This window comes from Streptomyces cucumeris (genome assembly GCF_024295805.1).
Lineage (GTDB): Bacteria > Actinomycetota > Actinomycetes > Streptomycetales > Streptomycetaceae > Streptomyces > Streptomyces cucumeris.
In genome coordinates this window covers 92,085-149,755 of the sequence record NZ_JANCLX010000020.1, presented here as the reverse complement: position 1 = coordinate 149,755, position 57,671 = coordinate 92,085, and the positions used below count along the sequence as shown (strand labels likewise).

General features: G+C 73.4%; 32 protein-coding genes and 1 pseudogene (1 of these 33 only partly in view). 15 read left to right on the top strand and 18 right to left on the bottom strand.

Features of this window, described 5'->3' with window-relative positions; genetic code table 11:
- A protein-coding gene (locus NMK44_RS26700) for an NAD(P)/FAD-dependent oxidoreductase (protein ID WP_254747524.1) crosses the window boundary here: on the bottom strand, positions 1-1,080 show its 5' portion. It extends 117 nt beyond the left edge of the window; 1,080 of the gene's 1,197 nt are visible here — the first part of the coding sequence; its start codon is at positions 1,078-1,080; the stop codon falls past the left edge of the window.
- Complete coding sequence (locus tag NMK44_RS26695; protein ID WP_254747522.1) at positions 1,077-1,439, bottom strand: bifunctional 3-phenylpropionate/cinnamic acid dioxygenase ferredoxin subunit; 363 nt, start codon at positions 1,437-1,439, stop codon at positions 1,077-1,079. The genes NMK44_RS26700 and NMK44_RS26695 overlap by 4 nt, the downstream gene beginning before the upstream one ends.
- A gap of 149 nt (positions 1,440-1,588) precedes the next feature.
- Between NMK44_RS26695 and NMK44_RS26690 the strand changes: the two are divergent.
- The 8 genes and pseudogenes from NMK44_RS26690 to NMK44_RS26655 all read left to right on the top strand — a co-directional run bounded on the left by NMK44_RS26690 (position 1,589) and on the right by NMK44_RS26655 (position 22,181).
- A pseudogene (locus tag NMK44_RS26690) lies at positions 1,589-2,486 on the top strand (IclR family transcriptional regulator).
- A gap of 327 nt (positions 2,487-2,813) precedes the next feature.
- Positions 2,814-3,899: an S-(hydroxymethyl)mycothiol dehydrogenase gene (locus tag NMK44_RS26685; protein ID WP_254747520.1), complete on the top strand. Its 1,086-nt coding sequence runs from the start codon at positions 2,814-2,816 to the stop codon at positions 3,897-3,899.
- Positions 3,896-6,355 carry a GcvT family protein gene (locus tag NMK44_RS26680; protein ID WP_254747518.1) on the top strand — a complete coding sequence of 820 codons (2,460 nt, stop codon included), beginning with the start codon at positions 3,896-3,898 and terminating at the stop codon, positions 6,353-6,355. The genes NMK44_RS26685 and NMK44_RS26680 overlap by 4 nt, the downstream gene beginning before the upstream one ends.
- A 73-nt stretch (positions 6,356-6,428) precedes the next feature.
- Positions 6,429-7,586, top strand: a complete 1,158-nt coding sequence (locus tag NMK44_RS26675; protein WP_254747516.1) for an aromatic ring-hydroxylating oxygenase subunit alpha — start codon at positions 6,429-6,431, stop codon at positions 7,584-7,586.
- Positions 7,583-9,049: an aldehyde dehydrogenase family protein gene (locus NMK44_RS26670; RefSeq protein ID WP_254747505.1), complete on the top strand. Its 1,467-nt coding sequence runs from the start codon at positions 7,583-7,585 to the stop codon at positions 9,047-9,049. Before NMK44_RS26675 ends, NMK44_RS26670 begins: the two co-directional genes overlap by 4 nt.
- Positions 9,050-9,065: 16 nt before the next feature.
- Positions 9,066-10,610 (top strand): APC family permease, encoded by a 1,545-nt coding sequence (locus tag NMK44_RS26665; RefSeq protein WP_254747503.1) that lies wholly within the window; start codon positions 9,066-9,068, stop codon positions 10,608-10,610.
- A gap of 32 nt (positions 10,611-10,642) precedes the next feature.
- Positions 10,643-12,190 carry a GMC family oxidoreductase gene (locus NMK44_RS26660; protein ID WP_254747573.1) on the top strand — a complete coding sequence of 516 codons (1,548 nt, stop codon included), beginning with the start codon at positions 10,643-10,645 and terminating at the stop codon, positions 12,188-12,190.
- 352 nt (positions 12,191-12,542) lie between these two features.
- Positions 12,543-22,181: an Ig-like domain repeat protein gene (locus tag NMK44_RS26655; protein WP_302888653.1), complete on the top strand. Its 9,639-nt coding sequence runs from the start codon at positions 12,543-12,545 to the stop codon at positions 22,179-22,181.
- Here the strand turns inward: NMK44_RS26655 and NMK44_RS26630 are convergent.
- The 8 genes from NMK44_RS26630 to NMK44_RS26595 all read right to left on the bottom strand — a co-directional run bounded on the left by NMK44_RS26630 (position 22,178) and on the right by NMK44_RS26595 (position 34,637).
- The gene (locus NMK44_RS26630) at positions 22,178-27,709 is read right to left on the bottom strand and encodes a hypothetical protein (protein WP_254747501.1); all 5,532 of its coding nucleotides are present in this window, start codon (positions 27,707-27,709) and stop codon (positions 22,178-22,180) included. The two genes, NMK44_RS26655 and NMK44_RS26630, sit on opposite strands and share 4 nt — an antisense overlap.
- Before the next feature lie 48 nt (positions 27,710-27,757).
- The gene (locus NMK44_RS26625) at positions 27,758-28,651 is read right to left on the bottom strand and encodes a hypothetical protein (RefSeq protein ID WP_254747500.1); all 894 of its coding nucleotides are present in this window, start codon (positions 28,649-28,651) and stop codon (positions 27,758-27,760) included.
- 73 nt (positions 28,652-28,724) lie between these two features.
- The gene (locus NMK44_RS26620) at positions 28,725-30,257 is read right to left on the bottom strand and encodes a hypothetical protein (protein WP_254747498.1); all 1,533 of its coding nucleotides are present in this window, start codon (positions 30,255-30,257) and stop codon (positions 28,725-28,727) included.
- Between the two features lie 132 nt (positions 30,258-30,389).
- Positions 30,390-31,418 (bottom strand): DUF2891 domain-containing protein, encoded by a 1,029-nt coding sequence (locus NMK44_RS26615; protein WP_254747569.1) that lies wholly within the window; start codon positions 31,416-31,418, stop codon positions 30,390-30,392.
- 29 nt (positions 31,419-31,447) lie between these two features.
- Positions 31,448-32,095, bottom strand: coding sequence for a pyroglutamyl-peptidase I (gene pcp / locus NMK44_RS26610; protein ID WP_254747496.1), 648 nt, complete (start codon positions 32,093-32,095; stop codon positions 31,448-31,450).
- Positions 32,096-32,119: 24 nt separating this feature from the next.
- Positions 32,120-33,088 (bottom strand): DUF979 domain-containing protein, encoded by a 969-nt coding sequence (locus tag NMK44_RS26605; RefSeq protein ID WP_254747494.1) that lies wholly within the window; start codon positions 33,086-33,088, stop codon positions 32,120-32,122.
- Positions 33,085-33,807, bottom strand: a complete 723-nt coding sequence (locus NMK44_RS26600; RefSeq protein ID WP_254747492.1) for a DUF969 domain-containing protein — start codon at positions 33,805-33,807, stop codon at positions 33,085-33,087. The genes NMK44_RS26605 and NMK44_RS26600 overlap by 4 nt, the downstream gene beginning before the upstream one ends.
- A 158-nt stretch (positions 33,808-33,965) precedes the next feature.
- Positions 33,966-34,637, bottom strand: a complete 672-nt coding sequence (locus NMK44_RS26595) for a GntR family transcriptional regulator (protein ID WP_254747568.1) — start codon at positions 34,635-34,637, stop codon at positions 33,966-33,968.
- Between the two features lie 295 nt (positions 34,638-34,932).
- On the opposite strand from NMK44_RS26595, the gene NMK44_RS26590 reads away from it, so the two are divergent.
- Genes NMK44_RS26590 through NMK44_RS26580 form a run of 3 tightly spaced genes read left to right on the top strand, consistent with a single transcriptional unit; the run spans position 34,933 to position 37,297 of the window.
- Entirely contained in the window at positions 34,933-35,712 is a 780-nt protein-coding gene (locus NMK44_RS26590; RefSeq protein WP_254747490.1) for a LamB/YcsF family protein, read from the top strand.
- Positions 35,709-36,380, top strand: a complete 672-nt coding sequence (gene pxpB, locus NMK44_RS26585) for a 5-oxoprolinase subunit PxpB (RefSeq protein WP_254747488.1) — start codon at positions 35,709-35,711, stop codon at positions 36,378-36,380. Before NMK44_RS26590 ends, pxpB begins: the two co-directional genes overlap by 4 nt.
- Complete coding sequence (locus NMK44_RS26580; RefSeq protein ID WP_254747486.1) at positions 36,377-37,297, top strand: 5-oxoprolinase subunit C family protein; 921 nt, start codon at positions 36,377-36,379, stop codon at positions 37,295-37,297. The genes pxpB and NMK44_RS26580 overlap by 4 nt, the downstream gene beginning before the upstream one ends.
- A 23-nt stretch (positions 37,298-37,320) precedes the next feature.
- Here the strand turns inward: NMK44_RS26580 and NMK44_RS26575 are convergent, their stop codons facing one another.
- The 5 genes from NMK44_RS26575 to NMK44_RS26555 all read right to left on the bottom strand — a co-directional run bounded on the left by NMK44_RS26575 (position 37,321) and on the right by NMK44_RS26555 (position 45,624).
- Positions 37,321-37,623 carry a WhiB family transcriptional regulator gene (locus NMK44_RS26575; RefSeq protein WP_254747484.1) on the bottom strand — a complete coding sequence of 101 codons (303 nt, stop codon included), beginning with the start codon at positions 37,621-37,623 and terminating at the stop codon, positions 37,321-37,323.
- A 283-nt stretch (positions 37,624-37,906) separates the two neighbouring features.
- Positions 37,907-41,521: a hydantoinase B/oxoprolinase family protein gene (locus NMK44_RS26570; protein ID WP_254747482.1), complete on the bottom strand. Its 3,615-nt coding sequence runs from the start codon at positions 41,519-41,521 to the stop codon at positions 37,907-37,909.
- A gap of 70 nt (positions 41,522-41,591) precedes the next feature.
- The gene (locus NMK44_RS26565) at positions 41,592-42,860 is read right to left on the bottom strand and encodes a glycosyltransferase (RefSeq protein ID WP_254747480.1); all 1,269 of its coding nucleotides are present in this window, start codon (positions 42,858-42,860) and stop codon (positions 41,592-41,594) included.
- A complete protein-coding gene (locus tag NMK44_RS26560; protein WP_254747478.1) occupies positions 42,857-44,002 on the bottom strand; it encodes a glycosyltransferase family 4 protein in 1,146 nt (381 codons plus the stop codon). The genes NMK44_RS26565 and NMK44_RS26560 overlap by 4 nt, the downstream gene beginning before the upstream one ends.
- A 197-nt stretch (positions 44,003-44,199) precedes the next feature.
- Entirely contained in the window at positions 44,200-45,624 is a 1,425-nt protein-coding gene (locus tag NMK44_RS26555) for a HEAT repeat domain-containing protein (RefSeq protein WP_254747476.1), read from the bottom strand.
- 310 nt (positions 45,625-45,934) lie between these two features.
- Here NMK44_RS26555 and NMK44_RS26550 point away from each other — a divergent pair, with 310 nt between their 5' ends.
- A complete protein-coding gene (locus NMK44_RS26550) occupies positions 45,935-47,407 on the top strand; it encodes a PP2C family protein-serine/threonine phosphatase (RefSeq protein ID WP_254747474.1) in 1,473 nt (490 codons plus the stop codon).
- A gap of 55 nt (positions 47,408-47,462) precedes the next feature.
- On the opposite strand, the gene NMK44_RS26545 is transcribed toward NMK44_RS26550, so the two are convergent.
- Complete coding sequence (locus NMK44_RS26545) at positions 47,463-48,986, bottom strand: DNA-binding protein NsdB (protein WP_254747472.1); 1,524 nt, start codon at positions 48,984-48,986, stop codon at positions 47,463-47,465.
- Positions 48,987-49,231: 245 nt separating this feature from the next.
- On the opposite strand from NMK44_RS26545, the gene NMK44_RS26540 reads away from it, so the two are divergent.
- Both NMK44_RS26540 and NMK44_RS26535 read left to right on the top strand, forming a co-directional pair.
- On the top strand, positions 49,232-50,335 hold the full coding sequence (locus NMK44_RS26540; RefSeq protein ID WP_254747470.1) for an aminoglycoside phosphotransferase family protein: 1,104 nt from the start codon (positions 49,232-49,234) through the stop codon (positions 50,333-50,335).
- Positions 50,336-50,568: 233 nt separating this feature from the next.
- Complete coding sequence (locus NMK44_RS26535) at positions 50,569-52,602, top strand: peptidoglycan recognition protein family protein (protein WP_254747468.1); 2,034 nt, start codon at positions 50,569-50,571, stop codon at positions 52,600-52,602.
- Positions 52,603-52,664: 62 nt separating this feature from the next.
- Here the strand turns inward: NMK44_RS26535 and NMK44_RS26530 are convergent, their stop codons facing one another.
- Positions 52,665-53,165 (bottom strand): hypothetical protein, encoded by a 501-nt coding sequence (locus NMK44_RS26530; protein ID WP_254747466.1) that lies wholly within the window; start codon positions 53,163-53,165, stop codon positions 52,665-52,667.
- 59 nt (positions 53,166-53,224) lie between these two features.
- The gene (locus NMK44_RS26525) at positions 53,225-56,152 is read right to left on the bottom strand and encodes an ATP-binding protein (RefSeq protein ID WP_254747464.1); all 2,928 of its coding nucleotides are present in this window, start codon (positions 56,150-56,152) and stop codon (positions 53,225-53,227) included.
- A 251-nt stretch (positions 56,153-56,403) separates the two neighbouring features.
- Here NMK44_RS26525 and NMK44_RS26520 point away from each other — a divergent pair, with 251 nt between their 5' ends.
- Positions 56,404-57,555, top strand: a complete 1,152-nt coding sequence (locus NMK44_RS26520) for an isoafricanol synthase (protein WP_254747462.1) — start codon at positions 56,404-56,406, stop codon at positions 57,553-57,555.
- The last annotated feature ends 116 nt before the right edge of the window (positions 57,556-57,671 follow it).

The following is a 57,671-nucleotide window of genomic DNA, read 5'->3' as shown; positions in this document are numbered from 1 at the left end:
CAGTCCGGCACCGGGGTCGGCGGGGTCACCCTCGTCGATCCGGACGGTGTCACCGGGGTCGCGCCGCCCGGCGTACTGGATCCGGGCGCCGTACTGGTCGGACCAGAAGTAGGGCAGCGCGGCGAAGGGCTCGACGGTGGATCCGGCGAGCAGATTGCGGGCGGCCACCCCGCCCTGTTCCATCCCGCTGGTCCAGTGTTCGGCGCGGACGGTGCGTCCGACTCCGGGCCGGGCGAGCCGGGCCACATCGCCGACGGCCACCACATTGGGCAGTGCGGTGACACAGCCCTCGTCGCACAGCACCCCGTCCTCGAGGGCCAGCCCGGAGCCCTCCAGCCAGCCGGTGACGGGGCGCACGCCGATGCCGACGACCACCACGTCCGCGGGGAGCACCCGGCCGTCGGCGAGTTCCACACCGGTGACCCGGTCGGTGCCGCGCAGGGTCGCCACCTGGGTGCCGCACAGCAGGGTCACCCCGCTGGTGCGGTGCAGCGCGGCACAGACTCCGGCCAGCTCCGTGCCGAGCTGGGGCACCAGCGGCAGCGGCGCCGCCTCGACCACGGTGACGTCGAGTCCGAGGGCGGCGCAGGAGGAGGCGACCTCGGCACCGATGAACCCGGCACCGATCACCACCGCCCGGGCGGCGCCCGCGCGCAGCTCGGCGCGGAGCCGGGCGGCGTCGTCGAGGGTGCGCAGGGTGTGCACCCCGGGGAGGGCGGTGGCGCGCAGGGTGCGGGGGGCGGCGCCGGTGGCGATGACCACGCCGTCGGTGCGGACGGTGCGCCCGCCGGCGAGCCGGACCTCCCCCGCGGCGGGGTCCAGTGCCTCGGCCCGGACGCCGAGCAGCCATTCGGCGTCCAGCTCGGCCTCGTCCTCGGGGTCGGTCAGGGCGAGCGGGGCGGGGTCGCCGTCCGGATCTCCGGGACGGGTGAGGAATTCCTTGGACAGCGGCGGGCGGTCATAGGGGCGGTGGCGCTCCTCCCCGACGATCACCAGCCGCCCGTCGAAACCGTGGGAGCGCAGGCCCCGCGCCGCGTGCAGTCCGGCGAGCGAGGCCCCGACGACGGTGACCGTCCTCATGCGACGGCTTCTTCCTGGACCGCGTGGACCGGCTCGGCGGGAACAGCGTGCACCGCGGGGTGGACATACAGCATTCCGTCGACGACCGTGACAGCGTGGGTCCGTACGGGCTTGCGGGCGGGCAGGCAGGTGGGCATGCCGGAGCGCAGGTCGAACAGGGCGGCGTGCAGCGGGCATTCGACGTAGCAGCCTTCCAGCCAGCCTTCCGAGAGAGAGGCGTCCTGGTGGCTGCAGGTGTCGTCGATGGCGTAGAACGCGCCCTCGGAGTGGAATACGGCGATCGGCCCGCCGGTCTCGCCGGCCTCGACACGCACCGACTCGCCCTCCGGCAGGTCCTCGATACGGCAGACGGGAATCATTGGCCCCCCTCACGTTGATCGGTATCATGCGTTCTGAATGGCGCATCGAAAAGCGCGATGCGCAACAGAATCCAGATCGGGAAGGCAGCCGTCAAGAGTTCCCCGTCGAGGGGCCCCATGCGAAGCCGCCGGATGGTGAGATCAGAACCATGACGAACACGACCGAGGACCGGGCCGAGGAGAAGCGGGGGACCGCCGGGTCAGTGCAATCGGTGGACAGGGCGGTCAGCGTCCTGGAGATCCTCGCCAAACTGGGCGAGGCCGGAGTGACCGAGATCGCCGACGAGCTGGGGGTGCACAAGTCGACCGCCTTCCGACTGCTCGGCGTCCTGGAGAACCGCGGGCTGGTCGGCCAGGAACGGGAACGGGGGAAGTACTACCTGGGCGCGGGGGTGCTCAGACTCGCCGGCGCCGCCGCCATCCGCCTGGACATCTCGCAGGAGGGCGCCCCGGTGTGCCGGGCGCTGGCCGACGAGACCGGCGAGACGGCCAATATCGCCGTACTGGACGGCGACGCGGCGGTCAACATCATGCAGGCGCGCGGCGCCGCCGCGGTCACCGCCTTCAACTGGCTGGGCCGCCGGACCGCGCTGCACGCCACCGCGAGCGGCAAGGTGCTGCTCGCCCATCTGACCGGCGAGCGGCGGGAGCGGCTGGTGACACGGAAGCTGCCGCGGTTCACCGAGCACACCCTCACCACCTCCGCCGAGCTGCGGCAGCAGCTGGAGACGGCCGCGGAGCGTGGCTTCGCCTACTCCTGCGAGGAGCTGGAGATCGGGCTGAACGCGGTGGGCGCGCCCGGGGGCGGCCCCCCCCGGGCGGGCAACGGGGGCCACGGTGTGTCCCGCCCCCTCCCCGGGCGGGGTGCGGGAGTCGGCGGGGGGGGGGGGGGCGGCGCCGGCCCCCCCCCACGACGGGGCGGTCATCGGGGCCATCGGTGTCTCCGGACCGGCCTACCGGATGGCCCAGAGCCGCCTCCCCGACCTCGCCGAATACGCCGTGAAGACGGCGGAGGAGCTGTCCCGGAGGATGGGCTTCCCCGGCTGACCGCCGCACCGCCACCACCACCGCCACGAGGGGGCCGGATCCGTCCGGCCCCCTCGTCGTCGGTATCCCCTTCGCACCGCGGAAACGCCCGTACGCAGGGCCGACATGCGATGCCAACACGCCGTTACAGGCGGTTTACGCGTACCTCTTGACCGCATGGGGGAGCGACTTTCAGGATGTCTCCCATCGCGCAACACGCCGCGCTATACGCAACTCGATGGTAACCAGCGACCGTTGAACCGGCCGCCGTTCCCGTTGTCTCGAGTCCGCCATGCCAGCTCCCCACGCACCGGTCCCTGCGAGCGCAGGAGAACAGAGGAGTGAGCCATGCCGCAAGAAGTCCGCGCCGCCGTCGCGGTCAAGAAAGGCGCCCCCGTGGAGGTGGTGCCGATCATCGTGCCCGATCCCGGCCCCGGCGAGGTGCTGGTGGCCGTCCAGGCGTGCGGGGTGTGCCACACCGATCTGCACTACCGGGAGGGCGCGATCGGTGACGAGTTCCCGTATCTGCTCGGGCACGAGGCGGCGGGGACCGTGGAGGCCGTGGGGCCGGGGGTCACCGGGCTCGCCCCCGGCGACTACGTCGTACTGGCCTGGCGTGCACCCTGCGGCGGCTGCCGCTCCTGCCGCCGGGGCCGCCCGTGGTACTGCTTCGACAGCCGCAACGCCGCCCAGCCGATGACCCTCGCGGACGGCACCCCGCTCAGCCCGGCCCTGGGCATCGGGGCGTTCGCCGAGAAGACCCTGGTCGCGGCGGGCCAGGCGGTGAAGATCGACCCGTCCGCGCGTCCCGAGGCGGCGGGCCTGATCGGCTGCGGGGTGATGGCCGGTTACGGCGCGGCCGTCCACACCGGCCAGGTCTCCAACGGGGACACGGTGGCCGTCATCGGCTGCGGCGGGGTCGGCAACGCGGCCATCGCCGGTGCCTCACTGGCCGGGGCCCGCCGGGTGATCGCCGTCGACATCGACGACAAGAAGCTGGACGCGGCCACCCGCTTCGGCGCCACCGACACCGTCAACTCCCGCGGCACCGACCCGGTCGAGGCGGTACGCGATCTGACCGGCGGCTTCGGCGCCGATGTGGTCATCGACGCGGTGGGCCGTCCCGAGACCTACCGCCAGGGCTTCTACATGCGCGACCACGCCGGGGTGCTGGTGCAGGTCGGCGTACCGGACCCGGAGATGCGGATCGACCTGCCGCTGATCGATCTGTTCTCCCGCGGCGGCGCCCTGAAGTCCTCCTGGTACGGCGACTGTCTGCCCAGCCGGGACTTCCCCGTCCTGGTCGACCTCCACCTCAGCCGCAAACTGGACCTGGAGGCGTTCATCACCGAGACCATCGCCCTGGACGAGGTGGAGTCGGCGTTCGCCAAGATGCAGCGCGGCGAGGTGCTGCGTTCGGTGGTGGTCCTGTGAACGGGCGGACAGCCGACCGGCAGCAGCGCGTCATCGTCATCGGCGCCGGCATCGTCGGCTGCTCACTGGCCGACGAACTGACCGCCCGTGGCTGGAGCGAGGTCACGGTCCTGGAGCAGGGGCCGCTGCTGGCGCCCGGCGGCTCCACCTCGCACGCGCCCGGACTGGTCTTCCAGACCAGCCCCTCCAAGACCCTCACCGACTTCGCCGCCTATACCGTCGCGAAGTTCTCCGCCCTCGAGGTGGACGGACTGCCCTGTTTCAACCCGGTGGGCGGACTGGAGATCGCCACCAGCGAGGAGCGCTGGGCCGATCTGCACCGCAAGGCCGGACTCGCCGCCTCCTGGGGAGTGCGGGCCGAACTGCTCTCCCCCGAGCGCTGTGCGGAGCTGTGGCCCCTGCTGGACCGGGAGCGGATCCTCGGCGGTCTGCACACCCCCGACGACGGGCTCGCCCGCGCCCTGCTCGCCTCCCGCGCCCAGGTGGAGCGGGCCACCGGGCGCGGCGCCCGCTTCCTGGACCGGCACACCGTGACCGGGATCGAGCAGGAGGACGGCCGGGTCACCGGTGTCATCACCGACCGGGGCCGCTTCGACGCCGACATCGTGGTCTCCGCCGCCGGGTTCTGGGGGCCACTGATCGGCGAGATGGCCGGGGTACCGGTCCCGCTGCTGCCACTGGCCCACCAGTACGCCAAGACCGCGCCGCTGCCGGAGCTGGCGGGCCTGAACGACCCGCGCACCGAGGCGAGCCGGCCGATCCTGCGGTTCCAGGACCGCGATCTGTACTACCGCGAGCACACCGACCGCATCGGCATCGGCTCCTACGCCCACCGGCCGATGCCGGTCGACGCGGCCGGGGTACCCGCCTACGACGACGCCCCCGTGATGCCGTCCTCGCTGCCGTTCACCGCCGAGGACTTCGCACCGAGCTGGGAGGACAGCGTCGGACTGCTCCCGGCGCTCGGCGCCGGCCGGATCGAGGAGGGGTTCAACGGCGTCTTCTCCTTCACCCCCGACGGGATGCCGGTCATCGGCGAATCCCGTGAAGTGCGCGGCTTCTGGCTGGCGGAGGCGGTGTGGGTGACCCACTCCGCGGGCGTCGCCAAGGCCGTCGCCGAGTGGATGACCGACGGGCGGACCACCACCGATGTCCACGGCTGCGACCTCTACCGCTTCGAGGACGCCCAAGCCTCCCCCGCCTATGTGGCCGAGCGCGGCGCGCAGAACTTCACCGAGGTCTACGACGTCATCCACCCGCTCCAGCCCATGGAGCGGCCCCGCCCGCTGCGGGTCAGCCCGTTCCACGTCCGCCAGCGGGAGCTGGGCGCGTACTTCCTGGAGGGCGGCGGCTGGGAGCGGCCGCACTGGTACGAGGCCAACGCCCCGCTCGCCGAGGGCATCGAACTGCCCGGGCGCGACGCCTGGTCGGCCCGCTACTGGTCACCGATCGCCGCCGCCGAGGCCCGGGCCACCCGGGAGCGGGTCGCGCTGTACGACATGACGCCGCTGAAGCGGCTGGAGGTCAGCGGGCGCGGCGCACTCGCCTTCCTCCAGCGCATGACCACCAACCAGCTTGCGAAGAAGCCCGGTTCGGTCACCTACACCCTGCTGCTGGACGAGGCCGGTGGGGTGCGCAGCGATCTGACCGTGGCCCGGCTGGCGGAGAACCGCTTCCAGGTGGGCGCCAACAGCGGTCTCGACCTGGACTGGCTGCTGCGCAACGCACCGGACGACGTCCATATCGCCGACATCACCCCCGGCACCTGCTGCGTCGGGGTGTGGGGCCCGCTCGCCCGGGACCTGGTCCAGCCGCTCACCCGCGATGACTTCTCGCACGGCGCGTTCGGCTACTTCAAGGCCCGGCAGACATACCTCGGCCATGTCCCGGTCACCGCGATGCGGCTGAGCTACGTCGGTGAACTGGGCTGGGAGCTGTACACCACCGCCGATATGGGCCTGCGGCTGTGGGACACCCTGTGGGAGGCGGGAGCACGGCACGGTGTGATCGCCGCGGGACGCTCGGCCTTCAACAGCCTCCGGCTGGAGAAGGGGTACCGCGCCTGGGGCCATGACATGACCACCGAGCACGACCCGTACGAGGCCGGGGTCGGCTTCGCGGTCCGGATGGACAAGGGCGACTTCATCGGGCGGGCCGCGATCGAGGGCCGCTCGGCACAGACCGCGCGGCGCAGGCTGGTCTGTCTCACCCTGGACGATCCGGCCGCCCTGGTGATGGGCAGCGAGCCGGCGTTCGTCGACGGTGTGCCCGCGGGTTATGTGACCAGCGCCGCCTACGGCTACACCGTCGGCCGCACGGTGGCGTACGCCTGGCTGCCCGCCGCGGCCGCGGTGCCCGGCACCGCCGTGCATATCGAGTACTTCGGCGAGAAGGTCCCGGCGACCGTCGCCGAGGAGCCCCTCTTCGATCCGCGGATGACGCGGATCCGCCGATGACCCCCGGCGTCCCCATCCCCTCGAGCTTTTCTGCCCCGCCGGCCGAACCGCCGCGCCCGCCTGAGGAGAAGCCATGACCGTGGCCCCCGAATCCCCTGCCGCCACATCACCCAGTCTGATCACCACGCTCCCCGGCCACTGGTACACCTCTCCCGGTGTCTTCCGCCAGGAGCAGGAGCACCTGTTCGAGGCCTTGTGGTACTGCGCCGTGCGCAGTGCCGACCTGGACCGCCCCGGAGCGTTCCGCACGGTGCAGGTCGGCCGGGAGAGCGTGCTGGTCACCCGTAACCGCCGCGGTGAGCTGCGTGCGTTCCTCAATATCTGCCGCCACCGCGGCGCCCGGCTGTGCACCGAGGAGTCCGGTACGGTCCGGCGCTCGCTCCAGTGCCCGTACCACGCCTGGACCTACGATCTGGACGGCAGGCTCACCGCCGCTCCCAACCTCCAGAAGATGCCCGATATCGACCGGGTCGAACGCGGGCTGATCCCGGTGAGCCTGCGCGAATGGCTCGGCTACGCCTGGGTGTGCCTGGCCGATGAGCCGCCGTCCTTCGAGGAGACGGTGATCGGATCGGTCGCCGAACGGCTGGGCGACGCCGAGGCCGTGGAGCGGTACGACGTGGCGGGGCTCGCCCTGGGGCGCCGGATCAGCTATGACATCCGGGCCAACTGGAAGCTGATCGTCGAGAACTTCATGGAGTGCTACCACTGCGCGACGATCCATCCGGAGCTGACCGAGGTGCTCCCGGAGTTCGCCGACGGTCTGGCCGCCCAGTACTTCGTGGGCCACGGCGCGGAGTTCGCCGAGGAGGCCGCGGGCTTCACGGTGGACGGCAGCGCGGGGTTCGACCGGATCACCGGGATCGCCGAGGAGCAGGACCGCCGCTACTACGCGATCACGGTGCGGCCGCAGGTCTTCATCAACCTGGTGCCCGACCATGTGATCGTCCACCGGATGTTCCCGCTCGCCGCCGATCGCACGCTGGTGGAGTGCGACTGGCTCTACGCCCCGGACGTCGTGGCCTCCGACCGGGATCTGTCGAAGTCGGTCGAGCTGTTCCACCGCGTCAACACCCAGGACTTCGATGCCTGTGAGCGCACCCAGCCCGCGATGCACTCACGGGCGTACCGGCGCGGCGGGGTGCTCGTCCCGAGCGAGCACCACATCGGCGCCTTCCACCAGTGGGTGACCGAGCACGTCCCCACCCCGGAAGCGGAGGAATGCCCGTGAGTGATCTCTTCATCGGTGGCCAGTGGACCGGGGCGATCGACCAGCGCACCCGGGAGATCCGCTGCCCGGCCGACGGCTCGCTGGTGGCGGTCGTCGACGAGGGCGGCGGCAAGGACGCGGCCGAGGCGGTGGCCGCGGCCCGGCAGGCGTTCGACCAGGGGCCGTGGCCCCGTACCCCGGCGGCCGTCCGCGGCGATCTGCTGCTGCGCGTGGCGGACCTGCTGGAGCGGGACCGGGCCGGGCTCGCCCGCGCCGAGTCCCTGGACACCGGCAAACGGCTGGTGGAGAGCGAACTCGACATCGACGATGTCGCGGCCTGCTTCCGCTATTTCGGCACCCTGGTCCGCACCGAGGTGGACCGGGAGGTGGACACCGGTCCGGCGGACGCGGTCAGCCGGGTGGTCCATGAACCGGTCGGCGTCTGTGCCCTGATCACCCCGTGGAACTACCCGCTGCTGCAGACCTCGTGGAAGGTGGCGCCCGCGCTGGCCGCGGGCAACACCTTCGTCCTCAAGCCCAGTGAGCTGACGCCGAGCACCGCCATCGCCCTGATGCGGCTGCTGGCGGAGGCGGGGCTGCCGGACGGGGTGGCCAATCTGGTGCTGGGCCCGGGGGCCGAGGCCGGGGCGCCGCTGACCGACAACCCCGATGTGGACCTGGTGTCCTTCACCGGGGGGCTGCGGACCGGGCGGCGGATCATGGCCGCGGCCTCGGGCACCGTCAAACGGACCTCACTGGAGCTGGGCGGCAAGAACCCCAATGTGGTCTTCGCCGACGCGGACTTCGAGACGGCCGTGGACTACGCGCTGACCGCGGTCTTCCTGCACTCCGGACAGGTCTGTTCGGCCGGTGCCCGGCTGCTGGTGGAGGACTCGCTGCACGACGCCTTCGTCGAGGAGGTGGTGCGCCGTGCCGAGGCCATCCGGCTGGGCGGTCCGTTCGACGAGCGGGCCCAGACCGGTCCGCTGATCTCGGCGGCGCACCGGGCCAAGGTCGAGGCGTATGTGGCGGCGGGGATCGCCGAGGGGGCGCGGCTGCGCTGCGGCGGCGCCCGGCCCCAGGACCCGGCCCTGGCGGACGGCTACTACTACCTGCCGACCGTACTGGACCGATGCCACAGCGGAATGTCGGTACTGGCCGACGAGTCCTTCGGCCCGGTGCTCACGGTGGAACGTTTCGCCTCCGAGGACGAGGCGGTCCGGCTGGCCAACGACACCATCTACGGACTCGCGGGGGCGGTGTGGTCCGGTGACGAGGGGCGGGCCCAGCGGGTCACGTCCCGGCTGCGGCTGGGCACCGTATGGATCAACGACTACCACCCCTATCTGCCGCAGGCGGAGTGGGGCGGGTTCAAGCAGTCCGGGACCGGGCGGGAACTGGGGCCCAGCGGTCTCGCGGAGTACCGCGAGACCAAGCACATCTGGCGCAACACCCGTCCCCGACCCCAGGGCTGGTTCGCCTGAATTTTGGAGTCCGCACATGCCCCCTTCCCAGGATGACGCCGAACTCGCGGAGTTCGGCTACCGCCCCGAATTGAAGAGAACGCTCGGCAACTTCCACACCTTCGCCGCCGGGATCAGCTACATCTCCATCCTCACCGGCACCTTCCAGCTCTTCTACTTCGGCTACGGCCAGGGCGGACCCGCCTACTGGTGGTCCTGGCCGATGGTCTTCGGCGGACAGCTCATGGTGGCGCTGTGCTTCGCCGAGCTGGCCGCCCGCTATCCGGTCGCGGGCTCGGTCTACAACTGGTCCAAACGGCTGGGCAACGCCCATGTGGGCTGGCTGGCCGGATGGATGATGCTGGTCGCCTCGATCGTCTCGCTGGCCGCGGTGGCCCTGGCGTACCAGCTCACGCTGCCGCAGATCTCCTCGTCCTTCCAGTTCGTCGGGGACGGGAGCGGCCAGTACGACACGGCCGCCAACGCGGTGCTGCTGGCCACCGTGCTCATCCTCTTCACCACCCTGGTCAACGCCTTCGGGGTCAAGCTGATGGCCCGGATCAACACCGCGGGCGTCTTCCTCGAACTCATCGCCACCGTGGTGCTGATCGTGCTCTTCGCCGTCCATGTGGTGCGCGGCCCGGAGGTGGTCACCGAGACCGCACACGCCGGCTCCGGCCAGGGCCTCGGCTATCTGGGCGCCTTCCTCACCGCCTCGCTGGCCTCCGCGTATGTGATGTACGGCTTCGACACCGCGGCCTCGCTCGGTGAGGAGTCCCTTGACCCCTCGCGCAACGCGCCCCGCGCGATCCTGCGCGCGCTCATCGCCTCCTTCGTCCTGGGCGGGCTGATCCTGCTGCTGGCGCTGATGAGCGTGGGCAGTCTGACCGGCGAGGGGCTGTCCACCGACGGACTGCAGTACATCGTGCTCGACGTACTGGGCCCGACGGTCGGCAAGGCGATGCTGTGGTGCGTGCTGATCGCGGTGACCGTGTGCGCGCTGGCCGTGCACACCGCCGCCGTACGACTGGCGTTCGCGATGGCACGGGACAACAACCTGCCCGCGGCCTCGCTGATGGCGCGGGTCAGCCCGCGGTTCAAGACCCCGGTACTGCCCGCGGTGATCGTCGGAGTGCTGGCGCTCGCCGTACTGGCCGTCAACATCCGCCAGCCGCAGATCTTCTCGGTGGTGACCAGCATCGGCATCATCATGATCTACCTCGCCTATCTGCTGGTGACCCTGCCGATGCTGGTGGCGCGGCTCCGCGGGCGGTGGGCCCCGGCGGGCGAGGGGCGGTTCTCCCTCGGCCGGTTCGGACTGCCGGTCAATCTGCTCGCGGTGCTGTGGGGCGCGGGGATGATGCTCAACCTCGCCTGGCCACGGGACGCGGTCTACAACGCGGCCCCGCCGCACCACTGGTATCTGCGCTGGGGCGCGTTCCTCTTCGTGGGCACCGTCGCGCTCGGCGGCTTCGCCTACTACTGGTTCGTCCAGCGCCACCGCACCGGCGTACTGGCCGAGCACGCGGCCGTGGCCGGCACCGAACCGTCCGGCACCCCCGTCCCCGCCGTCAGCGACTGACCGGAACCGCAGGAGGACAAGACATGGAAGACATGGACGAGTTCGACTATGTGGTGGTCGGCGGCGGTACAGCCGGCAATGTGGTCGCGGCGCGGCTGAGCGAGGACCCTTCGGTCACGGTGTGCCTGCTGGAGGCGGGCCCCTCCGACGTCGGCGACGACAACGTACTGCGGCTGGACCGCTGGATGGGGCTGCTGGAGTCCGGCTACGACTGGGACTATCCGGTGGAGCCGCAGCGGAGCGGCAACAGCTTCATGCGGCACGCCCGCGCCAAGGTGCTGGGCGGCTGTTCCTCGCACAACTCCTGTATCGCCTTCTGGGCCCCGGCCGAGGACCTGGACGAATGGGCGGCGGGCGGCTGTACGGGCTGGAACGCCGAGGACACATTCCCCCTGTACCGTCGGCTGGAGACCAATGACGCGCCCGGCGACCACCACGGGCGCGGCGGTCCGGTCACCATCCGCACCGTGCCGCCCAAGGACCCGTGCGGGGCCGCGCTGCTGGAGGCGTGCGCCGAGGCGGGCATCCCCACCACCCCGTTCAACACCGGCACCACCGTGGTCCGCGGTGCGCACTGGTTCCAGATCAACTCACGGGAGGACAACACCCGTCAGTCGTCCTCGGTGGCCTATCTCCACCCGATCATGGGGAAGCGGCCCAATCTGGAGATCCGCACCGGGGTGCAGGCGAAGCGGCTGGTGCTGGACGCGGACCGGCGCTGCACCGGGGTCGACTACCTCTCCCCCGATCTGATCCACACCCTGCGGGCGCGGGCCCGGCGGGAGGTGATCGTCTCCTGTGGTGCCATCGACTCCCCGAAGCTGCTGATGCTCTCCGGAATCGGCCCGGCGGACCATCTGCGCGAGACCGGTGTCGAGGTGGCCGTGGACGCACCGGGCGTGGGCGAGAACCTCCAGGACCACCCGGAGGGGGTGATCATGTGGGAGGCCCGACAGCCCATGGTCACCAGCTCCACCCAGTGGTGGGAGATCGGCATCTTCGCGGGCACCGAACCCGGTCTGGACCGGCCGGACCTGATGTTCCACTACGGCTCGGTGCCCTTCGACATGAACACCTACCGGCGCGGCTACCCGACCTCCGAGAACGCCTTCTGCCTCACCCCCAACGTCACCCGCGCCCGCTCCACCGGCACCGTCCGGCTGCGCACCCGCGACTTCCGCGACAAACCCCGCGTCGACCCCCGCTACTTCACCCATGAACACGACATCCGCGTGATGACGTACGGACTGCGGCTGGCGCGGGAGATCGCGGCGCGGCCCGCCCTGGCCGCCTGGGCGGGCGCCGAACTCGCCCCGGGACCGGGGGTGACCACCGACGAGGAGCTGTTCGGCTACATCCGCGACACCCACAACACCGTCTACCACCCCGCGTGCACCGTGAAGATGGGCGCGCCCGACGATGTCTCGGCCCCGCTGGACCCCCGCTTGAGGGTGAAGGGGGTGAGCGGACTGCGGGTGTGCGACGGTTCGGTGATGCCGCACCTGGTCGCCGTCAACCCGTGCATCACCACGATGATGATCGGCGAGAAGTGCGCCGACATGATCAAGCAGGACAGCTAGCCGCGGCCCCCGAGCGCTTCAACAGGCCCCCGTCCGCGCCTCTTTCCGCCCCCTTCCGGATGTTCCGGAAGGGGGCGTCCTGGGATGCCCGACTCGTCCGTTCGGGTGAGCCAATGCCCGGAGTGTTGCCTTCCTCATCACCGGAATGGGTTACTGAATCCGTCCGATTCCGGTGGGCCGCCCATCCTTTCCGGAGGAGCGGAAGGCGCCTGCCCGGAGACGGAAGCATCCCCGTGATGCTGTCGCGCCCTGCCCTCCTCCGCGAAGGACGTGCAGGGACCGGCCAAAGCGGCGCGCGCATGCGGGCGTCCGCTGCGGCGCGGCGGGCCCCGCGAGCTGGTCTGGAGCCGTCATGCTGACGCCGTATCGCCCGTGCGGGCTCGTCATCGTCACCGATGGCGGCGGGGATTGCCTCGCCGTCGTCGACCCGGATTCCCACAGGATCGTCCCCACCCTCCGGGCGCCGATCCCGATCGTGGCGCGGTCGGCCCCCGGCCGGCTGGTCGTCTGCACCGCGGCCGATCCGGGCGGGCTGCCCGGGACGCTGGACACCACCGCCCTCCTCGGTTCCCTCCCACGGCCCCGCGCGGGCGACGGGCGGCTGCTCGCACCCACCCGGTTCGGGGCGGACGAGGACCTGCCGGGCATCCTCCTGGAGGCGCTCTCCGGGATCTTCCCGGACCAGGGTCCGTACAGCGGCGGAACGCTGGTGACCATCATCGGACACCACTTCAGCTTCACCACCGACGTCTTCTTCGGCCCGCACCGCGCGGCCAGTTACTCCGTACTGGACGACGAGACGATCGTGGCGGTGAGCCCCTGGGGCACCGGGGCGGTCCCGGTCACGGTCACCACCCCCGGCGGCAGCGCCGTCATCGGCACCTTCTACTACATCCCCTGGCCCCGGCTGAAGACCATCGTGCCCGACGCCGGACCGCTCGGCGGCGGCAATGTCATCGAGCTCACCGGGGTCAACCTGAGCACCGCCCAACTGGTGTACTTCGGTGACTCACTGGCGTTCCCCGCCGTCGTCACCGACCAGAACCTGCTGGTGACCGCCCCGCCCGCGACCGGGCCCGGTACCGTGCCGGTCTGGGTCACCGGTGTCGGCGGGGTGAGCAACCGGCTGACCTACACCTACGCGCCGACCCCCCACGTCACCGGGGTCAGCCCCTCCACCGGACCGATCGCGGGCGGCAGCACCATCCTGCTGACCGGCACCGGGCTCTCCCTCGTCAGCGGTGTCTTCATCGGCGGTGTCCCCGCGGTCTCCTTCCGGGCGTTCTCCGACACCCTGGTCGTGGTGGTGACCCCGCCGGGGACGCCCGGGTCCGCCGACATCACCGTGCTGACCCCCGGCGGCACCGCGACCCTCACCGGTGCCTTCGGCTACATGGCGCCGACGGAGACGGCCGTCACCTCCGCGCCCGACCCCTCGCTCGTCGGCGAACCGGTGACCTTCACCGCCACGGTCACGGGTGTCCCGCCCACCACGGGCACCCCGACCGGTACGGTCACCTTCGACTTCGGCGACGGCACCGACCCGGTCACCACGGCGCTCACCGGCGGCACGGCCACGGTCGGCCACGCCTACGCCGCCCCCTCGGAGACGCCGTACACCATCACCGCCACCTACAACGGCGAGGTGCTGTTCTTCGGCTCCACCGGTACCGACACCCAGGTCGTGACGGCGGCCTCGACCACCACCACGCTGACCGGCACCCCCGACCCCTCCCAGACCGGGCAGCCGGTCACCTTCGTGGCGCGGGTCGCCCCGGTGGCGCCGGGGGCGGGAACACCCACCGGCACCGTCACCTTCGACTTCGGCGACGGCACCCCGACGGTCGAACTGCCGCTGTCCGGCGGCGCCACGGCCGTGGACCACGTCTATACGAGCACCGGGGGCAGTCCGTACGCGGTCACCGCGGTCTACGGCGGCGACACCAACTTCACGGCCTCCACCGGCACCGACACCCAGACGGTGCAGCAGGCGACGACGAGCGTGGCGGTCGGGGTCTCGCCCACCCCGTCGGTGACCGGGCAGCCGGTGACCGTCACCGCCACGGTCAGCTCGCTGCCGCCGGGCGCGGGCACCCCGACCGGTACGGTCACCTTCGACTTCGGCGACGGCTCACCGCCGGTCGTGGTCACCCTCACCGGGGGCACCGCCGAGGCCACCCACACCTTCACCGGTACGACGGGCAGCCCGTACACCATCACCGCCACCTACAGCGGCGACGCCGACTTCGCCGCCGCCACGGGCTCGGCCGGTGCCACGGTGGGGCAGTCCGCCTCGACGACCACCGTGAACACGACGCCCAGCCCCTCCGTCTCGGGCGAGCCGGTGACCGTCAGCGCCACGGTCGCCGCCGTACCGCCCGGAGCCGGAACGCCCACCGGCACCGTCACCTTCGACTTCGGCGACGGGACGACACCCGAGATCCTGGCGCTGTCGGGCGGCACCGCCACGGCCACCCACGCCTACACCGGCACCGCGGGCAGTCCGTACGCCATCACCGCCACCTACAGCGGTGACGCCGACTTCACCGCGTCCCTGGGCACCGGCGCCCAGACCGTGCAGCCCTCCGGCACCACCACCTCCCTGACCTCCGCACCCGACCCCTCCGCCGTGGGGGAACCGGTCACCTTCACCGCCACGGTCACGGCCCTGGCGCCCGGGGCCGGAACGCCCACCGGCACCGTCACCTTCGACTTCGGCGACGGCACCCCGATCGTCACCGCGGTGGTCGGCGGTGTCGCGGAGGCCACCCACGCCTTCACCGCCGCCGCCGAGACCCCCTACACCGTCACCGCCACCTACAACGGGGACACCGACTTCGGCACCTCCGTGGGCACCGACCCGCAGACCGTGGAACCCGCGGACACCACGCTGTCGGTGACCTCCGCACCCGACCCAGCCGTGGTGGGGCAGGACACGACGTTCGTCGCGAAGATCACCCCTGGGACGCCGACGGCCGTCTCCCCGACCGGACAGGTGACCTTCACCTTCAGCGACGGAGCCCCGCCGGTCACCGTGCCCGTCGAGGGCGGCACGGCGACCGTCACCCGCCCCAACCCGGAGGTGGCGGACAGCCCGTACACGGTGACCGCGGCCTACAGCGGCGACGCCAACTTCAATCCCTCGGCGGCATCGGACACCCAGGTGGTGACCCAGGCGGTGTCGACGACGGTGGTGACCGCCGCCCCGGAGCCCTCGGTGACCGGCCAGACGGTCACCTTCGGCGCCACCGTGGCCGCGGTGGCGCCGGGCGCCGGAACCCCCACCGGCACCGTCACCTTCGACTTCGGCGACGGGACGGCGCCCGAGACGGTGGCGCTGTCGGGCGGCACCGCCACGGTCACCCACGCGTACGCCAACGCGTCGACGAGCCCGTACCAGGTCACCGTCTCCTACAGCGGCGACGACAACTTCCTGGTCTCCACCGGCACCGCGTTGCACAGCGTCGAACCGGCCGGCACCACCACCACGGTCACCGCCGCCCCCGATCCATCGGTGACCGGAGAGACGATCACCGTCACGGTGGCCCCGAACGCGCCCGGGGCGGGACTTCCCACCGGCCGCGTCACCTTCGACTTCGGCGACGGCACCCCCGTGGTCACCGCCGAACTCGTCGCCGGCACGGTGACCGTCAACCACGCCTACACCAGCGCGAGCGGCAGCCCGTACACCATCACGGGCACCTACGAGGGCGACGCCAACTTCTCCCCGTCCGAGGACACCACCTCCCACATCGTCGAACCCGCCGACACCACCACCACGGTGACCTCATCCGCGGACCCCGCCGCGGTGGGCCAGACCGTGACCCTGATCGCACGGGTGACACCGGTCCCGCCGGGCGCCGGAGCCCCCGGCGGCACGGTCGTCTTCGACTTCGGCGACGGCTCCTCCCCGGTCACCGTGGCGGTCTCGGGCGGGATCGCCACCACCACACACGCCTACGCCTCCACCGCGGGCAGCCCCTACACCGTCACCGCCTCGTACGGCGGGGACGGCGACTTCGCCGCCTCCACCGGAACGGTCGCCCAGCGCGTGGAAGCGGAGGTGTCGAGCACCTCGACCACGGTCGTCTCCTCCCCGGACCCGTCCCTCGTCGGCCAGACGGTCACCTTCACCGCGACCGTGGCGGTGCTGCCGCCCGCCTCGGGCACCGCCACCGGCACGGTGACCTTCAATTTCGGCGACGGCAGCGCACCGGTCACCGCGCCGCTGACCGCCGGGGTCGCCACGGTCACCCATGTCTACGGCTCCACCGCGGGCAGCCCCTACACGGTCTCCGCCTCCTACGGCGGGGACGCCGACTTCGCGGGCTCGGCCGGGGTCGACACCCAGACGGTGAACCTGGCCGCCTCCACCACGACCCTGACCACCGCCCCGAACCCGTCGGTGACCGGAGAACCGGTCACCTTCACCGCGACCGTGGCACCGGCCGTGATGGGCACCGGAACCCCGACCGGCACCGTCACCATCGACTTCGGCGACGGTTCGGGTCCCCTCCTGGTGGCGGTGACCGACGGAGTCGCCACCGCGGTGCACGCGTACGCCGGTCCCTCCGGCAGTCCGTACACCGTCACCGCGACCTACCACGGCGACGCCGCCTTCAGCGCCTCCACGGACACCGAGGTGCAGACGGTCGATCAGGCGGCCACGGTCACCGGCCTCTTCTCGTCGCCGAATCCGACCGTGGTGGGCGAGCCGGTGACCGTCACCGCGGCCGTGGCACCGGTCCCCCCGGGCACCGGCACCCCGACCGGCACGGTCACCGTCGACTTCGGCGACGGCACCCCGACCGTCACCGTCGACACCGTCGGCGGTCTGGCCACGGTCACCCATCAGTACGCCACCACCGCGGGCAGCCCGTACACCATCACCGCCACCTACAACGGTTCCACCGGCTACGCCGCGTCCACGGTCACCACCACCCACACCGTCCAGCAGAGCTCCACCAGCAGCACGGTGACCATCAATCAGGGGCCCACCGTGGTGGGCGAGCCGGTGACGGTCACCACCACGGTCGCCACCACGCCCCCGGGTGCCGGAACCCCGACCGGCACGGTCACCGTCGACTTCGGCGACGGCACGACGCCCGTCACCGCGCCACTGGTCGGCGGGGCCCTCACCCTCAGCCACGCCTACATCACCAGCCTGGGCAGTCCGTACACCATCACCGCCGTGTACAACGGCAACGGTGACTTCGGCACCTCGGTGGCCATGGCCACCCAGACCGTGACCCAGGACGCCACCACCACCACGGTGACCGCCGCGCCCCAGCCGTCCGTGGTGGGCCAACCGGTCACCTTCAGCGCCTCGGTGGCCCCTGTGGGGCCGGGCGGCGGTTCACCGACCGGCACGGTGACCTTCGACTTCGGGGACGGCAGCCTCCCGGCCGCGGTCCCGGTGGTCGCCGGAGTGGCCACCGTCGACCACACCTTCACCGGCGCGGCGGGCAGCCCGTACACGGTGACCGTCACCTACAGCGGCGACGTCGACTACACGGGCTCGGTCGACACCTTCAGCCAGACCGTGAACCAGTCCTCCTCGGCCACGGCGGTGACCCTGGCACCCACGCCCTCGGTGGTGGGGGAGGCCGTGACCGTGATCGCGACGGTCACGGTGCCCGCGCCCGGCGCGGGCACCCCGACCGGTACCGTCACCTTCGACTTCGGCGACGGCAGCGCGTCCGTCACCGTCCCGGTCACCGCCGGGGTGGCCACCGCCTCCCACGGCTGGACCGACACGCTCGGGAGCCCGTTCGCCGTCACGGCTTCCTACAGCGGGGACGCCGACTTCACGGCCTCCAGCGGAGCCGCGGTCCAGATCGTGAACCAGGCGGCCACCACCACCGCCGTGACCACCGCACCCGACCCCTCGGTACCGGGCCAGCCGGTGACCGTCACCGCCACCGTCGCGGTGGTCACCCCCGGGGCCGGAACCCCGACCGGCAGGGTGACCTTCGACTTCGGCGACGGCGGCGAACCCGTCACCGCGGACATCACCGGCGGCGTCGCCACGGTCGACCACGCCTGGGCGGGCACGGCGGGGAGCCCGTACACCGTGACCGCCACCTACGACGGCGACGCCGACTTCACCACCTCCAGCGGCACCGACACCCAGACGGTGGCGCCGTCCACGACCACCACCTCCGTCCTCACCCTGCCGGATCCGTCGGTGACGGGCCAGGAGGTCACCTTCATCGCGCGGGTGGCACCGGACGCACCGGGCGACGGCTCCCCCACCGGCACGATGACCTTCGACTTCGGGGACGGCAGCGCGCCCGTCGCCGTCCCCGTCGCCGGGGGCGAGTCGACCACCCAGCACACCTACACCAGCGCGGCGGGCAGTCCGTACTCCGTCACCGTGACCTACGGCGGGAGCGCCGACTTCACCGGCTCGGTGGGCCACGTCACGCACACCGTCTTCCCGGCGCAGTCCACCACGGTGGTCAGCTCGACACCGGATCCGTCCGTGACGGGTGAGCCGGTGACCGTGACCGCCACCGTGTCGGCGGTCGCGCCCGGGGCCGGGACCCCCACCGGCACCGTCACCTTCACCTTCGGCGACGGCACCCCCTCGGTGGCCGTGGACGTGGTGGGCGGCAGCGCCGGTATCAGTCACGTCTGGACCACCACGTCCGGGAGCCCGTACGCCATCACGGCCGCCTACGGCGGGGACACCGGGTTCACCGCGTCCAGCGGCACCGACACCCAGACCGTCGCCCCGGCCGCGACCACCACCGCGGTGACCACCTCACCCGATCCCTCGGTGTCGGGTGAACCGGTGACCGTGACGGCCACCGTCGCGCCGGTCGCCCCCGGCGCCGGAACCCCCACCGGCACCGTCACCTTCACCTTCGGCGACGGCACCCCCTCGGTGGCGGCACCGCTCGCCGCGGGCCAGGCGTCCATCAGCCATGTCTGGGCGGGCACCGCGGGCAGTCCGTACACCGTCACCGCCGACTACAACGGGGACCCCGACTTCACCGTCTCCAGCGGGACCGACGGCCACACGGTCGACCAGGCGACCACCGCCCTGACGCTGGTGTCCTCGCCCGACCCGTCCGTGGCCGGGCAGGAGGTCACCTTCACCGCCAGGGTGTCGGTGGCCGCCCCGGGCGCGGGCACCCCCACCGGCACCGTCACCTTCGACTTCGGCGACGGCGGTGAACCGGTCACGGCCGCGGTCTCCGCCGGAGTCGCCACCATCACCCACACCTACGCGGACTCCTCCGGCAGCCCCTACACGGCCACCGCGGACTACAGCGGGGACGCCGACTTCGCCCCGGCCACCGCGACCGACACCCATACGGTCTCGCCCGGCGCCGCCACCACCTCCACCACGGTGGTCTCCTCCCCCGACCCCTCGGTGACCGGGCAGTCGGTCGTCTTCACCGCGACCGTGGCCCCGACGCCGCCGGGCAGCGGAGTGCCCACCGGTACGGTCTCCTTCGACTTCGGCGACGGGACCGCGGTCATCACCGCGCCGCTCATCGCCGGGGTGGCCACGGTCGCCCACTCCTACATCAGCGCGACGGGCAGCCCGTACACGGTCACCGCCCACTACAGCGGTGACGGCGACTTCAGCGCCTCCACGGGGTCGGACTCGCACACGGTGAACGCGGCGGCCACGACCACCACGGTCACCTCCGCACCGGATCCGTCGGTGACCGGCCAGCCGGTGACCCTCACCGCGACCGTGGCACCGGTCGCCCCGGGCGCGGGCGTACCCACCGGCGTCGTGACCTTCGACTTCGGCGACGGCAGCCCCACCGAGATGGCGACGGTCTCCGGTGGCGTGGCCCGGATCACCCACACCTACACGACGGCGGGCGGCCCGGTCACGGTCACCGGTACCTACAACGGAGACACCAGCTTCACCGCGTCCAGCGGCACCGACACCCAGACCGTCGCCCCGGCCGCGACGAGCACCGCGGTGGTCTCCTCCCCCGACCCCACCGTGGCCGGCCAGTCCACCACCATCACCGCCACCGTCGCCTCCGTCGCCCCCGGCGCCGGAACCCCCACCGGCACCGTCACCTTCAGCTTCGGCGACGGCACCCCCAACGCCACCGCACCGGTGAACAACGGCCAGGCCGTGGTCTCCCACGTGTACACGGGGACCACCGGCAGCCCGTACACCATCACCGGCACCTACAACGGCGACACCAACTTCACCGGCTCCAGTGGGACGGACACCCAGACGGTCAACCGGGCCGCCACCACCACCGCCGTGGCCTCCAGCCCCGACCCCACCGTCACCGGACAGTCCACCACCATCACCGCCACCGTCGCCTCCGTCGCACCCGGCGCCGGAACCCCCACCGGCACCGTCACCTTCAGCTTCGGCGACGGCACCTCCAACGCCACCGCCACCCTGGTCGGCGGAGTGGCGAGCCTCGGCCACGCCTACGCGGGGACGTCCGGCAGCCCGTACACCCTCACGGCCACCTACAACGGGGACAACGACTTCAACGTCTCCAGCGGGACGGACACCCAGACGGTCAACCGGGCCGCCACCACCACCGCCGTGGCCTCCAGCCCCGACCCCACCGTCACCGGACAGTCCACCACCATCACCGCCACCGTCGCCTCCGTCGCACCCGGCGCCGGAACCCCCACCGGCACCGTCACCTTCAGCTTCGGCGACGGCACCTCCAACGCCACCGCCACCCTGGTGGGCGGAGTGGCGACCGTCGGCCACGTCTACACCACCCGGACGGGAAGCCCCTTCCCCATCACCGCGACCTACAACGCGGACGCCAACTTCACGGCGTCCAGCGGCACCGACACCCAGACGGTCAACAAGGCGAACACGGCCACCGCGGTGGTCTCCGGCCCGGATCCCTCGGTGGCGGGCCAGTCGGTGACCTTCTCCGCGACGGTCACCCCGCTGGCGCCCGGCAACGGCACACCGGGCGGCACGGTCACCTTCACCTTCGGCGACGGCACGGGCAGTACCACGGCGACGCTGTCCGCCGGGGTCGCGACGGTCACCCATGTCTTCAGCGGAACCTCCGGAAGCCCGTACACCGTCACCGCCTCCTACAACGGCAGTGACACCTTCAACACCTCCAGCGGCACCGACAGCCAGACCGTCAACAAGGCGTCCACCAGCACGAATGTGGTGTCCACACCGGATCCGTCGACGGCCGGGCAGTCGGTGACCATCACCGCCACCGTGGCGGCCATCGCGCCCGGTGCGGGGACGCCCACCGGCACGGTCACCTTCAGCTTCGGCGACGGCACCGGCAACGCCACGGCGACGCTCGCCGGCGGGGTCGCCAGTGTCACCCACACCTACGCCACCAGGACCGGAAGCCCCTTCCCCATCACCGCCGCCTACAACGGCGACACCAACTTCACGACGTCCACGGGCACCGACACCCAGACGGTCAGCAAGACCGCGACCACCACCACGGTGACCACCTCGCCCGATCCGTCGGTGGTCGGCCAGACGGTGACCGCCCAGGCGGTCATCTCGCCCGCCGGCATCCTGGGCGGGACCGTCACCTTCTCCTTCGGTGACGGCAGCGCCTCCGTCACCGTCCCGGTCGTGCTGGGCGTCGCGACCGCCACCCGCACCTACACCACCGCGACGGGGAGTCCGTTCACCGTCACCGGCACCTTCAACGGCACCGACAGCCTGGCCCCCTCCACCGGCACCGACACCCAGACCGTCAACAAGGCGTCCACCACCACCGCCGTGGTCGCCACACCGAACCCCGCGAGGGTCAACGACCCGGTGACCCTCACCGCCACGGTGGCCACGGTCCTCCCCGGTACGGGCACACCCACCGGAACCGTCACCCTGGCCATCCCGGGGCGGACCCCGCAGACCGTGACCCTGGTCAACGGCGTGGCCTCGGGGACGTTCAACCCGCTCCCCAAGGGGACGTACACCGTCACTGCCAACTACAACGGCTCCGTCAACCAGGCGGCCTCGGCGGGAAGTGCCACGCTGCTGGTGACCAACTAGCCCGCGGTCCGCTCCTGAGCGGTGTCGGAGACCTCGGCGGCCCCGGGCGCCGGGGTCTCCTCGCGCGCCGGGGTCTCGGCGGGCCGCTTGTACATCCGGGTGGCGGTGATCTGGCCGTGCACCTGCTCGCCCTCCGGATCGCTCTGGGGCAGGCCCGGGCGCAGATGCTCCTCGACGCTGATGTACTTCAGCCCCGCCCGCAGATCCGCGTCATTGCGCAACCGGATCACCAGCGGGAACTCGGCCAGCGCCGTGGTGTCGAACAGCCCCGTGGTGTACAGGAGCTGGACGCCGAGGGCATCGGCGACCGCCCGCTGGAGCTCCAGCAGATAGGTGGCGTTGGCCCGGCCGATGGGGTTGTCGAGGAAGAGCGTGCCCGCGTGGCGGTGCCGGTCCCGGCCGCGGTCGTTGCTGCGCAGCGCGGCCATGGTGCAGTACAGGGCGATGGCGGCGGTCAGCAGCTGGCCGCCGGAGAACACATCGCCCATCTGCCCGACCGGCACCCGCTCGGCCCGCAGCACCGCGTCCGGCTTGAGGATCTCCACCGCCACCCCGCGCGGCTGGAGTGCGGCCTGCACCCCGCGCAGCAGCAGGGACATACCGTCCCGGCGCAGGTCGGAGTTCTTCTTCACGGCGGAGCGGGTGGCCTCGTCGATGACCTCGCCCAGCCGCTCCGTCAGCGTCGCCTGGTCGGGGTCCTCGAAGCGGATCCGCAGGAACTCCTGGCCCGACCACTCACCGAGGCCCTCCGGGAGCCGGGAGAGCCGCTGGGCCGAACGCAGCGTGGCCAGACAGGACTCCACCAGACCGCGCAGCCGGTCCACGATGCTGCCGCGGTTGCGCTCCAACTGCTCCAGCTCGTCGGTGAGGACGCGCAGCCGGGGTGCGAACGCCTCGGCCCAGGCCGCGGCGTGCTCGGGCAGGGCCGCCGCGGGCAGCTCCCGGATCTGCTGCCGGGCCGGGGTGCGGACCTGCTCGTAGCGGGTGGAGTTGGCGTGCCGGACGAGGACGTCGCTCGCCTCCCGGACCGCCGATTCGGCCTGGGAGAGGTCGGCGGCGCAGCCGCGCAGCGAGCGGCGGGTCTCGGCCGCGGCCTGGCGGGCCTCGGCGAGGTCCCCGGTGTACGGCTCGGGCGCTTCCGTCTCCGCCTCGCCGGTGCCCGGTCCGTCGCGCAGCAGGTCCCGCAGGAGCGCGGCGGTCTCGTCGAACCCGCCCGCCGCGTCCTCCGCGGCGCGGTGGGAGCGCAGCAGATCGGCGTGGACGGTACGGGCGGTGTCCAGCGCGTCGGTGCGGGCGGCCAGTTCGGTGGTGGCGGTGCGCAGCAGTTCCTTGGCCCGGTCGGCGTCGGCCGGGACCATCTCCTCGGGCAGCTCGGTGTGGGCCTCGCCGTCGTCGGCGGGTGCCAGCCGCTCGGCCTCGCCGCGCAGCCGTCCGAGCTGCTCGCTCGCCGCCGAGGCGCGTGTCTCCAACATCTGGACCAGCGACTCCGCGCGGGCCGCGGCGGCCTGCCGGGAGGGTCCGTCGGCGCCGTCGGTGCCCTCCAGGAGCTGGGCGGCGCGGGTGCGGACCTTGTTGGTGAGCCGGTCGAGGGTGGCGAGGGCGGCGCTCTCGTCGCTTTCCGCACGGGCCTGTTCGGCACGGAGATCGGCGCCCACACCGACCTTCTCGTACACCTGGGACGCCGCGCGGTACGCCTCGCGGAGCGCGGGCAGCGAGGCGGTGGGCGGCTCGGTGTCCTCCCCGAGGTCGTCGGGCGCGCCCGCGATCTCGGCCCGCTCGGCGCGCAGGGCACGGGCGGTGCGGCGCGCGTCGTCGGCGGCGCGCTGGGCCGCGCGCCGGTCCTCGTCGGCCGCACGGGCCCGGTCCACCAGGGCGTCGGCCCGCTCCTCCGACTCGGCGGCCTCGTCGGCCAGTTCGCGCAGCCGGGTCTGCCAGGCGGCCCGCTGCCGCAGCCGGTGGGCCAGACCGGCCAGCGCGTCCGCCACGCGGCGGGCGCGCTGGGCCGCCTCCTGCCGCTCGTCACGGACCCGGGCCGCCTCGGTGGCGGCCTCGTCGGCCTCGGCACGGGCCGTCCGCGTCTCCACCAGCTCCCGCTGCGCGGTGTCGGCGCTCTCCCGCGCCTCCTGGGCGGCGACCGCCAGTTCGGCCAGCCGCCCTTGCGGGCAGCCGGAGCGCCAGGAGGCGAGCCGTGCCGAGAGCGCGCGGTCCCCCGCCAGCCGGGCCGCGAGGGCCCGGATCTCCTCGTCACGGGCGGTGGCGCGGGCGCGCAGCTCACGCCGCTCGTCGTCGGCGGCGCGCTCGTCGTGCATCGCCGGGTTCGGCGGGACCAGGAACACCCCGCTGTCCCGCTCCCCCGGGGCGGGGGTGGGCGCCAGCAGCGCGGCGGCGGTGCCGACGGCCACGGCGGACCGCGGCAGCAGCGACGCCTGTCCCAGCACCTCGCGGGCGCGGGCATGGGTGTCGGGGTCGGTGATCACCACCCCGTCCACGAGTTCGGGGCGGGCCGCGAGCACGGCGGCGTGGTCGACGGGGTCGACCGCCTGGGCGAGGTAACGCCAGCCCGGGAGCGCCGGAATGCCGTGCTCACCGAGGAATTCGACGGCGGCCAGCACATCCGGGCTGGGCGGCAGCAGCCCGCCGTCGCCGAGCGCGCCGAGGATCCGCGCATCGTCGGCGGCGGCCGTCCGCAGCTCGAAGAGCTGCCGCTCGGCGGAGGCGACGCTCTCGTCGAGCAGTTCGCGCAGCGCCTCGGCGTTGCGGTCCAGCTCCTCGGCGGTCAGCGGACCTTCGGGGCGCAGCGGCGGTGCCGCGGTCGCGCGGGTGGTGTCGGTTTCCCCGGCGGCCGTGTCGCTGTCGTCCCCCAGCTCGGGGTCCCAGCAGTCGGGGTCGTCGGCGGAGGGCCCGGGGCTGTCCGCGGTGTCGGGATCCTCCGTGGTGTCGGCATCGGTGCGGGGTGGCGCGGGCGGCGGCACGGAACCGGGCACGTCCTGACCGGACTCGTCCCCGGCATCGGCCGAGACCCGTCCGGTGGGCCGCGAATCGGCGGCCACCACACGGCGGTGATGCCGGTCGCCGTCCCCGTCCTCGATCCGGACGGTCACCCGCCGCGGCGGAACGGCGTCCGCCCCCACGGCACGGGTGCCGCCCCCGGCGGCGGTACGGGGGGTGGCGTCCGTGGCGGACTCCGGCGCGACCGCCCCGAGCGCGTCCGCGTCGGCCTCCGTACCGGCATCAGCTTCATCAGGACCTCCGCCGCCCGCGGGAGCACCCTCGTGGCCGACGTCCCGCGCATCCGCCGGGGTGCCGCCCGGAGCCGGGGAGTCCACCGGCACCAGGGGGTCGGTGGCGGGCTGTTCGTCCCGGTTCCGGGTACGGGCCGTCGGTTCGTCGTCCGCGTCGTCCGCGTAGGCGTGGTCGTCCGCCGGGTCGGGCTGGAGCCCCGACGGGCAGGCGGGGGTGTCGGCGCGGAAGGCCGCGGGGAGTCGGTCGAGGCCCAGCATGTCGTCCGCGTCGGGGTCGTCGTCGACCGGGACCGTGATCCACCCGGCCCGGCCGGAGTCGGCGGGCAGCGGACGACCGCCCGCGCCGGGGTCCGTGAGACGCACCGTCACGGACGTCCGCCCGTCCGAACGCGCCGCCGACGGGCGGCGGGTGCCGCGGGGGGCGGGGACGGGTGCCGATGGCTGGGGCAGCCCCAGCAGTTCGGCCAGGCGGGGTTCGGCGCCGAGCGCCTCGGCCGTCCGCCGCTCCCCCTCGTACACGGACTCCGCGGCCCGGGCCGCGTCCGCCGCGCGCGCGGCGGCCAGTTCGGTGCGAGCCTGGTCACCGGCGGCCGTGGCGGCCTGGTCGGCGGTGCGGCGGGCCGTCTCCCGGGCGGAGTCCCAGGCGGCGGCCGCGGTCTTCTCCGCGTCGCTCGCGGCGAGCGCCGCGCGGGCCGGGTCGGCGTCCGGGGCCGAGTCGTCCAGCCATCCGGCGCGCACGGCCTCGGCGGTCTCCTGCTCGACCTCGGTGAGCCGCTGCCGCAGATGCTCGGCCTCACTGCGGGCGCGCTGCGCGGCGGTGGCGGCGGCGGTCGCGTCCCGGTGGGCGGCCTCGCCGGTCTCCTGGAGGGCGGCGGAGCGCTCCTCCTCCTCGTTGGCCACCCGTTCGCCGTCCCCGGCCGCCGCGTGCAGCGCGCGGACCAGATCGGCGGCGGCCTTGGCGCGGGCGGCGAGGGCGGGCGCGGCGTCCCGCTCGGCCTCGCGGATGGCGGCGGCGACGCGCGCGGAGCGGTCGGCGGCGGCGCGGTGGCGCAGTACGGTCTCGGCGGCCTGCCAGGCGGAGTGCAGGGTGCGGGCGTCGTTCAGCTCACGGCGCTGAGCGGCGGCGCCCTTCTCGGCGGCGGCGAGCGCCAGCGAGGCGTGCCGGTAGGCGAGTTCGGCGGCGACGAGGTCGCTGCGGCCCCGCGCCGTCTCGGCCCCGGTGACCGCATGCGCGGCGGAGGCCACCTGCTGGGCCAATTCGGCGGCGCGGCCGCGCTCCTCGGCGCCCCGCGCGGAGAGCCGCCGGGCGAGCGTACGGGTGCGGCGCTCGGCGCCCGCGTGCACACCGCGCGCCTGCTCCCGCCGGCCAGCCGCCTCGGCGATCCGCGACAACAGGTCCAGCGATCCGGCGGTGAAGTCCCGTTCGGCAGTGAGCTCGGCGCGGCGGCCGAGCTTGTGCGCGAAACCGTGGACGAGGTCGGCGAGCCCGTCGGTGTCCCGGGTGTCGGTGACGGCGCGGAGCAGCAGATCGGTGAAGTCGGAGTCGTTCTTGACGGCGAAGAGCCCGGCCGCCTCGCCCTCGTCGGCGTTCATCTCCCGCTGGTAGCGGAAGAGTTCGGGGTCCAGACCGAGGTCGCCGAGGTGTTCGTTCCAGCGCTCGTGGATCTCCACCCAGACCACATCGAGGTGCGGATACGCCTTGCCCGCCTCGGTGAGCGCGTCGCGGAACCCCTTCATGGTGCGGCGGCGGCCGCGGGCGGTGGAGGCGCCCTCGGCGGCGGGCCGCACCGCGGCGGACTCGGCGACGGGGAGTGAGTCCAGGCTGAGCCCGGGGCCGGGGCGGAAGGAGTACCACGCCTCGGCGAACTTGCGCGGGTCGTTGGAGACCTGACGGCCGCGCCACTCGCTGACCTTGCCGACCACGACCGTCTCACCGGTGACGGTGTGCTGCCACTCCAGGGCGACATGGCCGCAGTCGTCGGCGAGCAGGAACTTGCGCAGCACACCGGAGCTGGCGCCGCCGAGGGTGTTGCGGTGGCCCGGCAGCATCACCGAGAAGATCAGCTTCAGCAGAACGGACTTGCCGCCGCCGTTCTCCAGGAAGAGCACGCCCGCGGGCGCCGGGCGCCGGGGCGGGCCGACCGGTTCGTCCTCGAAGAACTCCGCCTGGGTGGGCGCGGGGCTGGGCACCGGCTCGCCGACTCCGCGCAGGTCCAGCACGGTGTCGGCGTAACGCGCACCGGCCGGCCCAATGGAGTAGAGGCGGACCCGGGACAGCTCGTACATGGCGGCAGGACTCTCGTTGGCGTCAGGGGGCGGGTGGCGTCGGGAACGTCAGGAGTGGAACGGCAGACCGGCGTCGGCGACGAGGTCGAGGTCGTCGGTGTCGTCGGGGGGCAGCAGGGTGGCGCTGCCGTCGCCGACGGGGACGACGCCCAGCTCCAGCAGCTCGGTCATGGCCGCACCGGCAGCCATGTCGCGCACCTGGAGCTGGTAGCGGGGGGTGGTGCGGTACGCGCCCCCCGCGTCGTCCCCGGTGCGCTGGAGGAAGCCGGAGTCGACGAGGAAGGCGACGGCCTTGCCGATGATGCCGGTGGTCGAACCGGCCAGTCTGCGGGCGTCCTTGGTGGCGCCGGTGGCGCTGCGCCGCGCGTACACCCGCCAGGCGGCCTCGAGACCGGGGGCGTCGGTGGCCGGGTCGGTGTTGTCGCCCTGTTCCTCGGCCCGCTCCTCGAGGCGGCGACACGCCTGGCGGACGAAGGCGTCCACCCCGTTGACGGTGATCCGGCCGATGTAGCCGTCGTCGGCGAGGTCCTCGGGGCGGGGGAAGGCGAGGGCGGCGACGGCGAGATGGGCGAGCCCGTGCAGGAAGCGGTCGGCGGAGTCGGTGCTCGCGCGGCGGGCGTAGTCGCCCATGCGGACGGCGAAGACCGAGTCCTCGGCGGCGGTGACCGCCATCCCCGCGCGGGTGGACACCTCCAGCACGATCAGGCCGAGCCCGGCCGCGACGGCGTCGGTGAGCCGGGCGAAGGCCGGTTCGTCACGGTGGCGGCGGAGCAGTTCGGCGTACTCGACGTCACGCGCGGGCAGCAGCTTGGGCTGGAGCCCGAAGGCCACCAGCCGCGCGGCGTCGGCCGCGTCGGCGGGGGTGACCCCGCCCGGCGCGCCACCGGCGGCCGGTGCGGGCTCCGGCTGCGCCGCCTCGTCGAGGGCGTCGTACTCGGTCACGGGTGAAGCTCCTTGCGCGGGGCGTACTCACGGTTGACGAAGGGACCGGTGGCCGGCCGGGCGGGGCGCGGCATCACGCCACCTCCGCCCGGTCCGCGGCCATTCCGGCGGCGTCCAGCAGGGCGGTGCCCACGATGAGGTCGGCGCCGCCGAACTCCGGGTCGTCGAGTTCGGTACCGTCGTCGACGGCGAAGAGGAGACGCTGTTCGCCCTGGCGGTAGGCGGTGCCGACCGGGGGGCTCGCGGCGTGCACGGCCAGCAGGGCGATGAGGTACGGCAGGTCGGCGTCCCGGCGGCGGGCGTCGGCGAGCAGGCCCGAGAGACGGCGGGGGGCGTCGGCCGGGAGCTCCAGCAGCTCCATGGCCATGGCGAGCTGTTCCTCGCTGAACCGGCTGTCGTCGGGGGTGGCGATCAGATCGGGCTCGGGCATCTCCGCGCCCAGGTGCTCCCGCTCCGCGGGCGGGGTGAGCAGCATCTCCACCAGGTCGCCCATCCGCACCGAGGTCGGGGTGCGCAGGCCCGTGCCGCGGGCGAAGAAGGCTTCGGTGACCCGGCCCGCGCGCTCGACGGGGAGCGGCAGCAGCGGGGCCAGGAGCTGCCCGTACAGGTCGAGTCCGGAGCGGGCGGCGGGGGCGGCGAACGCCTGGCGGTCCTGCTCGGCGCGGAACAGCGGCCCGGCCTCCAGCAGCCGGGACTGGAGCTGGGTGTGCCGCCGGATGCAGTCCTTGACGATGTCGACCAGCTCGGCGGCGCGCCGTTTGTGCTCGGCGCCCTCGGCCTCGTCGCGCGCCTTGCGGATGTTGGTGAGGATCGCGTTCTCGTGGCGGTAGCGGTCGGCGACGTGGTCGAGCGCCTCGGTGATCATTTCGGGGACGGTACTCAGCCAGTCGACCGCCCGGACGTTGCGCCGGGTGGCGTCGAGGGTCCGGCGCAGGGTCTCGGAGTACTGGACGGTGCGGTAGCGGGCCTGCTCGGCGGCGAGTTGGGCATCGGCGAGGCGGCCGCGGCTGATCAGCACCTCCAGTTTGACCTCGGCAGCGATCTGGGCGCTGGTGACGTCCGTGTCGAGGGCACCGACCAGGACGTTGACGGCTTCGTCGGTGGTGCGCAGATAGACGGTGCCGCCGGGGCCCGGTACCTCCTCGATCAGCTTGAAGTCGTAGTCCCGCCGGACATAGGCGCCATCGGCCCCGAACGTGCCGTAGACCGCACGGAAGCCGCGGTCCACACTGCCGACGTTGATCAGGTTCTCCAGCACCCAGCGGGCGACGCGCTCATGCTCGGCCGCGGAGCGCCCGGGGGCCTGGGCGGCGACGCGGGGCAGCAGCCTGGCCACTATCTGGTCGTGGTCGGCCCCGGTGTCGAAGTCCATGTTGAGCGTGACCAGGTCGATGGCGGCGAGGGCGACCTCGGCCATCGCGTACACCCCGTACTCCCCCGCCAGGTTGGCCTTGCGCGTGTCGAGGTCGTGCAGCGGCGCGGTGCACGCGAGCGCGCGCAGCCGCCGGGCCAGGCCCTCGTCGGCGACCGGGCCCGGGGCCGGGCGGGCGGGCCCGGCATGGCCGTTGAGCTGGGGCGCAGCCGCCCCGGGGGGTGGAGATGTCACGTCGCACAGAGTAGGCCGTCGCACCGACAACGGACGAAACGGCACGGAGATCCCGCTATGACACGGAGATCGCCGGTCGGTACCGGGGTACGCGCGGGTACCCCGGCGCGGCTCCCGTGCCGCACCGGCCCGTCAGTCTACGGCCCCGTGCCCGGGTGGTCCGTCCATGGCGAGGGCCGCGAAGGTGGCGAGCCAGTGGTCACCGGTGAAGTCGCCGGAGGCGGTGTGCACCAGCCCCGCGGCGAGGTGGTCCTCCGCGGCGGCCGTCAGTACCGGCACCCGGGCGTCACCGGGCGGCAGGGCGGCCGACAGTCTGCGCAGACCGGCGGCCCGGCTGAGGGAGAGCCCGATGAGATGACCGATCTGCGGATCGCCGGGGTCGGAGACGACGGGTGGGGCGAGGAGGGTGACGGCCGTGCGTTCGAGTCCGGGCAGGAAGCGTGTCAGCCAGGGCCCGAACTCCTCGTGCGGCAGCACTCGGCACACCGCCTCCGCCTCGGTGAGGGCCGGTGACAGGAAGTCCTGGCCGGAGGGTTCCCAGTGGACGGGCGCGTCGCGGTCGTCCGCGAACCAGTCGAGCACCGCCCCGGCGACGGGTTCGGCCAGCGCGGGGCGGCCCGCGGCGGACGCGCTGTCCAGGACGAGACCGAGGGCGAAGGCGCTGTTGGTGTGGGTGCCGTGGCGGGCCGGATAGGTGGCCCGCACCAGCCACCCGCGCAGCAGTTCCTCGACCGCTTCGGCCGCGGGTTCCAGGGCGCCCGCCCAGCGGCCGCCCGCGGTACCGCCCAGCGCACGGCACTCGGCCGTCAGCGCCAGCAGCCAGGCCCAGCCGTACGGGCGCTCGAAGGAGGGGTTGGCGCGCAGATACCCGGCCTCCGCGGTGAGCGCGCCGTGGGTGAGGTGGCGGTCCAGCACCTCGGTGATCGCGACGCCGGGCACCCGGTCGGGGCAGCGGCGCAGCAGCCGGACCAGCAGCCAGTGCATATGGACCGCGGAGTGCCAGTCGTAGGAGCCGTAGAAGGCGGGGTGATGGGTGCGCGGCGATACGAGGTCGTCGGGGCCGCGCAGCAGATGAGCGGGGGCGTTGGGGTAGGCCCGGGTGACGTTGGCGAGCGCGACGGTGGCGAACCGCGGTGCGCACTGCCGGAATTCCTCCGATATGGCACTGTCTGTTGTCGGGAGTTCCGTACTCAATGGGTGGCTCCTCCGGCGATGCGCAGATCCGCCCCGGTGGTGCGCACGGCCGCGGTGACGATCGCGCGCAGCGCCTCGGCCGCCGTTACGACGGGCAGCGACGGCTGATCGCGGTCCACGACCTGTCCGGGGGCGTACGGGAGGTGGACGAAGCCGCCCCGGGTCGCCGGGCGCCGGGTGGCGATCAGATGCGCGAGCCCGTAGAAGACGTGGTTGCACACGAAGGTGCCCGCGGTCTGGGACACGGCGGCCGGGATCCCGGCGGCGCGGACGGCGGCGACACACGCCTTGACCGGCAGTGACGCGAAATACGCGGCCGGGCCGTCCGCCACCACCGGTTCGTCGACCGGCTGCCGCCCCGCGTTGTCGGGTATGCGGGCGTCGTCGACGTTGATCGCGACGCGTTCGACGGTGACCTGGGCGCGGCCGCCCGCCTGTCCCACGCACACCACGAGATCGGGGCCGGCCGCCGCCACGGCCGCGTCCAGCTCCTCGAGCGCGGTGCCGAAGACACAGCTCAGCCGGACGGCCGTGACGTCGCAACCGGGCGGCGGATCGGCCGCGACGAGGGCGGCCGCCTCCCACGACGGATTGGTCTCCTCGCCCCCGAAGGGTTCGAAACCGGTGAGCAGCACCCGGGTCATGACGGACTCCCTGCTTCGGGGCCTTCAGAAGGCGAAGAGCGAGATGATGGCGATGTTGCAGACCAGCAGTGCCCCGGCGGTGGGGATCTGCGCCTTGATCGGCCCGTACTGGTCCTTGAGCTCCAGCAGCGCGGCGGGGACCAGGTTGAAGTTGGCGGCCATGGGGGTCACCAGCGTTCCGCAGAAGCCCGCGAGCATGCCGACGGCGAGCACCACGGGGGCGTCGCCGTGCATCTGCTCGATGAGCACGGGCCAGCCGATGGCGGCCGTCATCACCGGGAAGGCGGCGAAGGCGTTGCCCATGATGATGGTGAACAGGGCCATCCCGATGCAGTAGACGGCCACGGCCACGTACTTCTGGCCGTCCGGCAGCAGCTGTTCGGTGATCTTGCCGACCTGGTCACCGACCCCGGCCACCTGGAAGATGGAGCCCAGGACGGCGAGCAGTTGGGGCAGCAGCAGCGCCCAGCCCATGGACTCCAGCAGCGATCGCCCGGCGTGCAGCGATACCGACGGCCTGGGCTCGCGGACCACGACCATGGCGACCAGCAGGCCCGCTATCGCGCCGAAGCCGAGGCCGAGGATGGTCTCGCTGCCGGTCTCCAGCACCGGGGTGCCGCCGATGTGCCAGTGCTTGACGGCCGAGGCGCAGACCACGGCGACCAGCGGGATGGTGAGCGCGGGGATGAACAGCCGGTTGCCGAGCCGGGCGGCGGAGGCGACCCGCTGTTCGGTGGTGGTGGTGCGCGGGACCCCGCGGCCGGTGAGGTTGAACCCGCTCAGACAGACCATGGCCAGGACGGCGACGCCCAGCGGTTCGGCGGGGGCCTTCTTCTCGGTCACCCAGGAGCTGTAGAAGAAGCAGGCGCCCAGCAGTCCCCAGAAGGCCGCGGAGCCGTGGCGCTTGGGGTTGCTGCGGTCGAAGAGCATCTGCGCGGCCATCGCGAGGAAGACGGCGCCGACGAGCCAGAAGAACCACTCGGCCTTGATCACTTGGCCTCCTCCGCGGTGCGGCTGCGCTCGGCAGCGGACGGTCCGCCCGAGGCGGCGATCTCGTGCTCCAGCGTGCGGTCCAGGCGCAGCAGCCGGAAGCCGTGGATGAGGAAGGCGCAGACGGCGGTGGGGATGGCCCACAGCGCGAGCTGCAGCGGTTCCAGGTGGGTGTGGTACGTGGAGTTGACGAAACCGGTGATCAGCAGGATCGAGCCGATGGCGAGGAAGCAGTCCTCGCCGAAGAACAGCCCCACCGTGTCGGAGCTGGCGGAGTAGGAGCGGATCCGCTCACGCACCTTGTCCGGCAGCGGGCCGTGGCGCCGTTCGGCGGCCCCTTCGGCCATGGGCGCCACCATGGGCCGCACGCTCTGGGCCGGGCCGCCGATGCTGGTGAGGCCGAAGGCCGCGGTCAGCTGGCGCAGGGCCAGGTAGAGCGCGAGGAACCGGCCGGTGGTGAGCTTGCCCAGCCTGCCGATGAGGGTCCGGGCCTGTTCCTGGAGCCCGTGGCGCTCCAGGAGGCCGATGACCGGGAGGGTGATGACGAAGATCGTCACCGAGCGGCTGGAGGCGAAGCCGTTGCCGAAGGCCGCGAGGACCTCCTGGGGCGACAGCTTGCCCAGCAGCCCGGTGGCGATACCGGCGACCCCGACCACCAGCAGGGGATTGCGTCGTGTGGCGAACCCGAGGATCACCACGAGAACGCCAAGGAGAACGATCATGCGTCCCGCCTTCCGCGCGCAGGACCTCATGGCGCCGAGCCGTGGTGTCGGCGGCATGAGGAGAACGCACCGGAGGCTAGATGTTCGTTCAACGATCCGACAAGAGCCTGAAACCGACTTGTTCTCGAAGCGCCTGATCGTTTACCGCGGCGAAACGGCTAGGCGCGGGCCACTTTCTGCGCGTACGCCTCCACCAACTGCCGCTGGGAGTCGTCCAGATAGGAGGCGAGGAGCCGCTCGGCCTCGACCGCGTCCCCGGCCTGGAGCACCTCCAGGATCTGCCGGTTGCGGACCAGGTACGGGGCGTGGAAACGGCGGGGGTCGGCCATCACATGGAAGACCAGCCGCAGCTCGGCCAGGACCGCGCGCATCAGCTCGTCGGCGCGCGGACTCCCGGCGAGGGAGACGATCGCCTGGTGGAAGCGGATATTGGCGGTGGACAGGTCCTGCCAGGACCGCTCGTGCACCGCACGCTCACCCGCCGCCACCGCCGCCTCGACCGCGTCCAGCGGATACGGCGGCTCCTCCAGACCGCGCAGCGTGGCGCATTCGACCAGCCTGCGCAGGCGGTAGAGGTCATTGAGGTCGTCGACGGTGACCACCCGGACGAACACCCCGCGGTTGAGCTCGTGGACCAGCAGCCGTTCATGGGTGAGCAGGCGGAACGCCTCGCGCAGGGTGTTGCGGGAGACACCCAGGGCGCCCTTGACGCTGTCCTCGGAGAGCCGGGTGCCGGGCGGGAAGAAGCCCTCGGCGATACGGTCGCGGAGGATGTCCGCGACCCGCTCCGCGGTGCTGGTGCGGCCCAGCAGCGCCCGGTCGGCCTCCAGTCCCGGAACCCCGGGGACCGCGGAGCCCTCCGAGACCTCCGACGCCTGGGCGAGCCGGCGCTCCGCACCTTTCGCACCGCTCGCCCCGTTCTCCCCATTCGCCACTTTTTCTCCTCTTTGCGGCTTCACGCGTTCCGTATCGCGAGAAGTCAAGCCCAGAAACAAGAGCGGGACAACAACACTCTTGTCGGATCGTTCAACGATCGCCTACCTTGGCGCTCAACCGCATCGCCCTCGCGTACGTCCCTTCCCCCGTACACCCTCCACGCCCCCGCACACGCCCGAACGGACGGTTATGACCGCACCCTTGGCGAACCCGTCGATCGACCTCAACGCCGACCTCGGCGAGGGCTTCGGCCGCTGGCAGCTCACCGATGACGACGCCCTGCTGTCCATCGTCAGCAGCGCCAACGTCGCATGCGGCTTCCACGCGGGCGATCCGTCGACCATGCGCCGGGTGTGCGAGCTGGCCGCCGAGCGCGGGGTCCGCATCGGGGCCCAGGTCTCCTACCGGGACCTGGCGGGCTTCGGGCGGCGGGCCATGGACGTCCCGGCGCGTGAACTGGCCGATGAGATCGCCTACCAGATCGGCGCGTTGGAGATCTTCGCCCGCGCGGCCGGATCACAGGTGTCCTACGTCAAACCGCACGGCGCGCTGTACAACCGCTGTGTGCACGACGCGGTCCAGGCCGCCGCCGTCGTCGACGGCATCACGCTCGCGGCGGGCGGTCCGCTGCCCGTCCTGGGACTGCCCGGGTCGCGGCTCCACGAGGCGGCCCGCACGGCCGGACTGCCGGTGGTCGCCGAAGCCTTCGCCGACCGCTCCTACACCGCGGCGGGCACCCTGGTGCCGCGGACCGAGCCCGGTGCCGTGGTCTCGGACCCGGACACGGTGGTCAAACGCGCCCTGGGGTTCGCCCGGGACCAGGCGGTCACCTCGCTGGACGGACGGCGGATCGAGGTGGCGGCGCGCTCCCTGTGCCTCCACGGCGACACCCCCGGCGCCGCCGACCTCGCCCGCCGGGTGCGCGGCGAGCTGACGGCCGCGGGCGTGCGCGTGGCGGCGTTCGCGTGACCCTCCGGAGCCTGCCCGTCGGCGATCACGGACTCCTCGTCGAACTCGGCAGCGGCGACGAGGCCGAGGCACTCCACGCCGAGCTGCTGCGCCGGGCGGCCGACGGACGGCTGCCCGCGGTGCGCGAGATCGTGCCCGCCGCCCGCACCGTGCTGCTCGACGGCCTGGCGGACCCCGGCGGACTCGCCGCCGAACTGCCCGGCTGGGAGATCGCGCCGCTCGCCCGCGGTGACGGCGCCACCGTCGAGGTCCCGGTGCGCTACGACGGCCCCGACCTCGCCGAGGTCGCCCGCCTCTGGGGGGTCACCCCCGAGGAGGCGGTGCGCGTCCACAGCGGCACCGAGTTCCGTGTCGCCTTCTGCGGATTCGCGCCCGGCTTCGGGTATCTCACCGGACTCCCCGAGCGGTTCGCGGTACCGCGCCGCGCCACCCCGAGGACCAGGGTCCCGGTGGGCTCCGTCGCGCTCGCGGGCCCCTACACCGGGGTCTATCCGCGCGCGTCCCCCGGCGGCTGGCAGCTCATCGGCACCACCGACACCGTGCTGTGGGACGCCGCGCGGGAACCGGCGGCGCTGCTCAGCCCCGGCACCCGCGTCCGTTTCGTACCCCTCGACGGCAGTTCGAACGCCGTGGAAGGGCCGACCGCCCGGGAAGGGAGCCGGACATGACCGACAGCGCCTTCTCGGTCGAACGGGCCGGGGCTCTGACCACCGTCCAGGACCTGGGCCGGACCGGCCACGCCCATCTCGGCGTACCCCGCTCCGGAGCCCTGGACCAGCCCGCGCACCGGCTCGCCAACCGCCTGGTGGGGAACGCGGACGACGCCGCGACCCTGGAGACCACCCTGACCGGCTGCGCGGTGCGGCCACGCCGCGCCGCGACCGTGGCCGTCACCGGCGCGCCCTGCGCCGTCTCGGTCGACGGCCGCCCCGCCGCGTGGGGCGCGCCCGTGCGCGTACCGGCCGGTGCGCTGCTGGAGCTCGGGGCCGCCACCCACGGCGTACGCAGCTATCTGGCGTTCGACGGCGGGGTCGCGGCGGACCCGGTGCTCGGCAGCCGCGCCACCGATGTCCTCTCCGGGCTCGGTCCGGCCCCGCTCGCGGACGGCGCGGTGCTCGCGCTCGGGCGCGCGGGCGGCGCGCCGCCCGCGGTGGACGTGGTCCCGCACCGGGGTGTGCCACGGGAACTGGTGCTCCCGGTGGTGCTCGGACCGCGCGACGACTGGTTCACCGCGGCGGGGCTGCGCACCCTGGCCACCGGTGGCTTCCGGGTGTCGGCCGCCAGCAACCGGATCGGGCTGCGGACCGAGGGCCCCGCCCTGGAACGGGCGCGGGAGGGTGAACTGCCCAGCGAGGGCATGGCGCTCGGCGCCATCCAGGTGCCGCCCGACGGCCGTCCGGTGCTCTTCCTGGCCGACCATCCGACGACCGGTGGCTATCCGGTGGTGGGTGTCGTCCCGGAGCGGTGGCTGGCCGCCGCGGCACAGGCGGTACCGGGCACCGGGGTGCGGTTCACCCCGCTGGGGCGGGTCTTCCGGGGGCGGACGGCTCCGGCAGCGTCTCCGGAGCGGGCAGGGCGGGGGTAGCGGGGCCGGTCCGAGGCGGCCGCTCAGTGGGCGGCACGGCGGCTCCCGGCGTGCGCCACGTCCCGCTCCTGGCCGGCGTTCTTCCTGCTGCGGCGCTGTCCACGGCGGCGCAGCGCCCGGCGTTCCTCCTCGCCGGTGCCGCCCCACACCCCGTGGGTCATCCCGGCGTCGAGCGCGTACTCCAGACACGCCTGGGCCACCGGACAGCCCTCGCAGACCTGCTTGGCGCGGGCCTCCTGCTGCTGCGCGGCGGGGCCCGCGATGCCCACCGGGAAGAAGAGTTCGGGGTCCTCGTGCGTACATGCGGCGTTCTGCCACCAGGCCATGGCTGCCCCTTTCCGAGAATGCGTCGTATGCGTCATATGCGTCGTATGCGTGAAGTCCGTTACGGCAACCCGCCCTCGACCTCGCCGCGCCTACGTCCGCGGGGCGGGCGCCCGTGTCATGCGGAGCGCATCCGGGCGGGTTCGCTATGTATCGGGTTACCGATGGCCGCCACCGCAAACGGTCTTGAACGCGCCATACATCACAACGGGGGAATCAACCTACTCACGGTGCCCGCTCCCGCAACCCCCCGTCACGGAGTTCTTCGAGCGGTCCTTCGGGCGTTCACTCCGCCGCGTGGTTCTCCGGGGGTCCGTAACCGCCGCCGCCCGGGGTGTGGACCACCAGGACATCGCCCGGGCCGACCTCCGCGGTGTCGCGGCCGCCGAGGGGTTCGACGGTGCCGTCGGCCCGCTCGACCAGGTTGGCACCGAGCCCGCCCGGCTCCCCGCCCGCCATCCCGTACGGGGGCACCCGGCGGTGGCCGGTGAGCAGCGCGACGGTCATCGGCTCCAGGAAGCGCAGCCGGCGGGTGACCCCGTGGCCGCCGCGCCACCGGCCGCGGCCCCCGCTGCCGGTGCGGATCCCGAAGCTCTCCACGCGCACCGGATACCGCCACTCCAGCACTTCGGGGTCGGTCAGCCGGGAGTTGGTCATATGGGTCTGCACCGCGTCCGCGCCGTCGAAGCCGTCGCCCGCGCCGGAGCCACTGGCCACGGTCTCGTAGTACTGCACCCGGTCGTTGCCGAAGGTCACGTTGTTCATCGTGCCCGAGCCCTCGGCCTGGGTGCCCAGGGCCGCGTAGAGGGCCCCGGTGACCGCCTGGGAGGTCTCCACGTTGCCCGCCACGGTGGCGGCGGGATGGACCGGTGCCAGCATGCAGCCCGGTGGGATCCGCACGTCCAGGGGTTTGAGACAGCCGCTGTTCAGCGGGATGTCCTCGGCCACCAGGGTGCGGAAGACATAGAGCACCGCGGCCATCACCACCGAACTGGGCGCGTTGTCGTTGCCCGGCCGCTGCGGTGAGGTGCCGGTGAAGTCCAGGACGGCGCCGCGTGCCGCGCGGTCCACGGTCACACCGACCTGGATGACGGCGCCGCCGTCGGTCTCGTAGCGGTACGCGCCGTCGCCGAGAGCGGAGACGACCCGGCGCACGGACTCCTCCGCGTTGTCCTGGACGTGGCCCATGTAGGCGTGCACCACCTCCAGACCGAACTGTCCGATCATCCGCCGCAGTTCCTGGATGCCCTTCTCGTTGGCGGCGATCTGGGCGCGCAGATCGGCGAGGTTGGCGTCCGGGGCGCGGGACGGGTAGGGCCCCGCGGTCAGCAGCTCACGGGTCTCCGCCTCGCGCAGCACCCCGTCACGCACCAGCAGCCAATTGTCGAAGAGGACGCCCTCCTCCTCGATGGTGCGGCTGAACGCGGGCATGGAGCCGGGGGTGATCCCGCCGATCTCGGCGTGGTGGCCGCGTGAGGCGACGAGGAAGAGCGGAGCGGTGCCCGCCTCGTCGAAGACGGGGGTGACCACGGTGACGTCCGGCAGATGGGTGCCGCCGTGGTACGGGTCGTTGATGGCGTACACATCGCCCGGCCGCATCGTGTCCCCGTTGCGCCGCAGCACCTCCTTGATGGACTCGCCCATGGAGCCCAGGTGGACCGGGATGTGGGGGGCATTGGCAATCAGGTTGCCCGTCGCGTCGAACAGCGCGCAGGAGAAGTCCAGCCGCTCCTTGATGTTGACGGAGTGGGCGGTGTTCTCCAGGCGCAGCCCCATCTGTTCGGCGATGGCCATGAAGAGGCTGTTGAACACCTCCAGCAGCACCGGGTCCACCTCGGTGCCCACTGCCGCGGTGCGCGGCCGCGGCCGGACCCGGGTGAGCAGCAGATGGCCGTGGTCGCCCACGGCCGCCTGCCAGCCGATGTCGACCACGGTGGTGGCGTCGTCCTCGGCGATGACCGCGGGGCCGGTGACCCGGTCCCCGGGGCGCATCCCGGCCCGTGCGTACAGCGCCGTCTCCCGCCGGCTCCCCCCGGTGTACATCCGCACGGTGGCGACGGGCTCCGCCGCGCCCTCCCGGGGCGGCGGTGCCACCGCGTGGCCACCGGCGGGCCCGGCCGCGCCGACCGCCTCCACCGACACCGCCTCGGCCACCAGCGGCTTGTCCATGGTGAAGGCGTAGCGGGCACGGTGGGCCCGGACGAACCCCTCCGTCATCGCCGCGACGGTGTCCAGGGGGACCGGGAGGGTGGAGTCGGTGCCCGCGTAGCGCAGATGGACCCGCGCCGCGGTGGTCACGGTGTCCTCCGGGACACCGTCGTCGAGCAGTTCGGCGCGGGTCCGCCGCGCGAGCCGCGCGCACAGCTCGCGCACCCGGGGCAGCGACTCCTCCGACAGCTCGGCCTCGACCGCCTGTTCCCGCATGGCGGTGGCGTCGGCCACCCCGATCCCGTACGCGGAGAGCACACCGGCCAGCGGCGGCACGATCACCGTGCCGATGCCGAGGGCGTCGGCCACCGCGCACGCGTGCTGGCCGCCCGCGCCGCCGAAGCTGGTGAGCGCGTAGCGGGTGACGTCATGGCCGCGCTGCACGGAGATCTTCTTGACCGCGTTGGCCATGTTGAGGACCGCGATGTCCAGGAAGCCCGCGGCCACGTCCTCCGGACCGCGCCGGTCACCGGTGGCCCCGGCGATCTCCTCGGCGAGCCGGGTGAACCGCTCGCGGACGGTGTCCGCGTCCAGCGGCCGGTCGGCGTGCGGACCGAACACCGCGGGGAAGTGGTCCGGCTGCACCCGGCCCAGCATCACATTGGCGTCGGTCACGGTCAGCGGGCCGCCGCGGCGGTAGCAGGCGGGGCCGGGGACGGCACCGGCCGAGTCCGGGCCCACCCGGTAGCGCCGTCCGTCGAAGTGCAGCACCGAACCGCCGCCCGCGGCCACGGTGTGGATGTTCATCATGGGCGCCCGCATCCGCACCCCGGCCACCTCGGTGCCGAAGACGCGCTCGAACTCACCCGCGTAGTGCGACACATCGGTCGAGGTGCCGCCCATGTCGAATCCGATGACCCGGTCGTGCCCGGCCTCCCGCGACGACCGCGCCATCCCCACCACACCGCCCGCGGGTCCGGAGAGCACCGCGTCCTTGCCGCGGAAGTGCGCGGCCTCCCGCAGCCCGCCGTTGGACTGCATGAACATCAGCCGGACACCGCGCAGTTCCCGGGCCACGTCCTCGACGTAGCGGCGCAGGATCGGTGAGAGATAGGCGTCGACCACGGTGGTGTCGCCCCGGGACACCAGCTTCATCAGCGGGCTGACCTCGTGGGAGCAGCTGATCTGGGTGAAGCCGAGCTCGCGGGCGGCGGTGGCGAGGGCCCGTTCGTGCGCGGTGTGGCGGTAGCCGTGGGTCAGCACGACGGCGGCGGCGCGGAACCCGTCGCGGTGCGCGGCGCGCAGCGCCCCGGTGGCCGCGCCGAGGTCGAGCGGGTGGACGACCCCGCCGTGGGCGTCCACCCGTTCGGGGACCTCGATCACCCGGTCGTACAGCGCCTCGGGCAGCACGATCCGGCGGTCGAAGAGCCGCGGCCGGTTCTGGTACGCGATCCGCAGCGCGTCCCGGAACCCCTCGGTGACCACCAGGACGGTCGGCTCCCCCGTGCGCTCCAGCAGCGCGTTGGTGGCGACGGTGGTCCCCATCTTCACGACGGCGATCCGGTCGGCCGGGACCGGCTCACCGGGCGCGAGTCCGAGGGTCTGCCGGATCCCGGCGACGGCGGCGTCCTGGTGGCGCTCGGGGTGGTGGGACAGGAGCTTGCGGGTGACGAGGCGGCCGTCGGGGCGTTTGCCGACGACGTCCGTGAAGGTCCCGCCACGGTCGATCCAGAACTCCCAGCGACCGGTCATCCTGCCATTGTCGCAAGCCGGGGCCGGGTGGGCCGGGGTTCGCCGGGTGCCGGTGCGGCGCGGACCGGGTTCACCGCGCACCGTCCACGGCCCGGTGGGCGCGGGCGGGGCGGTGCGGCGCGGAACCGTTCAGCGGGCCCCGGGGACCGTCGTGCGCGGCGTCCGCGGCCGTCCCGTGCCGCGCGGAGGTGCCCGGCGAGGCGTCATGGGCGGCCAGGAACGCGGCGACCGCGCCGGGCCAGCCGTACGCCTCCGCCCGGGCCCGGGCCATCGCCCGGCGCAGCGGCTCCGGGCGGTCCAGGATCCGTTCCACCGCGTCCGCGAACGCCGGTCCGCCGTCGGCCGCCGCCGCGCCCGCCGCCCCGACGATGGCCGGGAGTGCGGAGAGTTCGCTCACCACGACGGGCGAACCGCACGCCAGCGCCTCCAGCGCGGCCAGGCCGAAGGTCTCCGCCGGCCCCGGGGCCAGGACGGCGTCCGCGCTCGCCTGGAGCGCGGCGAGCCCGGCCCGGTCCGCGACATGGCCGAGGAAGGACACCGGCAGTCCCTCCGCCCCGGCGCGTGCCTCCAGCCGTCCGCGCAACGGGCCGTCGCCCGCGACCACGAGCGCCGCGGGTACGCCGCGCCGCCGGAGTTCGGCGAGGGCGTCCAGGGCGCGGCTCGGCCGCTTCTCCGGTGAGAGCCGCGACGCCAGCAGGAGCAGCACCGCGGCCCCGCCGCGGTGCCGGTCGCGCAACCGGGGGTCATGGCGGGCGGGGTGGAAGTGGTCGAGGTCCACACCCAAGGGGGCACGTACGACGTTTCGCGCGCCGATGCGGTGAAACTCGCGCGCCGCCCAGTCCGTGGTGCAGACGATCCGCGCGTACGCCCGCGCGGTCCGCCGGTTGAGCCGGTCGGCGGCCGCCTCGGCGAATCGCCCGGGGACGCCCCAGGTACGCAGCACCGCGTCCGCGCTCTCATGGGAGACCATCACGGCGGGAACGCGGGCGCGCCGCGCCCACTCCCCCGTCCAGCGCAGGGTGGTGCGGTCGGAGACCTCCAGCCGGTCGGGGGCGAGCGACTCCAGCAGGGCGCCCAGCCGCCGCCGGTCGGTGAGGACGCGATAGCCGCCGGTACCGGGGACGCACGGCCCGGGCAGGGTGATCACCCGCCCCTGGCGGGTGTGCTCGTCGCGGGCGCGCTCCCCCGGCACCACCAGCACGGGCTCATGACCGGCGGCCAGGTAGCCCGCGCCGAGCTCCCGCAGTGCGGTGCGCAGACCGCCGGAGGAGGGGGTCACGAAGTTGGCGAGCCGGACGATGCGCAGCGGGACCGGCTGGTCGGTGTGGTCGCCGGTCATGCCGCCACCGCCGTACGGTCCATCAGCACCTCGGCGTAGTGGTCGACCAGTTGGTCGACGACGGCGCCCCAGGTGCGGCCCGCGACCGCGTGCCGCGCGGCGCGCCCGAGCGACGCGCGCAAGCCCGCGTCGGCCCCGAGCAGCGCGACGGCGTCCCGCACCGCCGCGGCGTCGCCGGGCGGCACCAGCAGCCCGGTCCGGCCGTGGGCGACGAGGTCCAGCGGCCCTCCCGCGGCGGGCGCGACCACCGCGACCCCGCTGGCCTGTGCCTCCTGCACGGTCTGGCAGAACGTCTCCTGCGGTCCGGTGTGCGCGAAGACGTCCAGCGAGGCGAAGAGACGGGCCAGTTCGTCCCCGGTGCGACGGCCGAGGAACCGGGCGCCGGGCAGCGCGGCCCGCAGCGCGGGTTCGCTGGGCCCGTCGCCCACCACGACCACCCGGACGCCGGGTACGGCGCACAGCGGGGCCAGGAGTTCGACGTTCTTCTCGGGGGCGAGACGGCCGACGTAGCCGACGATCAGCTCGCCTCCGGGCGCCAGCTCACGGCGCAGCGCGGAGTCACGGCGGGAGGGGCGGAACCGCTCGGTGTCCACCCCGCGCGGCCACAGCCGGACCCGCGGCACCCCGTGCTCCTCGAGGTCGCGGGCGGCGGCGGTGGACGGGGCGAGGGTCCGGTCGGCCGCGGTGTGCACGGCGCGGATCCGCCGCCAGGCCGCGTTCTCCCCGGCCCCGAGGTAGGTACGGGCGTAGCCGCCCAGATCGGTCTGGTAGACGGCGACGGCCGGTATCCGCAGCCGCAGCGCGGCCGTCATCCCGCGCGCCCCCAGGACGAAGGGACTGGCGAGGTGGACGAGGTCGCTGCCGTGCGCGGTGATCGCGGCGGCGAGGCGGCGGCTGGGGAGCGCGACGCGCACCTGGGGATAGCCGGGCAGCGGGAGCGACGGGACGCGGACGACCGAGTAGGGGCGCTCGGGCTCCGCCTCGTCCGGCGGTTCGCTCCCGGTGCCGGCCGGTGCACCGGCGGGGGCGATGACCAGCGGTTCATGGCCGGTCCTCTGGAGATGGTCGGCCGTCTGGAGCGCGCAGTGGGCAACGCCGTTGATGTCGGGCGGGAAGGATTCAGTCACGAGGGCGACACGCATACCGGTGTTCTCGGCGTACGAGAGGTGGCTCCGGCATCGGGCACGTTGCGCGCCGTGGAACGTCCCATGAGCGTTGGCCCTCGGCGCCCCGGAGCACCGGTCCGGTCACCGTGGGTGCGCAACCGGGGGGCGGGACGTCGCCTTCGGCACCCCGGTGGATTCAGGGCGGCGCCCGGTGGATCAGGGCGGCCGGTGGATCAGACGCCCGCCGCGTCGGGACCGATACGGCTGCGGACCGCGGTCTGGACGTCCGCCTCCTCGGCGGGATCGGCGGCCAGCCGGCGGAGCTGCTCCACCACCCGGGCGTCGGCGGTGGCCGCGTGGTGGGCGGCGACCTCGCGGGTGGTCTCCTCGCAGTCCCACAGACACTCGACGGCGAAGCCCGCCGCGAAGGACGGATCGGTGGCGGCGAGCGCGCGGGCGGCGCGGCCGCGGAGGTGGGAGGAGGCGGTTTCGCGGTAGATATGGCGCAGCACGGGTGCGGCGCAGGAGATCGCGAGACGTCCGGCGCCGTCGACCAGGGTCCACAGCGCCTGGGCATCGGGGCCGTCGCCGCGCACGGTGCGGCGCAGGGCGGTGAGGACGAGCGGGGCGTCGTACTGGCCGCCGCGGCAGGCGAGCATCGCGGCGGCGGCGTCGCCGAGGGGGTCGGGCCGGTGGGCCCAGATCCGGGCCCGGTCCAGTGCGGTGATACTGCGCATCCGCTCGAAGGCGGAGAGGGCCGCCTGGGAGACCAGTTCGGTGGCGTCCGGTTCGGTCGCGGCGCGTTCGATCAGGTCCAGCACCTCGGGGTCGCCGGTCTCCGCGAGGTGCCGCAGAGCGGCGGCGCGGGCCGCGTCCGGGGCGGAGGCGGCGGCGGCGAGCAGCTCGGGCCGGTCCTCGGGACCGGCGACGGCGATGAGGCAGCGGGCCGCGGCGTCCGGGGTACGGGCGCTCGGCCGCAGGTCGTGCTCCTGCTGGGCCCAGCGCAGGACGTCCTGGACGCTCCAGCCGGGGCGCGGCCCGGTGGGCCTGAGCTGGCGCTGCCAGCGGTCGAAGGCGCCCTGCTCCTGCGCGGCGCGCACCCGCGGTCCGTGGCGCGGGTCGTCGGCCCACAGCCGCCACGGCCGGGGTTCGTAGGAGCCGCGCACGGCGGCGGCCAGCTCGGTGTCGCCGTCGGGGGTCTCCGGGAAGCGGGCGAGGATCGCGGGGGCCAGGGCGCGCAGCCCGGTGTCGTCGTCGCGCAGGGCCAGCTCGTCCAGGGCCCATTCCCAGTTGGACCCGGCCACGGCGTAGCGGCGCAGCAGCCGCAGGGCGTCGAGCCGGTCGTAGGAGGCGAGGTGGCCGAGGACGGCCAGGGCGAGACCGGTGCGCTGCTCATCGGAGTCGAGCAGGTCGTCGGGGTGGAAGAGGTGCTGTTCGATCGGGTCCAGGTCCGCGTCGAGGTCGAGACAGAGCCGGGCGTAGTAGAGGGAGCGGTTCTCGACCTGCCAGTCACGGCGGGGGTCGCGCAGCACGCAGTGGTGCAGTGCCGCGAGCGCCTCGGCCCGCGGCGCCGCGAGGGCGTGCAGGGTCCCGTCGCCGCGGCCTCGCTGAAGGAGGCCGAGCAGGGTGCCGCTGGGCGCTATGTCTGGATCGAACATGAGGTCAGCATCCGGTGCGGGAGGTTCGCTGGCAACGGGATTTCCGTCGTCCGGCATTCTTGCCGGTGTCCGGGTGCGGTATGCCTGCGGGGCGCCCGGACTGTAGGGATTCCCGAGCGCCGCAGCCTACCGGAACCAATTCCTCCGGCGGGTACGGGCGAAATGTCCCGGGAGAGCCGCTGGCATATGCCAGAAGCACCACCGGATCGGGTATTGCCAAACCGGTTACGGGATGTCGCAGCCTGTGCAACAGTCGTAACCGGTCCAGCCCCATGAAACCGGCCGCGCCGCGCCCGTATCGGAGAACGTCATGCCGTCCCCCCGCTCCGCGGACCAGCCCGCCGTCCAGCCGCCCCGCCGCGGCACGGTCGACGCCCTCATCTCGCAGACCGAGCGGCTCCGCGGCAGGGTCGACGCCGTCCGCCGCGATACGACGACGGCCGGTCTGGACGGGCGGAACGATTCGCAGCTCCGCTGGCAGCGCGCGCTGTGCGATCTCGCCGTCCACCATCTGGACGACCTCGGCCAGCACCTGGGCCAGCTCCGCGAGGGGCTGCCCGAGCCCCGGACCGGGGACGGCGGCGCCCGGACCGCGGACGCGCCCCCGGCGGAGCCGGTGCGCCCCCGCGCCCCGCGCGATTCGCTGCTCAGCCGGGTCGGCAGCGCCGAGTGGAACCTGCTCACCGACGAGGTGGTCTGGTCCGACGAGCTGTGCCGGATCTTCGGCCGCGACCCGCGGGACGGCGGGCTCAGCCTGGACGAGCTGCCCTCCTGGGTCCTCCCCGAGGACCAGCCGGTGCTGACCGGCATGGTCACCGACTGCCTGGTGGACGGGAAGCCGGTCGAGGGCGAGTTCCGGGTGGCGCGCACCGACGGCGCGGTCCGCACCCTCCACCTGGCGGGCGAGCCGGTGTTCCACGCCGACGGCAGCACCGCGTCCATGTGGGCCGTGCTCCGGGACGTCAGCGAGCTGCGCCGCAGCCAGCGGGCGGTGCACGAGACACAGGACTCCTTCCAGCGCCAGCGGTACGCCGCCCGCGCCGAGCACCGGCTGGCCGTCGAACTCCAGGAGGCCGTACTGCCGCCCTGGCGCGGTTCACTGCGGCTGCCGGACAGCGGCGCCCCGGGCCGTCCGGCCCGGGACTCCGGCCTCGACCTGGCCGCCCACTACCTCCCCTCCGAGACCAGCGCGCGGATCGGCGGCGACTGGTACGACGCGCTCGAACTCCCCGACGGGCAGACCCTGCTCAGCGTCGGCGACCTCACCGGCCACGGGGTCACCGCGACCTCGGGGATGGCCATGCTGCTCGGTGCCGTCCGCGGGATGGCGGTCGCCGGGATCGACCCGGGACCACTGATGGACCGGCTCAACCAGCTGCTCGGGGTCTCCTCGCAGCCCGCGCTGGGCAGCGCCGTCTGCGGCCGGTACGACCCGCGGACCCGCACCCTGCTGTGGGCGCAGGCCGCCCACCCCGCCCCCCTGCTGTTCCGCGGCGGGACGGGGCGTGCGCTGACACCGCCGGGCGGGGTGCTGCTCGGCGCCACCACCGGCGCCGCGTACACCCAGGCCGAAGTACGGCTGGAGCCCGGGGACCTGCTGCTGATGCACACCGGAGGGCTCACCCCGGACGCCGGGGCCGCCACCGAGCGGCTGCTCGCCCTCGCACCGAGGTTCACCGCCGCCCGCGGCGCACAGGACTGCGTACGGACGGTGGTCGAGGCGTTCGGTGATGAGCGCCGCGAGGGCGACGCCTGTGTGCTGATCGCCAGGGTCGGCCCCTAGGGTCCCCAGCGACCGGCAGCCGGCCCGGTGCTCCGCGCCGGTACCACGGCGGCCGCTAGACCGCCGCGCTCCTGGCCGTGCCGCCCGCCCCTTTCACTCCAGGACCCGCCCCCTTCGCTCCCTTGGTGGCGACGCCCTTGGGCATGGCCTGCTGGATCTCCTCCCGCAGCTCCCGGATGGGCCGGGAGGAGGCGTACGCGGCGGTGAGCCCGTACATCTCGCGCAGCCGGTCCCAGGTGCGGTGCGAGGAGTTCTGCTCGATGGTGTCCAGCGCCTTGCGCGCATGGCGGTCGCCCTGTGCCGGGTCGTCACCGATGAAGCAGGCGGAGGCGATGGAGATGTGGTCGAAGATCTGCGACCGCTGACGGCCGCCCTCCCGCATCCGCAGCGCCTCCTTGGCGTGGCGCTGCGACAGGGACGCCACCGAGGGGTCGTGCTCGGCGAGGGTGCGGTAGATCAGCCCCTGCATCCCGTGCATATCCGCCTCGTTGAAAAGCTGCATCCAGCTCGGTGACGGTCCGCGGTCCCGCTCGGAGACGAACAGCTCCTCCGCCTCGCCCAGGGTGCGCCGCACCGCCTGGCCGTGGCCCATGGACGCCTGCGCCCATGCCTCGATGGTGCAGAACATGGCGCGGGTGCGCGGCAGCGCCTCGTCGCCCGCGCCGGACTTGGCCAGCCGCATCAGCTCCAGGGCGTCCTGCGGGCGGCCGATGTGCACCATCTGACGGGCGGCGCGGGACAGCGCCTCACCGGCGCGGGGGCGGTCACCGCCCTCCCGGGCCGCGTGCGCGGCCATCACGAAGTACTTCTGTGCGGTGGGCTCGAGCCCCACGTCGTGGGACATCCAGCCGGCCAGCACCGCGAGGTTGGCCGCCACCCCCCACAGTCTGCGCTGGAGGTGCTCGGGGTGGTGGTGATAGGCGAGCATCCCGCCCACCTCGTTGAGCTGGCCTACCACGGCCTTGCGCTGGAGCCCGCCGCCGCGGGCCGCGTCCCAGGCGCGGAAGACCTCCACCGAGGTCTCCAGCGCGTCGATCTCCTGGGAGCCGACGGGGGCGGCCTCGTAGCGGTCGAAGCCCGCCGGTTCGGCGGACAGGGGGTGGTCGGTACGGGGGGCGTCGGAGGCGAGGGTCGGGTCGGAGAGCAGCCAGTCGCTCATGGCACCGGTGATGGCGGTTCCCGCGGCGAGCGCGGCGCCCGCACCCACCAAGCCGCGTCGGTTGAACATAAGGTCCATTCCCGTGAATTCGGTGAGGACCGCGGCCGTGGACTCGGGGGGCCAGCACAGTCCATCGGCGGACTGTCCCTTTCCCGCGCGCCCACCTCTTCCGAACCCGAGGTCCTCGATGGTCACGACACGACCGAGACGCTCGGTGAACAGGGCGGCCAGCACCTTGGGCACGGGATCGCGCGGCGTCTCGCCGGTGTCGATCCAACGCCGCACCCGCGAGGTGTCGGTCGCCAGCTGCGGATGGCCCATGGCCGCCGCCCGCCGGTTCACGAGCCTCGCGAGCTCTCCCTTGGACCAGCCGGCGAGGCCGAACAGGTCCGCAAGACGGGTGTTGGGTTCCCTCGTCACGTCAAGCCCCCAGGTTCCTCGGCTGGCTCGACAGTAACGGCCCCGTCACGGGCCGTGCGACTATTCGCCAGGGTTCGCCAGGGTCCGCCAGATGGTGTGCCACCCGCGCGCGGGTGTGATGTAGAAGCGCGTTACCCGGCCCGGTGGCGGATCGAGCGGAATCGACCGCATTCCCCAGGGTGCGGCCCCGTCACGGGGCCGGGAACGTACGCATTCGTCGGCACACGAAGGGATCTGTCTCGCCCATGTACGCAGCGTCGTCCTCCGTGTCCGCCCCACCCCGGCCGTACCGGCGGCAGCTGCCCGGCACCGGGCCGTACCTCGATCCCTCCCACAGCGGCCGCGCCCGGCGGACCGCTGCTCTCGGCCCTGTGCCGCCCCGCGGGAGACTCGACGTGTCCGGACCCCAGGGTGCGCAGCTGCGCACCGCGATCGCCTCGGTCCATCGCATCTGTCCGGAGTTCAATCCGGTGCAGGTGCTGCGGCGCAGCGGACGGAGCGTGCTCCTGGTGGGCACCACCGGCCGCTCCACCGCGGTCGCCAAGTGCCTCCTGGACCACTCCCCGGCGTGGGCCGAGCGGTTCCGCAGGGAGATAGCGATGTACCGGGCGTTCGTGCGTCAGCGGCCGCCCGTACGGGTGCCCCGGCTGATCGCGGCGGACCCGGACAACTGCGCACTGGTCATCGAGCGGATGCCCGGTCGTATCGCCGCCACCCAGCGCCACCCCACCGAGCCGCCGCAGCGGGCCGACATCCGGGCCGCGCTGAGCGCCATCTGCCGGATCAACCAATGGCGGCCGCCGGCCGATCTGTTCGACGCCCCGCTCGACTACGCGGCCCGGCTGTCGCGCTATCACGAGCTGGGGCTGCTGACCGACCGGGACATGGGTGATCTGCAGAAGCTGCTGCTGGGTCTCTCGCACGCCCCCGGACGCCAGGCTCCCGGGCAGTTCTGCCACGGTGACGCCCTGTTGAACAATGTCCTGCTGTCCCCCTCGGGCGCGGTGCTGCTCGACTGGGACCACGCGGGCTGGTACCTGCCCGGCTATGACCTGGCCACGCTGTGGACGGTGCTGGGTGATGCCCCGGCGGCCCGACGGCAGATCAGCCAGCTCGCGCAGGCGGCCGGTCCGGCGGCACGGGACTCCTTCCTGGTGAACCTGATGCTGGTGCTGACCCGGGAGATCCGCCAGTACGAGACCGCCGTGCAGCGCACCATGCAGGACCCGGCCCCGGTGGTGCCGGGCGCGATCCCGGCGGGAGAGGAGCAGCGGCTGCTGCTGCGCCGGCTGCACGACGACTGTGCGCTGGCCCGCCGTGCGGTGCGGGCCGCGGTCGGCACACGATGACCGCGGGGCGCGGGCCCGGGCGGGGCCGGGGGCGCGCCCCCCGCGGCGGCCGTGCGAACACCCCGCGGGCGGCCCACGATCCCGGGGGGGGGCGCCACCGGTGGGGACGGGGGCCGCGCCGCAGGCGGCTGACGTGCGAACACCCGTCTGGGCGCATCTGATTGACGGATGACCCGGCAGCGGATACCTCTGAGTGGCCCGGCTCGTGCTCGGCCCGCCTTGAGGAGGCTGCCATGCCAGGATCCGCACAGGACAGCGCCCACGACTCGAACAGACCGGCATCCGGCCCCAGCCGGAGGACCACCGTCCGCGCCGCGGGTGCCGCGGCGTCCGCCGCCTTTCTGCTGCCGATCGTCTCCGCGGCCCCGGCCGCACGTGCCGATCAGTCGGCGCCGGATGCGGCACCGGATGGTCCTGCCCGGGGCGGAGAGCTCCAGCGCGCCTTCGCGGCGGCGGCCACCGAGTACGGCGTTCCGCTGAGCGTGCTGCTGGGCGTCGCCTACCTCCAGTCGCGCTGGGACGGGCACGGCGGGGCGCCGAGCGTCACCGCCGGCTACGGACCGATGCACCTCACCGACGCGCAGACCGCACTGTCCCGCGCACCGCACCACAGCGAGGGCACCGAGGACGCGCGCGGCGATCTGGCGCGGCCCCTGCGGGTGCCCCGCACCGCCGTTCCCGAGCCGCGCCAACTCCCCGCGCGGCTGCGGACCTTGGGCCGGGCGGCACAGCTGACCGGACTGTCCGCCGAGACGCTGCGCACCGACGCCACCGCCAATGTGCGCGGTGGCGCGGCCCTGCTGGCCGCCGGGCAGAAGCGGCTGGGACTGCCGCTGAGCGAGGACCCGGGCGACTGGTACGGGGCGGTGGCGGCGTATCCGGGCACGGACGACGCCACGGCGGCGCGGGTGTTCGCGGACGATGTGTACGAGGTGATCCGCGAGGGCGCGGCGCGCACCACCGGCGAGGGTGAGCGGGTGGTGCTCCGGGCACGGCCCGATGTCTCCCCCGACAGACGGCAGTTGCGGGCGCTGGGACTGCCGTCACCCGCGCGCGATCCGCGGGTCGAGGCGCCGGAGAACGTGTCCTGCGAGTGGATCCCGGCGCCCTACGAGCAGTTCGGCGACAACGACTACGGCAACCACGACCTGGGCAACCGCCCCAAGTCCCAGCGCATCGACTACATCGTCATCCATGACACCGAGGGCTCCTGGGACACCACCATCAAGCTGGTCCAGGACCCCACCTACGTCTCCTGGCAGTACACCCTGCGCTCCGCCGACGGCCATATCGCCCAGCATGTGCCGCTCAAGGACGTGGCCTGGCACGCGGGCAACTGGTACGTCAACGCCAAGTCCATCGGGCTGGAGCACGAGGGTTTCCTGACCGCGCCCGACGCCTGGTACACGGAGGCGATGTACCGGGCCTCGGCCCGGCTGGTGCGCTATCTGGCGCGGCGGTTCGACATCCCGCTGGACCGGCAGCACATCCTGGGCCATGACACCGTTCCGGGCACCACCGCCGCCACCATCAGGGGTATGCACACCGACCCGGGGCCCTACTGGGACTGGGCGCACTACTTCACCCTGCTCGGCGCGCCCTTCCGGCGCACCGCGGGCGCCTCTGGCGGTCTGGTGACCATCCGCCCGGACTACGACACCCATCAGCCGGTCTACACCGGCTGTGACCAGCCGGGGCAGCCGTGCGCTCCGCACGGCTCCTCCGCGGTGCGGCTGCACACCGCACCCGGCGAGGACGCACCGCTGGTCAAGGACATCGGGCTGCGTCCGGACGGCGCGGACTCCACGACGGGCGTCAATGACACCGGCGCCCGCGCCACCACCGGGCAGCAGTTCGCGGTGGCCGGGCGCGAGGGCGACTGGACGGCCATCTGGTACCTGGGGCAGCGGGCGTGGTTCCACAACCCCGGGCGGCGGCCCACCGCGGTGCACGCCAAGGGGCTGGTGGTCACGCCCAGGGCGGGGACCGGGGAGGTTCCGGTGTACGGCCGGGCGTACCCGGAGCCGGAGGCGTATCCGGAGGGGGTGCCGGTCCAGGCGGTCTCCCCGCTACCGTACAAGCTGCTCGCCGGGCAGTCGTATCCGCTGGGGCTGAGGACACCGGGCGAGTACCTGTGGGCGACCACCTTCGATCCGGCGGGCCACAAGGTGGTGCGCGGCAAGGACGTCTACTACCAGATCCAGTTCGGGCACCGGGTGGCGTTCGTCCGCGCCGCCGATGTATCGGTCCGCCGTTCCGGGAAGTGAGGCCGACGGGGCGTCAGGCGGCGGCCGGCGCCCCGTTCCGCGCCGACGGGCGGGCGCGGTGCTCAGCGCTGCTGGAACATCTCCGCGGGGAGCGGCTTGAGCAGCCGGTAGAGATCGTCGGTGATGGGCCGGTCCCAGCTTGCGATGGTGACCAGCACACCGTCGTCGCGGTCGAACTGGGCGCAGGAGATCCGGCCCTCGGAGACCTTGATCCGGCGCACGATCAGCAGGTTGTCCTCGTGCATCACCGGGCTGTCCTCGACATTCACCACATGCACCGGCTCCTCGTTCCCGAGGGCGGCGAGCAGCTGGGTCACCTCGAAGGGCACCTGGTTCTCGGCGACCTCGCGGGCCGGGGAGCCTTCGGGCAGATTGCCGATGATCATCGCCGGACCGCGTCCGCCGAACAGGTCATAGCGGAGGAAGACCCCCTGACAGCTCCCGTCCGGTGCGGGCAGCAGCCCCGCACCGAGATCGCCGGGCCAGTCCCCGGGATCCATGGCGAGGACATCGAAGTCCGGCCCGGTGGGCGTGGCGGCGCTGCGGCGGCGGAGGAAGGACATGCGGATATGGTACGTGCCCGCGCGGCGTTCCCCCTGCCGGGGAACGCCCGGCGCGGGCGTCAGCGGTCGGGGCTCTGCACCGGTGGACGGGCCGTGGCGGCCGGTCCCAGGAGCTTGGACAGACCCGTCCGGTCGGTGCCCACCTTGCGGTAGACGCCGGAGAGCAGCCGGGCCACATCGCGGTCGCTCAGCCCGGTCTCCGCGCAGATCCGCTCATCCGTCCAGCCCTGGGCGGCCCGCTCGGCCACGGCCTGCTCCTGGGAGGTGAGGGGGCTGGTGTGGTCGACGCGCAGCTGCATGGGGCGCAGGCCCGCCGCGGACAGCTCGTCGCGGGCCCGGGTGGCCAGCGCCTCCGCCCCGCACTGGACCGCGCCCTCAAGACCGCGGTAGAGCCGGTCGCCCGCTTCCTGGGGCAGTCCGATGCGGCGCAGTGCCGCGCCGTGGTCGACCAGCGCCACGGCCAGGTCGTAGGCGGAGGGTGAGCGCTCGAGGTGGCCGACGGCCTCCGCCAGCAGCTTGATCCGCTCGGAGCCGTGGGCCACGGCGGCCGCGGTGTGCAGGGCGCGTCCGATGGCGGAGTGGGTGCCGAACTGACGGGCACGGCGCACCGCGTCATCGGCGACCTCGGCCGCCTGCCGGGGTTCGCTGAGCGCGAGGGACTGGGAGAGGTGAAGCTGCCAGGGACACCAGGCGGGGTTGCGCATCCCGCGCCCGTCCATCCGGCGGCCGACCTCGGTGAGCTGGTGGCGGGCCTCGCGGTGCATATTGGCGGCGAGCAGCAGCTCGCCGCGGACCGCGGGCACATCGGGGCAGAGCACGGCCTGCGGCAGGATCTCCCCGCCGTGTCCGGCGGCGAACTCCTGCGCCTCCCGGACCCGGCCGCGGCAGATCAGGGTTTCGATGAGGGTGCCCACGGCGGTCCAGTGGGCGGGTGTCGAGGAACCGACGAGATCGGCGATCCGCATGCCCTCGCGGGCCAGCTCCTCCGCCTCGTTCAGCGCACCGCGCCGGTAGCGGGCGTAGCCGAGGAGGGTGATCCCGAACGCCAGGTGGGAGCCGCGCCAGCCCTTGCGCTCACACTCCGCGATGCCCTTGTTGAACAGGTCCTCGGCGCGGCCGGGCTGGTCGCAGTGGAGGAAGATCAGCGCGACCAGGCTCGGGACCTCGAAGCCCCAGTCGTCATCGGTCCAGCTCAGACCGTCACCGAGGGCCTCCTCCGCGTAGTACAGGGCGGTGGTGGCGGGCTCTCCGCGGGTCATGGCGTCCCAGGCGCGCAGTCCCAGCAGATAGCGCTCGGCCATTCCGCGGCCGGTGAGGTGGTCGGCCAGCCGGGCGAGTCTGCGGGAGCGGGCGGGCGACTCCTTCTCATCGGCGCGGAACATGTTCCACATGAACTGTTCGGCCTGCATCCGCAGCCGGGTGCGGGCGCTGGTGGCCCGTCCGGCCTCCGCGGCGACGATCTCCGCGGCCTCCTCCATCCGGCCGCTGTGGCCGTACGCCTGGGCCAGCCGGTAGGTGATGGCCTCGCGCAACTCGGTGTCGAGCGCCGGTTCGTCCAGCGCGGCACGCAGGTGGTTGATGGTGACGGCGGGCTCGGTGAGCTGGGCGGAGCAGCCGAGCTCGTAGAGGACCGCAGCCCGCTCCTCGAGGGCGGGCGGCTCCCGCAGCGCCCTGGCCAGACAGCGCCGCCCTGCGTCGGGCGCCCCGGCGCGCAGATACTCCCGGGCCGCGGCCCGCAGATGGCGCACCACCCATGGATCGCCCTCGGGGTGCATCTCCACCAGATGGCGGCCGGCGGCGGTGGGTCCCAGTCCGGCGCCGAGCACGACGGTGGCGGCCTGTCCGTGCATGGCCACCCGCAGCGCACCGGGGATCGCCTGGTAGATGGCGGTGGCGATGAGCGGGTGGAGGTACTCCAGGGGCTGCTTGCCCGGCCCGCCGCGTGGCGGGGCGAGGATCCGGGCGTCGACGAGCCGTCCGACCACATCGGTGGCCTCGGTCTCGCTGAGCCCGGCGACGCTGGCGGAGAGGGCCGGGGTGGCTTCGATACCGAGGACGGCGACGGCCCAGGCGAGCCGTACGGCGGCGGTGCCGAGCCGGGTCAGCCGGTCGTTGAGTCCGCTGTCCTTGGCCGAGGAGACCAGTTCGCGCAGGGCGGGCAGGTTCTCGGACTGCGGTTTGAGCTCCCGGTCACGGATCTTGGCGGTGAGCTCGACGACCTCGAAGGGATTGCCGCCGGTCATCGCCCAGCACTCGCGGCAGAACGAGTCGTCGGCCTCCTCGCCGAGCACATCGCGGACGACCCGGCCGACCCCGCTCGGGGTGAGGGGCACCAGCACATGGGGCCGCGAGCCCTGGCGTTCGGTGAGGCCGCGGACCCCGGCGGCGTCGGCGGACAGATCCTCCGGGCGGTAGCCGACGGCGAGCAGCAGCGGCAGGTCCACGGCGCGGGGCGCGAACCGGGTGAGCCAGTCCAGGGATTCGGGGTCGGCCCAGTGGACGTCGTCCAGGATCATCACGACCGGGGCATGTTCCACCGCGTAGCGGGTCACCAGCCAGTCCAGACCGTCGCGGACACCCTGGGGATCGGGTGCGCCACCGCCCTCGGAGACCACCAGGCCGACCGCGGGCGCCACGATGTCGTACCAGCCGCCCAGGATCCGGCGGTGTTCCTCCTCGCCGGTGGCGGCGAGCACGGGCTGGAAGAGCTGGCGCACCACATGGAAGGCAGCGCCCTGTTCGTGTTCGCCACCGCGCGCGGACAGCACGGTGCAGCCGCGGGCCGCCGCCCGGCGCCGCATCTCGGCGAGCACCGCGGTCTTGCCGACACCTCCCGGTCCGGCGAAGGCGATCACCCCGCCGGTGTGCGTGGTCCCGGAGCGCTCACCGGGACGCGTACCGCACAGGTCCGTCAACGCCCCGTCCACCGCGCCGAGTTCCAGCTCCCGTTCCAGCAGTGTCAGGCGCGCCTGGTTGTCTCGGCTCATGTCCTCCGCCACGTTGATTCCCCTCCGGCAGGTAACGCCGAGCGTAGCGCGTCTTGCACGCTCCGTAGCCTCCGCGCCCGCGTTTTCCCCATGGCATTGCCACGGGCACGCACCATTTCAACTCGTCCTCTATCGATGGCACGTTCCGCACGCGAGGATGGCCGGATTCATCGGGTTGCCCCGGTGCCGTGATGCCCTGTGATACGCGCGGCGCGGGTGATCCACTTCATGGAGGGGGGCGGTTTCGCATCATGACCACACGTGCTTCGCGGTCTCACGCCCGGCAGTCGGCGCTGTTACGGCGGGCGGCCCTGTTCGACTTTCCGGCCTCCGCCGGCCTCAGCCCCGATGCGGAGGCCGCCAGACTGCACACCGTCCAGTGGTTGTCGCGGTTCGGCGTCTTCGAGGGCGGCGAGGCCGTCGCCGAGTACGACGCGCTGCGGTTCGACGTGCTGACGGGGCTTTTCTACCCCGGCGCCCGGGGTGCCGATCTCGATCTGGGCAATGACCTGGTCGGCTGGTACTTCGTCTTCGACGACCAGTTCGACGGTGAACTGGGCCACCGCCCCGAGGTGGTGGCGCGGCTGGTGGCGGACATCGTCCGGATCACCGAGGAGCCGCTGCGCGGCCCGGACGCGCGGGAGGCGTCCGGGGGCGGGGACGGAGCCGGCCACGGGTACGACGGGCCGGAGGGGCCGCTGCTGGCCAGCTTCCGCGATCTGTGGCGCCGGATCAATTCCGGCCGCTCACCGGTGTGGCGGGCGCGATTCCGCCACCACTGGCTGGAGTATCTGCACTCCTACCACCGGGAGGCCCTGGAGCGCACCGGATCCGGTGCCGGGATGCCGCGCTCGGTGGACGCGGTGCTCGCGCTGCGCCGCCACTCCATCGGTGTGCAGCCCTGTCTGGACCTCAACGAGCCCTTCGGCGGTTTCACCCTGCCGGACGCGCTGCACGGCGGCCGTCCGCTCGCCAGGATGCGGGAGGCCACCGATGACGTGGTGGTCTTCACCAACGACATCGCCTCCCTGGACAAGGAGTTGGCGGCCGGGGACGTCCACAACAGCGTCATCGTGCGGCGCGAGCGGGCCGGTGGCGATCTGGAGGACGCGGTGCGCCATATCGCGGGCCTCGCCAACGCCCGCTACCGCTGGTTCGAGAAGACCGCGGCCCGGCTGCCCAGGATGCTCTCCCGGGCCGGGGTGGCAGCGGAGGTACGCCGTGATGTGGAGTCCTATGTGGACGGCATGCGGAATGTCATCAGCGGCAATCTGGGGTGGTCCCTGCGGACGGCCCGCTACGACGAGCGGGGCATCGAAGCGGTGAGCCGGGGTCGTCAACGGCCCTGGGCGGGTCTGGCCGAGTCGGACGCCCTGGTGCGCGCGGGGCGCACAACGGACTGACGCTCACAACCGGAGCCGTAACCGGAAGGGCCACGACGCCGTCGGGGGGGGGGGGCCCCGCGGGGGGGGGGGGGGGGGCCGCCCGGGGGGGGGGGGGGGGGGGGTGGGGGGGGGCG

Excerpts from the sequence above, each read along its gene's own strand:
- NMK44_RS26695 (WP_254747522.1), bottom strand. The coding sequence starts at position 1,439 with ATGATTCCCGTCTGCCGTATCGAGGACCTGCCGGAGGGCGAGTCGGTG.
- NMK44_RS26685 (WP_254747520.1), top strand. The coding sequence starts at position 2,814 with ATGCCGCAAGAAGTCCGCGCCGCCGTCGCGGTCAAGAAAGGCGCCCCC.
- NMK44_RS26675 (WP_254747516.1), top strand. The coding sequence starts at position 6,429 with ATGACCGTGGCCCCCGAATCCCCTGCCGCCACATCACCCAGTCTGATC.
- NMK44_RS26665 (WP_254747503.1), top strand. The coding sequence starts at position 9,066 with ATGCCCCCTTCCCAGGATGACGCCGAACTCGCGGAGTTCGGCTACCGC.
- NMK44_RS26660 (WP_254747573.1), top strand. The coding sequence starts at position 10,643 with ATGGACGAGTTCGACTATGTGGTGGTCGGCGGCGGTACAGCCGGCAAT.
- NMK44_RS26655 (WP_302888653.1), top strand. The coding sequence starts at position 12,543 with ATGCTGACGCCGTATCGCCCGTGCGGGCTCGTCATCGTCACCGATGGC.
- NMK44_RS26630 (WP_254747501.1), bottom strand. The coding sequence starts at position 27,709 with ATGTACGAGCTGTCCCGGGTCCGCCTCTACTCCATTGGGCCGGCCGGT.
- pcp (WP_254747496.1), bottom strand. The coding sequence starts at position 32,095 with ATGACCCGGGTGCTGCTCACCGGTTTCGAACCCTTCGGGGGCGAGGAG.
- NMK44_RS26600 (WP_254747492.1), bottom strand. The coding sequence starts at position 33,807 with ATGATCGTTCTCCTTGGCGTTCTCGTGGTGATCCTCGGGTTCGCCACA.
- NMK44_RS26590 (WP_254747490.1), top strand. The coding sequence starts at position 34,933 with ATGACCGCACCCTTGGCGAACCCGTCGATCGACCTCAACGCCGACCTC.
- NMK44_RS26580 (WP_254747486.1), top strand. The coding sequence starts at position 36,377 with ATGACCGACAGCGCCTTCTCGGTCGAACGGGCCGGGGCTCTGACCACC.
- NMK44_RS26575 (WP_254747484.1), bottom strand. The coding sequence starts at position 37,623 with ATGGCCTGGTGGCAGAACGCCGCATGTACGCACGAGGACCCCGAACTC.
- NMK44_RS26570 (WP_254747482.1), bottom strand. The coding sequence starts at position 41,521 with ATGACCGGTCGCTGGGAGTTCTGGATCGACCGTGGCGGGACCTTCACG.
- NMK44_RS26565 (WP_254747480.1), bottom strand. The coding sequence starts at position 42,860 with ATGACCGGCGACCACACCGACCAGCCGGTCCCGCTGCGCATCGTCCGG.
- NMK44_RS26560 (WP_254747478.1), bottom strand. The coding sequence starts at position 44,002 with ATGCGTGTCGCCCTCGTGACTGAATCCTTCCCGCCCGACATCAACGGC.
- NMK44_RS26555 (WP_254747476.1), bottom strand. The coding sequence starts at position 45,624 with ATGTTCGATCCAGACATAGCGCCCAGCGGCACCCTGCTCGGCCTCCTT.
- NMK44_RS26550 (WP_254747474.1), top strand. The coding sequence starts at position 45,935 with ATGCCGTCCCCCCGCTCCGCGGACCAGCCCGCCGTCCAGCCGCCCCGC.
- NMK44_RS26540 (WP_254747470.1), top strand. The coding sequence starts at position 49,232 with ATGTACGCAGCGTCGTCCTCCGTGTCCGCCCCACCCCGGCCGTACCGG.
- NMK44_RS26535 (WP_254747468.1), top strand. The coding sequence starts at position 50,569 with ATGCCAGGATCCGCACAGGACAGCGCCCACGACTCGAACAGACCGGCA.
- NMK44_RS26530 (WP_254747466.1), bottom strand. The coding sequence starts at position 53,165 with ATGTCCTTCCTCCGCCGCCGCAGCGCCGCCACGCCCACCGGGCCGGAC.
- NMK44_RS26525 (WP_254747464.1), bottom strand. The coding sequence starts at position 56,152 with ATGAGCCGAGACAACCAGGCGCGCCTGACACTGCTGGAACGGGAGCTG.
- NMK44_RS26520 (WP_254747462.1), top strand. The coding sequence starts at position 56,404 with ATGACCACACGTGCTTCGCGGTCTCACGCCCGGCAGTCGGCGCTGTTA.